Annotated in this window: 51 protein-coding genes, 1 tRNA gene and 1 riboswitch (1 of these 53 running past the window's edge); of the genes, 18 read left to right on the top strand and 34 right to left on the bottom strand. The window is 70.8% G+C overall.

Annotated elements, in window-relative coordinates:
• Window positions 1-564, bottom strand: partial view of a Sir2 family NAD-dependent protein deacetylase gene (locus BA895_RS11680; RefSeq protein ID WP_254666438.1) — the 5' portion only. Its footprint begins 441 nt before the window's first position; the window shows 564 of its 1,005 coding nt (coding positions 1-564); the start codon lies at window positions 562-564; its stop codon lies beyond the left edge, outside the window.
• A gap of 153 nt (window positions 565-717) precedes the next feature.
• Between BA895_RS11680 and BA895_RS11675 the strand changes: the two genes are divergently transcribed.
• The 7 genes from BA895_RS11675 to BA895_RS11645 all read left to right on the top strand — a co-directional run bounded on the left by BA895_RS11675 (window position 718) and on the right by BA895_RS11645 (window position 8,149).
• Window positions 718-1,716, top strand: a complete 999-nt coding sequence (locus tag BA895_RS11675; RefSeq protein ID WP_070192075.1) for a LysR family transcriptional regulator — start codon at window positions 718-720, stop codon at window positions 1,714-1,716.
• A gap of 96 nt (window positions 1,717-1,812) precedes the next feature.
• On the top strand, window positions 1,813-2,388 hold the full coding sequence (locus BA895_RS11670) for a peroxidase-related enzyme (RefSeq protein ID WP_070192074.1): 576 nt from the start codon (window positions 1,813-1,815) through the stop codon (window positions 2,386-2,388).
• Entirely contained in the window at window positions 2,388-3,908 is a 1,521-nt protein-coding gene (locus BA895_RS11665) for a gamma-glutamyltransferase (protein WP_070192073.1), read from the top strand. Before BA895_RS11670 ends, BA895_RS11665 begins: the two co-directional genes overlap by 1 nt.
• A gap of 200 nt (window positions 3,909-4,108) precedes the next feature.
• On the top strand, window positions 4,109-5,422 hold the full coding sequence (locus tag BA895_RS11660; RefSeq protein ID WP_070192072.1) for a cyclopropane-fatty-acyl-phospholipid synthase family protein: 1,314 nt from the start codon (window positions 4,109-4,111) through the stop codon (window positions 5,420-5,422).
• The gene (locus BA895_RS11655; RefSeq protein WP_083283260.1) at window positions 5,404-6,255 is read left to right on the top strand and encodes a DUF1295 domain-containing protein; all 852 of its coding nucleotides are present in this window, start codon (window positions 5,404-5,406) and stop codon (window positions 6,253-6,255) included. The genes BA895_RS11660 and BA895_RS11655 overlap by 19 nt, the downstream gene beginning before the upstream one ends.
• Window positions 6,256-6,284: 29 nt before the next feature.
• Complete coding sequence (locus tag BA895_RS11650; RefSeq protein WP_070192071.1) at window positions 6,285-6,701, top strand: cupin domain-containing protein; 417 nt, start codon at window positions 6,285-6,287, stop codon at window positions 6,699-6,701.
• Complete coding sequence (locus tag BA895_RS11645; RefSeq protein ID WP_217493885.1) at window positions 6,698-8,149, top strand: aminotransferase class I/II-fold pyridoxal phosphate-dependent enzyme; 1,452 nt, start codon at window positions 6,698-6,700, stop codon at window positions 8,147-8,149. Before BA895_RS11650 ends, BA895_RS11645 begins: the two co-directional genes overlap by 4 nt.
• Before the next feature lie 47 nt (window positions 8,150-8,196).
• Here BA895_RS11645 and BA895_RS11640 read toward each other — a convergent pair whose 3' ends face one another.
• A complete protein-coding gene (locus BA895_RS11640; RefSeq protein ID WP_070192070.1) occupies window positions 8,197-10,578 on the bottom strand; it encodes a ComEC/Rec2 family competence protein in 2,382 nt (793 codons plus the stop codon).
• Window positions 10,575-11,546 (bottom strand): helix-hairpin-helix domain-containing protein, encoded by a 972-nt coding sequence (locus BA895_RS24455; protein ID WP_083283259.1) that lies wholly within the window; start codon window positions 11,544-11,546, stop codon window positions 10,575-10,577. Before BA895_RS24455 ends, BA895_RS11640 begins: the two co-directional genes overlap by 4 nt.
• Before the next feature lie 153 nt (window positions 11,547-11,699).
• On the opposite strand from BA895_RS24455, the gene purU reads away from it, so the two are divergent.
• Window positions 11,700-12,542: a formyltetrahydrofolate deformylase gene (gene purU / locus BA895_RS11630; RefSeq protein WP_070192069.1), complete on the top strand. Its 843-nt coding sequence runs from the start codon at window positions 11,700-11,702 to the stop codon at window positions 12,540-12,542.
• A gap of 242 nt (window positions 12,543-12,784) precedes the next feature.
• Here the strand turns inward: purU and BA895_RS11625 are convergent, their stop codons facing one another.
• The 4 genes from BA895_RS11625 to BA895_RS11610 all read right to left on the bottom strand — a co-directional run bounded on the left by BA895_RS11625 (window position 12,785) and on the right by BA895_RS11610 (window position 18,215).
• The gene (locus BA895_RS11625) at window positions 12,785-13,387 is read right to left on the bottom strand and encodes a glycerol-3-phosphate acyltransferase (protein ID WP_083283258.1); all 603 of its coding nucleotides are present in this window, start codon (window positions 13,385-13,387) and stop codon (window positions 12,785-12,787) included.
• Window positions 13,384-14,262 (bottom strand): DegV family protein, encoded by an 879-nt coding sequence (locus BA895_RS11620; RefSeq protein ID WP_070192068.1) that lies wholly within the window; start codon window positions 14,260-14,262, stop codon window positions 13,384-13,386. The genes BA895_RS11625 and BA895_RS11620 overlap by 4 nt, the downstream gene beginning before the upstream one ends.
• Before the next feature lie 48 nt (window positions 14,263-14,310).
• Window positions 14,311-17,349 (bottom strand): leucine--tRNA ligase, encoded by a 3,039-nt coding sequence (locus BA895_RS11615; RefSeq protein WP_083283257.1) that lies wholly within the window; start codon window positions 17,347-17,349, stop codon window positions 14,311-14,313.
• A gap of 218 nt (window positions 17,350-17,567) precedes the next feature.
• Window positions 17,568-18,215: a lysoplasmalogenase gene (locus tag BA895_RS11610; RefSeq protein WP_070192067.1), complete on the bottom strand. Its 648-nt coding sequence runs from the start codon at window positions 18,213-18,215 to the stop codon at window positions 17,568-17,570.
• 164 nt (window positions 18,216-18,379) lie between these two features.
• On the opposite strand from BA895_RS11610, the gene BA895_RS11605 reads away from it, so the two are divergent.
• Window positions 18,380-19,066 carry a hypothetical protein gene (locus BA895_RS11605; RefSeq protein ID WP_070192066.1) on the top strand — a complete coding sequence of 229 codons (687 nt, stop codon included), beginning with the start codon at window positions 18,380-18,382 and terminating at the stop codon, window positions 19,064-19,066.
• Window positions 19,067-19,100: 34 nt separating this feature from the next.
• Here the strand turns inward: BA895_RS11605 and BA895_RS11600 are convergent, their stop codons facing one another.
• Window positions 19,101-20,399, bottom strand: coding sequence for a serine/threonine-protein kinase (locus BA895_RS11600; RefSeq protein WP_070192065.1), 1,299 nt, complete (start codon window positions 20,397-20,399; stop codon window positions 19,101-19,103).
• A 109-nt stretch (window positions 20,400-20,508) separates the two neighbouring features.
• Between BA895_RS11600 and BA895_RS11595 the strand changes: the two genes are divergently transcribed.
• The 3 genes from BA895_RS11595 (at window position 20,509) to BA895_RS11585 (ending at window position 22,488) form a co-directional block, all read left to right on the top strand.
• A complete protein-coding gene (locus tag BA895_RS11595) occupies window positions 20,509-21,048 on the top strand; it encodes an RNA polymerase sigma factor (RefSeq protein ID WP_070192064.1) in 540 nt (179 codons plus the stop codon).
• Between the two features lie 68 nt (window positions 21,049-21,116).
• Window positions 21,117-21,482, top strand: a complete 366-nt coding sequence (locus BA895_RS11590) for a thioesterase family protein (RefSeq protein WP_083283256.1) — start codon at window positions 21,117-21,119, stop codon at window positions 21,480-21,482.
• A gap of 97 nt (window positions 21,483-21,579) precedes the next feature.
• The gene (locus tag BA895_RS11585) at window positions 21,580-22,488 is read left to right on the top strand and encodes a hypothetical protein (protein ID WP_070192063.1); all 909 of its coding nucleotides are present in this window, start codon (window positions 21,580-21,582) and stop codon (window positions 22,486-22,488) included.
• Here the strand turns inward: BA895_RS11585 and BA895_RS11580 are convergent.
• Window positions 22,442-22,807, bottom strand: a complete 366-nt coding sequence (locus BA895_RS11580) for a multidrug efflux SMR transporter (protein ID WP_070192062.1) — start codon at window positions 22,805-22,807, stop codon at window positions 22,442-22,444. The genes BA895_RS11585 and BA895_RS11580 overlap by 47 nt on opposite strands.
• Complete coding sequence (locus BA895_RS11575) at window positions 22,807-23,121, bottom strand: multidrug efflux SMR transporter (RefSeq protein ID WP_070192061.1); 315 nt, start codon at window positions 23,119-23,121, stop codon at window positions 22,807-22,809. The genes BA895_RS11580 and BA895_RS11575 overlap by 1 nt, the downstream gene beginning before the upstream one ends.
• 11 nt (window positions 23,122-23,132) lie before the next feature.
• Window positions 23,133-23,203, bottom strand: a riboswitch (guanidine-III (ykkC-III) riboswitch).
• A 92-nt stretch (window positions 23,204-23,295) separates the two neighbouring features.
• Between BA895_RS11575 and BA895_RS11570 the strand changes: the two genes are divergently transcribed.
• Together BA895_RS11570 and BA895_RS11565 are read left to right on the top strand one after the other, a co-directional pair.
• Complete coding sequence (locus BA895_RS11570) at window positions 23,296-25,575, top strand: CHAT domain-containing protein (protein WP_070192060.1); 2,280 nt, start codon at window positions 23,296-23,298, stop codon at window positions 25,573-25,575.
• A 12-nt stretch (window positions 25,576-25,587) separates the two neighbouring features.
• Window positions 25,588-27,558, top strand: a complete 1,971-nt coding sequence (locus BA895_RS11565; protein WP_070192059.1) for a caspase family protein — start codon at window positions 25,588-25,590, stop codon at window positions 27,556-27,558.
• Between the two features lie 91 nt (window positions 27,559-27,649).
• Here the strand turns inward: BA895_RS11565 and BA895_RS11560 are convergent, their stop codons facing one another.
• The 7 genes from BA895_RS11560 to BA895_RS11530 all read right to left on the bottom strand — a co-directional run bounded on the left by BA895_RS11560 (window position 27,650) and on the right by BA895_RS11530 (window position 32,359).
• Window positions 27,650-29,281 carry an HNH endonuclease signature motif containing protein gene (locus tag BA895_RS11560; protein ID WP_070192058.1) on the bottom strand — a complete coding sequence of 544 codons (1,632 nt, stop codon included), beginning with the start codon at window positions 29,279-29,281 and terminating at the stop codon, window positions 27,650-27,652.
• 244 nt (window positions 29,282-29,525) lie between these two features.
• Window positions 29,526-29,598 (bottom strand) — tRNA-Ala (locus BA895_RS11555).
• A gap of 111 nt (window positions 29,599-29,709) precedes the next feature.
• Window positions 29,710-30,411, bottom strand: coding sequence for a histidine phosphatase family protein (locus BA895_RS11550; RefSeq protein ID WP_254666437.1), 702 nt, complete (start codon window positions 30,409-30,411; stop codon window positions 29,710-29,712).
• The gene (gene rsfS, locus BA895_RS11545; RefSeq protein ID WP_070192056.1) at window positions 30,408-30,860 is read right to left on the bottom strand and encodes a ribosome silencing factor; all 453 of its coding nucleotides are present in this window, start codon (window positions 30,858-30,860) and stop codon (window positions 30,408-30,410) included. Before rsfS ends, BA895_RS11550 begins: the two co-directional genes overlap by 4 nt.
• The gene (gene nadD, locus BA895_RS11540) at window positions 30,857-31,552 is read right to left on the bottom strand and encodes a nicotinate-nucleotide adenylyltransferase (protein WP_254666440.1); all 696 of its coding nucleotides are present in this window, start codon (window positions 31,550-31,552) and stop codon (window positions 30,857-30,859) included. The genes rsfS and nadD overlap by 4 nt, the downstream gene beginning before the upstream one ends.
• 17 nt (window positions 31,553-31,569) lie before the next feature.
• Complete coding sequence (locus tag BA895_RS11535) at window positions 31,570-31,800, bottom strand: hypothetical protein (RefSeq protein ID WP_070192055.1); 231 nt, start codon at window positions 31,798-31,800, stop codon at window positions 31,570-31,572.
• A 52-nt stretch (window positions 31,801-31,852) separates the two neighbouring features.
• Window positions 31,853-32,359 (bottom strand): helix-turn-helix domain-containing protein, encoded by a 507-nt coding sequence (locus BA895_RS11530; protein WP_070192054.1) that lies wholly within the window; start codon window positions 32,357-32,359, stop codon window positions 31,853-31,855.
• 106 nt (window positions 32,360-32,465) lie between these two features.
• Between BA895_RS11530 and BA895_RS11525 the strand changes: the two genes are divergently transcribed.
• Window positions 32,466-34,565: a VWA domain-containing protein gene (locus BA895_RS11525; RefSeq protein WP_175442301.1), complete on the top strand. Its 2,100-nt coding sequence runs from the start codon at window positions 32,466-32,468 to the stop codon at window positions 34,563-34,565.
• Here BA895_RS11525 and BA895_RS11520 read toward each other — a convergent pair.
• Window positions 34,547-36,127: a serine/threonine-protein kinase gene (locus BA895_RS11520; protein ID WP_083283253.1), complete on the bottom strand. Its 1,581-nt coding sequence runs from the start codon at window positions 36,125-36,127 to the stop codon at window positions 34,547-34,549. The two genes, BA895_RS11525 and BA895_RS11520, sit on opposite strands and share 19 nt — an antisense overlap.
• Entirely contained in the window at window positions 36,124-36,426 is a 303-nt protein-coding gene (locus BA895_RS11515; protein ID WP_070192051.1) for a hypothetical protein, read from the bottom strand. Before BA895_RS11515 ends, BA895_RS11520 begins: the two co-directional genes overlap by 4 nt.
• A gap of 45 nt (window positions 36,427-36,471) precedes the next feature.
• Here BA895_RS11515 and BA895_RS11510 point away from each other — a divergent pair, with 45 nt between their 5' ends.
• Window positions 36,472-37,551, top strand: a complete 1,080-nt coding sequence (locus BA895_RS11510; protein WP_083283252.1) for a glycosyltransferase family 2 protein — start codon at window positions 36,472-36,474, stop codon at window positions 37,549-37,551.
• Here BA895_RS11510 and BA895_RS11505 read toward each other — a convergent pair.
• From BA895_RS11505 to BA895_RS11440, 14 genes are all read right to left on the bottom strand, one after another.
• Window positions 37,483-38,187: a bifunctional 2-polyprenyl-6-hydroxyphenol methylase/3-demethylubiquinol 3-O-methyltransferase UbiG gene (locus BA895_RS11505; protein ID WP_070192050.1), complete on the bottom strand. Its 705-nt coding sequence runs from the start codon at window positions 38,185-38,187 to the stop codon at window positions 37,483-37,485. The genes BA895_RS11510 and BA895_RS11505 overlap by 69 nt on opposite strands.
• Window positions 38,188-38,219: 32 nt before the next feature.
• Window positions 38,220-39,503, bottom strand: a complete 1,284-nt coding sequence (locus BA895_RS11500) for a glutamate-5-semialdehyde dehydrogenase (RefSeq protein ID WP_070192049.1) — start codon at window positions 39,501-39,503, stop codon at window positions 38,220-38,222.
• Between the two features lie 59 nt (window positions 39,504-39,562).
• Window positions 39,563-40,675 carry a glutamate 5-kinase gene (gene proB, locus BA895_RS11495; protein ID WP_070192109.1) on the bottom strand — a complete coding sequence of 371 codons (1,113 nt, stop codon included), beginning with the start codon at window positions 40,673-40,675 and terminating at the stop codon, window positions 39,563-39,565.
• 146 nt (window positions 40,676-40,821) lie between these two features.
• On the bottom strand, window positions 40,822-42,444 hold the full coding sequence (locus BA895_RS11490) for a cation acetate symporter (RefSeq protein ID WP_070192108.1): 1,623 nt from the start codon (window positions 42,442-42,444) through the stop codon (window positions 40,822-40,824).
• 23 nt (window positions 42,445-42,467) lie between these two features.
• Window positions 42,468-42,797 carry a DUF485 domain-containing protein gene (locus BA895_RS11485; RefSeq protein WP_217493884.1) on the bottom strand — a complete coding sequence of 110 codons (330 nt, stop codon included), beginning with the start codon at window positions 42,795-42,797 and terminating at the stop codon, window positions 42,468-42,470.
• Between the two features lie 198 nt (window positions 42,798-42,995).
• On the bottom strand, window positions 42,996-44,564 hold the full coding sequence (locus BA895_RS11480; protein ID WP_070192048.1) for a cation acetate symporter: 1,569 nt from the start codon (window positions 44,562-44,564) through the stop codon (window positions 42,996-42,998).
• Complete coding sequence (locus BA895_RS11475; protein ID WP_070192047.1) at window positions 44,561-44,938, bottom strand: hypothetical protein; 378 nt, start codon at window positions 44,936-44,938, stop codon at window positions 44,561-44,563. Before BA895_RS11475 ends, BA895_RS11480 begins: the two co-directional genes overlap by 4 nt.
• The gene (locus BA895_RS11470; protein ID WP_083283251.1) at window positions 44,935-45,738 is read right to left on the bottom strand and encodes a LytTR family DNA-binding domain-containing protein; all 804 of its coding nucleotides are present in this window, start codon (window positions 45,736-45,738) and stop codon (window positions 44,935-44,937) included. The genes BA895_RS11475 and BA895_RS11470 overlap by 4 nt, the downstream gene beginning before the upstream one ends.
• Window positions 45,735-46,859 carry a sensor histidine kinase gene (locus BA895_RS11465; RefSeq protein WP_070192106.1) on the bottom strand — a complete coding sequence of 375 codons (1,125 nt, stop codon included), beginning with the start codon at window positions 46,857-46,859 and terminating at the stop codon, window positions 45,735-45,737. The genes BA895_RS11470 and BA895_RS11465 overlap by 4 nt, the downstream gene beginning before the upstream one ends.
• A gap of 123 nt (window positions 46,860-46,982) precedes the next feature.
• Window positions 46,983-48,533: a GTPase ObgE gene (gene obgE / locus BA895_RS11460; protein WP_070192046.1), complete on the bottom strand. Its 1,551-nt coding sequence runs from the start codon at window positions 48,531-48,533 to the stop codon at window positions 46,983-46,985.
• Between the two features lie 96 nt (window positions 48,534-48,629).
• Window positions 48,630-48,899 (bottom strand): 50S ribosomal protein L27, encoded by a 270-nt coding sequence (gene rpmA, locus BA895_RS11455; RefSeq protein WP_070192045.1) that lies wholly within the window; start codon window positions 48,897-48,899, stop codon window positions 48,630-48,632.
• 39 nt (window positions 48,900-48,938) lie between these two features.
• On the bottom strand, window positions 48,939-49,253 hold the full coding sequence (gene rplU, locus BA895_RS11450; protein ID WP_070192044.1) for a 50S ribosomal protein L21: 315 nt from the start codon (window positions 49,251-49,253) through the stop codon (window positions 48,939-48,941).
• A 176-nt stretch (window positions 49,254-49,429) separates the two neighbouring features.
• Window positions 49,430-53,191: an Rne/Rng family ribonuclease gene (locus tag BA895_RS11445; protein ID WP_083283250.1), complete on the bottom strand. Its 3,762-nt coding sequence runs from the start codon at window positions 53,189-53,191 to the stop codon at window positions 49,430-49,432.
• Window positions 53,192-53,347: 156 nt separating this feature from the next.
• Window positions 53,348-54,187, bottom strand: a complete 840-nt coding sequence (locus BA895_RS11440; RefSeq protein WP_083283249.1) for a TIGR03936 family radical SAM-associated protein — start codon at window positions 54,185-54,187, stop codon at window positions 53,348-53,350.
• 35 nt (window positions 54,188-54,222) lie between these two features.
• On the opposite strand from BA895_RS11440, the gene BA895_RS11435 reads away from it, so the two are divergent.
• On the top strand, window positions 54,223-54,831 hold the full coding sequence (locus BA895_RS11435) for a hypothetical protein (RefSeq protein ID WP_070192042.1): 609 nt from the start codon (window positions 54,223-54,225) through the stop codon (window positions 54,829-54,831).
• Here the strand turns inward: BA895_RS11435 and BA895_RS11430 are convergent.
• Entirely contained in the window at window positions 54,738-55,568 is an 831-nt protein-coding gene (locus tag BA895_RS11430) for a 1-acyl-sn-glycerol-3-phosphate acyltransferase (protein ID WP_070192041.1), read from the bottom strand. The genes BA895_RS11435 and BA895_RS11430 overlap by 94 nt on opposite strands.
• 78 nt (window positions 55,569-55,646) lie before the next feature.
• On the opposite strand from BA895_RS11430, the gene BA895_RS11425 reads away from it, so the two are divergent.
• Window positions 55,647-56,999, top strand: a complete 1,353-nt coding sequence (locus tag BA895_RS11425) for a DUF2207 domain-containing protein (protein WP_070192040.1) — start codon at window positions 55,647-55,649, stop codon at window positions 56,997-56,999.
• The last annotated feature ends 243 nt before the right edge of the window (window positions 57,000-57,242 follow it).

Below are 57,242 nucleotides of genomic sequence, written 5' to 3'. Positions count from 1 at the left end.
CCGGTCGTGCAGACCCGCTCGGGGCGTCACCTCACCGCAGGTCAGACAGACGGCGCGGTCGAGGGAGCCGTGCAGCTCGGTGACCTCGATCGCGCCGGCGGCCTGGTGCAGTCCGTCGACGTTCTGGGTGATGATCGGGCCGATGTAGCCCGCTCGCTGCAGCTCGGTGACGTGCCGGTGGCCGGCGTTGGGCGCGGCCGCGTTGAAGCGTTGCCAGCCGATGTAGCTGCGGGCCCAGTAGCGCCGTCTCGCCTCGCTGGAACCGGCGAACTCCCCGAAGGTCATCGGCTCGACCCGGCGCAGCCCGTCGGGACCGCGATAGTCGGGGATGCCGGACTCCGTGGAGAGCCCGGCGCCGCTCAGCACCACAACACCGCCACCACCGACCAGCTCCACCAGGACATCGAGGGTGCCGAGGTCACTGACCTCGAGCGGGAGGGGCCGCGAGGTGGACAGCCGAGTCGCCCTGCCACTCGGCCGGTCAGTCTGCGCTGCCGAGCTCACCGGCTGCACCGAGTTCATCGAGTTCACCGCGGGCGTCGAGGGGACAGAGGCCTGGTGCATCCTCTCAGCGTACGTCGACCGCGTCCGGCCGGCCCGTCTCCGAACGGGGAGCGAACCACGCCCGACGGTCGAGGCCGCAGCAAGCGCCGGGCGATGGTCATCGAACGGTCGAGCAAAGTCGTGGGACCCATAATATCTGGTTATGATGATGGCATGATCGATGCTGCGGGCCTGCGAGTCATGAAGGCCATTGCCGATGAGGGCAGCTTCACCAGCGCCGCCAACGCCCTCGGCTTCACCCAGCCCGCGATCTCCCAGATGGTCCGGCGCCTCGAGCAGCGCACCGGCACCGTGCTGGTCGAGCGCTACGGGCGGCAGGTGCGTCTCACCGAGGCCGGCAACGTGCTCGCCCGGCACGCCGTCGGGGTGCTTGCGGCCCTCGACGCCGCCGAGGAGGAGATCACCGCGATTGCCGGGCTACGGGCCGGACGAGTACGGCTGATGGCCTTTCCCAGCTCGTCGGCGACGCTCGTTCCTCAGGCCCTGGCCATCGTCAAACGCAACCATCCCGACCTCACGGTCACCTTCACCGAGGGCGAGCCGCCGCAGTCTCTCGCCGCCCTTCGAGCCGGCGACTGCGACATCGCCATCGTCTTCGTCTACGGCAATGACCCAACCGACCCAGCCGACCCGACCGACCCGGCTGCCGCCGGCAGCATCGGCCACCCGGGCGAGCTCGACGAGGACCTCTCCATGCTCGTCACCCGCCGACTGCTCGTTGACGAGGTGCGTCTCGTGGTGCCACGCAGCCACCCGCTGGCCGACGAGGCAGCCGCCACGATGGCCGACTTCAGCTCTGACGAGTGGATCGCTGGGTGCGCGCGCTGTCGAGGCCACCTGCTGATCCTCGCGGCACGGGAGGGTTTCACCCCGAACGTCGCCTTCGAGACCGAGGACTACGTCGCCCAGCTCGGTCTGGTGGGCGCCGGCCTCGGCGTCGCCCTCGTGCCCGACATCATCCTGGGAGCCGCCAAGCATGACGACGTGGTGGCGCTGCCGCTCTCACCACCGTCACGACGTCAGATCCTGGCCGTCACCACCCCCGACCTTCAGCGGGTGCCCGCTGTCGGCGCGGCGCTCGAGGCACTCTGCGAGGCAGCCCGGGCCGTCCCCACCGTCGTGACCGCCGCGACCGACGTGGCCACCAGCTGAGCCATCGACTGCGCACCGGCTGAGCCACCGACTCGGTTCAAAGACTGGGCGGCCGGCCGGGCTGCCGACGAGGGCTGTGCGGCATACGGTTGGCCCATGGGTGACCCGACGCGCATCTCCTACCTCTCCGTGCCTGACCGCGACGACGTGCCCGAGGGCGTGAGCCGGCTCTGGGACAAGTCGCAGGAGGCCTTCGGCTTCGTGCCCAACGTCTTTCGCGGCCAGGCCGTCAACGGCGAGCAGTTCCTCGCCTGGTGGCGCTACTTCAACCTGCTCGTCAACAAGGAGGGGCACCTCAGCAACGCCGACCGCGAGCTGCTCGCGGTCGTCGTGAGCAGCGTGAACCGTTGCGACTACTGCGCCGTCAGCCACGGCGCAGCCTTGCGCACGTTCACCGGGGATGCCGTCACCGCCGACCTCGTCGGGGTGAACTGGCGCCAGGCCGGGCTGGGCGAACGCGAGAAGGCGATGGCCGCCTACGCCGAGCGGCTCACGCTGCACCCGGCCGATGTGGTCGAGGACGACCTCCAACCGCTGCGTGACGTCGGCCTCGGCGACCACGAGATCGTCGAGCTGGTGCAGATCGTGGGGATGTTCAACATGACCAACCGCGTCAGCACCGCCCTCGGCCTCGTGCCCAACCCGGAGTACCACTCGATCGGTCGGCCCTGATGAGGGTGGCGGTCGCCGCCACCGGGTCGGCGGCGCTGGAGGCCGGGCTGCTGGCGGGCGAGGAAGGGGGCAACGCCGTCGACGCCGCGATCGCCGCGGCCATCACGGCGATGAGCACCGAACCGGGCGTCGTGAGCATCATGGGCGGCGCCTTCGTCAACATCTGGCCGGCCGGACACGACCCGGTCGTCATCGACGGCAACGTCGAGATGCCTGGCCGCGGCCTGCCCGACGAGGCCTTCGGGCGTGGCGTGCGCCAGGTCAGCACCGACTACGGCGGCGGCGTCACGATGGGCGCCGGCCACGGCTCGGTCGCCAACTCGGGGGCGGTGCAGGCGCTGGCGCTGGCGCGCGAGCGGTACGCCGTGCTGCCCTGGCGTCGCTTGGTCGAGCCTGCCGCCCAAGCCTGCCGAGAGGGCTACCGGGTCGGGGCAGCGGCGGCCCTCTACCTCGGTGTCGTACGTGACCCCCTGTTCGGCCCCGACGACGAGGCCTACGCCCTGGTCACCGGCGCCGACGGTGGCCCACTGCGCCCCGGCGAGCTCTCTACGAACACGGATCTGGCCGGCATCCTCGAGCTGCTCGGCGCGCACGGCCCAGCACTGTTCACCACTGGCGCGGTGGGGCGGGCGCTGGTCGACGACATGGCCGCGAACGACGGGCTCGTCACCGCGGCAGACCTCGCGGCCTACTCCCCGATCGTGCAACACCCCACCATGCGGCCCCTCGGCGACTGGACGGTCGCCCTCAACCCGCCACCGTCGGTCGGCGGGCCGATGCTGGCTGCGATGGTCGGTGAGCTCGCCGACCGCCATGAGTTCTCCTTGACCGACGTGATCAACATCCAGCGGCGGGTGCTCGGCTACCGCCTGTCGGTGCACGACCGGTCACGCGACCTGCACGCCGACGGTCACGCCTTGCTGCTGGCCGTCGAGCGCTATGGGCTCGCGGGTCTGCCCACCTCGGCCTCCACTGCCCACGTGTCCGCCGTCGACGACCAGGGCACGGCCTGTGCGATCACGATGAGCTCGGGCTACGGCGCCGGAATGGTCGTGCCGGGAACCGGCATCCTGCTCAACAACGCCCTCGGTGAACCCGAGCTGAATCGCCTGGGGCTGCATGCGGTGCCGCCCGGCACGCGGCTGGCCTCGAACATGGCCCCGACCACGGCTCGCAGTGCGACGGGCGGGGCCCTGGCCGTCGGCTCGCCGGGAGCCGACCGCATCACCACCGCACTGATGCAGGTGCTCGGGCGTTCGCTGCTTCACGGCGAAGAGCTCCAGGCCGCCATCGACGCACCCCGGCTGCACGTACGCACGCTCGACGACGGGTCCGTGCGCGTCGACCACGAGCCCGGAGCCGACATGGAGCTCGCCGTGGCGCAGAGCGGTCTGCCGGCGCACGCCTACCCCGGCCTGCACATGTTCTTCGGCGGGGTGGGAGCGGCGCAGCTGGCCGACCACGGGTTGTTGGCGGCTGGTGACAGCCGCCGTGAGGCAGCCGTCGGCGTGAGCCCGTGAACGGCCAGAGCAGCCGTACCCGAGCAGGGGGTCCATGCCTTCCGGCCGCACCACCTGCGCGACGCGCGGCGCGACGCGCAGAAGGTGCGGGTGGGCGGGGGCGAGCGGTTCCGGCCTGCTCGGCGGCTCGGGCGCAGGGCTCCCATCCGTTGGGCCCGGTCACAGCGAACTGGAGGCATGACCGATCGAGAGGCACTGGCATGACCATGACCGAGAAGCGGGAGACGGCCACCACCCTGGCACCGGGCGGCATCGCCGCTCGCCTCGCCGGGCTCATCGCGCCGCTGTTCGGCGGGGGGCTGCCTGTGCGGCTGCGGGCCTGGGACGGCAGCACGGCCGGACCGGCCGACGCCCCCACCGTGGTGCTGCGCGACAACGACGCGCTGCGTCGGCTGCTGCGCCACCCGGGCGAGCTCGGACTCGCTCAGGCCTATGTCACCGGTGAGCTCGACGTCGAGGGTGACCTGCGTGATGGTTTCCGCCGGGTGTGGAGCAACGCCCGGGAGTCGGCCATCACGGGCCGACCCGCCCTGACGACGCTCGTGCCCGCTCTCGCGAACGGGCTGCGCACGGCCTTCGGGCTCGGAGCGGTCGGGCTGCCGCCGGCCCCTCCCGCCTCCCAGGCCCGGCTGCGCGGTCGCCTGCACTCCCCCACCCGCGACCGCGACGCCATCTCGCACCACTACGACCTGTCGAACGACTTCTACTCGCTCATCCTCGACCCCCACATGGCCTACTCCTGTGGTTACTGGACGAGCGAGGCGCCCGGCTACACCGTCGAGCACGCCCAGCGCGACAAGCTCGACCTCGTCTGCCGCAAGCTCGGCATCGAACCGGGCGGGCGCCATCTCGACATCGGCTGCGGATGGGGCTCGCTCTCCCTCTACGCCGCTGAGCACTTCGGCGCCCAGGTGGTCGGAGTGACGATCGCCAAGGAGCAGAAGGCCTTCATCGACCAGCGGATCCGTGAGCGTGGGCTCGAGGACCGGGTCGAGATCCGCCTGCAGGACTACCGCGACGTGCCGGACGGCCCCTTCGACACGATCAGCTCGATCGAGATGGGCGAGCATGTCGGGCAGGGCAACTACCCCACGTACACCCGCAAGATCCACGACCTGCTGCGCCCGGGCGGCCGTGCCCTGATCCAGCAGATGTCTCGCACGAGTCGCCCGGGCGGTGGGCCGTTCATCGAGGCGTTCATCGCCCCCGACATGCACATGCGACCGGTCGGCGAGACCGTCGCCCTGATCGAGCACGCGGGCCTCGAGGTGCGCGACGTGCACGGCCTGCGCGAGCACTACGTGCGAACCATCGACGCCTGGTACGACACCTTCGAGGCCAACTGGTCGCAGGTCGTGGCGATGGTCGGCGAAGAGGTCGCCCGGGTCTGGCGGCTCTACCTCGTCGGCGGCGCCCTCACCTTCGAGGAGGGGCGAATGGGCGTCGACCAGATCCTGATGGTGCGCCCCACCGACCGGGGTGGCAGCGGGATGCCGTGGGTTCGCTCGTGGTGAACGCGCTCGCTGCCGTGTCTCCCGCCGCCCCGGGGTTCGACGGAGGAGCCTTCGCGCGCACCCTCCCGCTCACCGCCCTCGCCGTCGTCGTGGTGCTCGGAGTCGCGTTCGCCACCGCCGTGCGGATGGGCAAGCACTCCGTCGTCGACGTGGCCTGGGGCCTGGGGTTCGTCGCGATCGCACTCACTGCGTTCGCGGCATCCGCAGGCTCGGGTGATCCCCTGCGCCGTTGGCTGGCGGTGGTGCTGACCGCGATCTGGGGCTTGCGCCTGGCGCTGCACATCTTGGGCCGTTCTCGCGGCCAGGGTGAGGACCCGCGCTACGCGGCCATGCTGAAGAAGGCCGGCGGCAGCGAGTCTGCCTATGCGCTGTTGCACATCTACCTGCCGCAGGGTCTGATCATGTGGTTCGTCTCGCTGCCGGTGCAGATCGCGATGTTCGTCACCGGTGGTGTGGGTATCGTGCTCTGGCTCGGCGTCATCGTGTGGCTTGTCGGTTTCGTCTTCGAGGCGGTGGGCGACCTGCAGCTGAGCCGGTTCCGTGAGGGCTCGAGCAACCGGGGCAAGGTGCTCGACACCGGGCTCTGGCGCTACACCCGCCACCCCAACTACTTCGGCGACGCCAGTGTGTGGACGGGGCTGTTCCTCGTCGCGGCCAGCGCCTGGCCCGGGGTGCTCACGGTGCTCTCGCCTGTGGCGATGGTCGCCAACCTCTACGCCGGCACCGGGAAGAAGCTGCTGGAGAAGGACATCGGCGACCGCCGACCCGACTACGCCGACTACGTGCGGCGCACCAGTGGCTTCTTTCCGTGGCCTCCCAAGGCCAAGAGCTGATCGACCCGCCGGCACGGCAGGATGGGCTCATGCGTCCTGCCCTGGCTGACCTGCTCGACCTGGCGCCCCACCCCGAGGGAGGCTGGTTCCGCCAGACCTGGGCCTCGAGCGAGCCGATCACCTTGGCTGACGGGCGGGTTCGGCCTGCCGCAACCCTGATCCACTTTCTGCTGCCTGCCGGCGAGAGCTCGGCCTGGCATCGGGTGGCCTCCGACGAGCTGTGGCTCGCGCACTCCGGACTCGTCACCCTCGAGCTCGGCGGCGTCGACGCGACGCCCGTCGCCGACGAAGCCCTGTCGGTCGGAACCGACGTTGCCGAAGGTCAGCTCGCACAGGCTCTCGTGCCCGCTGGGGTGTGGCAACGCACGCTGCCCGGAGACAGCGACGCCCTCGTCAGCTGCCTCGTCTCCCCCGGCTTCGACTTCGCCGACTTCGAGCTCGCGTGAGCCTGCCTCGGGAACCGCGCCTAACCTTCGACCCCCGCGACCCTCGCGGTCTGAGGGGCACCGCGCCCCTGCTCGACGCCTGGCTCTCGTTCGGGGAGCGTACGCCGTTGCCGTTCACCATCCCGGGGCACAAACAACGCACCGACCTCGTGGGTGAGGTCGTGCGCGACGACGTGCCGCTCTACGGCGGCCTCGACACGGTCAAGCTCGGTGCCGGGTTGCTCGCGCAGGCCGAGGCCCGCGCCGCCCGGCTCTGGGGCGCCGACCACTGCCGCTTCTCCGTCGGCGGTTCGACCCACGGCAACCAGGCTCTTGCCCTGGCGGTCGGTGCACCGGGTGACCGCGTCATCGTGCAACGCACCCTGCACCGCTCGACGCTGCTCGGGCTCGTGCTGGCCGGCCTGGTTCCGGTCTGGGTGGCGCCCGAGCTCGACGAACGCACGGGGATGCCGCTCGGCGTGCGGCCATCCGACGTGGCTCACACGCTCGAGGAGTTTCCCGACTGCAAGGCCGTGTTCGTCACCGAACCGTCGTACGTCGGTACGGTCGGCGACGTGCGCGCGGTGGCCGAGGTGGCGCACGCCCACGGGGTGCCGCTCATTGTCGATGCGGCCTGGGCCGCCCACTTCGGCTTCCACCCCGACCTGCCCCAGCATGCGATCGCCCTCGGCGCCGACGCTCTCGTGACCAGCGCCCACAAGACGCTGCCCGCCTGGTCACAGGCGGCACTGGTGCTCTGGCGCGACGGCCGGCTAGACGCGGCCCGGGTCGACGCCGCCTTCGAGGCCACCCACACGACAAGCCCTGCTGGCGCCATTCTCGCGAGCACCGATGCCGCCGTCGCGTTGCTCGAGCGTGAGGGCGAGGTCATGCTGGCCGGGCTCATCGACGCGGTGGCGCGGGCACGATTGCGCCTGAGGCTGATCGAAGGGCTCGAGGTGTTGCACGGTCCGGCTGTCGACCCGGTCAAGCTCGTGCTGCTGCTCGCCGGTACAGGAGCCGACGGCAACCTCGTCGAGGCCGGCCTCATCGAGCGTGGGATGCCGGTCGAGATGGCAGATCGCGACACCATCGTGGCGATGGCCACTCTCGCCGACGACGACGCCGCTCTCATCGCCTTCACCGACGCCGTCAGCGACCTGGTCGAGGCCGGCCGGGGAGCACCCCGACAAGGGGTGCCGACAGCGGCCTGGGCGGTGCAGCCCGAGATGGCCTGCCCGCCGCGCGACGCGTTCTTCGCCGCCCGAGAGGTCGTGCCCCTGGCCGACGCTCTCGGCCGGGTGAGCGCCGAGCTGATCGCCCCGTACCCGCCTGGCGTGCCCGTGATCGCGCCGGGTGAAATCGTCACCGAAAGCGTTCTCACCGCGATCACCACGGCCCGCACGTTCGGCGTACGCATCGCCTATGCCGCAGACCCGACGGGCCTGACCATCCAGGTGCTCGCCTGACCGGCTCCTCCACACCGTGCTGCGGCCATCGTGATAGGTCAGCACCGTCATCGGGAAACGACCCGGGGTGGGCGACCGTCGGCGCCGCCGACCACGGCGAGGTCGCCTTCGAGGTCGGTGCGGTGAATCTCGAACCCCCTGTCGAGCAACGCGTTCAGGGCCGCTGGTGAGGGGTGGCCGTAGTCGTTGTCAGCGCCGACGCTGATCAGGGCGAGCCGCCCGCGGACTCCGTCGAGCGTGCGATCGTCACGGTTGCTCGAACCGTGGTGGGCCACCTTGACCACGTCGATTCCCTCCCACTGTGCTGGGTCGCGGGCGGCGGCCCGCACCACCTCTCCGGCCGCTTCGCGCTCCATGTCGCCAGCGAACAGGATGCCGACCCCGGCCACGTGCAGGCTCATCACCACGGACCCGTTGTTGGGCACGGAGCCGGCCTCGATCTCGCGGGCCGGCCACCACACGTGGGCCGAGACCCCCGCCACCCGAAGGTCGTCGCCGGCCCTCAGCTCGTGCACCGGTACCCCAGCCGCACCGGCCAGTCGTGCCACCCGGTCGGCCTCGGGGCTGGGCTCACGAACCGGTGAGACGCGAATCTGCGCAACCGCACGGCTCTGCAGCACCCCTTCGAGGCCGCGGACGTGGTCGGCGTGGAAGTGGGTGAGCACCACGAGGTCGACCGCGCTCACGCCGAGGCGGTCGAGGCAGCCGTTCATCGCCTTCGCGTCGGGCCCTGCGTCGACCACGACCGCGTGGCCGCGGCCGGTGTTCACGACCAGACCATCGCCCTGACCCACGTCGCAGGCGACCATGACCCAGGCCGGCGGTGGCCACGACAACGGCGCGGTGGGAACGGTGAAGGCGGTGGCGCCGAGGGCGAGCGCCACCACTATCAGCGGTTGCAACCGGGTGTGCCACCAGAGCCAGGGGGCGGCCAGCACCACGAGCACGGTCACGACCGCGAGCGCCACGGCGGCAGTGGCGGAGTCTCCCCAGGCGATGCTGCCCAGAGGAACGTCGGCGCAGGCTCGGGCCACCCAGGCGATGCCGAGAGCCGGCAGCGCCCCCAACCAGGCGAACAACGACGCGGCCCCGAGCCACACGACCGATAGCAGCGCCACCGCGATGCCCACGATCGTCGTGGGCGCGACCAACGGCGCGGCGAGCAGGTTCGCGACGACGGCGATCAGTGACACGGTCCCCTGCAGCGGCACGACGATCGGCGCACACACCACCTGGGCAGCCACCGGTACGGCGAGGACGGGGCCCAGACGCTGCCAGCGGCGGGGCAGTACCCGCCCCAGCGCCCGGCCCCACGGCTGGGCGAAGAGCAGCAGCCCCAGGGTTGCCACCCCCGAGAGCGCGAACCCGTAAGACCGCGCGAGCCACGGGTCAAAGCACAGCAGCCCGATGACGGCCCCCGACAGCGCGGGCACACCGACCTGACGACGGGAGGCCGACACGGCGAGCAACCCGATGGCACCCATCACGGCAGCCCGGATGACGCTCGGCTCGGGCCGGGCCAGCACGACGAAGCCCAGCAGGGCCGCGCCCGCCACCCACGGTCGCCAGCGGCGGTGCACGCCCAGCAGGCCGGCCACCCCGACCGCCGCGAGCAGCACCAGGGTCACGTTGCTGCCCGACACCGCGCTCAGGTGGCTCATGCCGGTGGCGAGCATCGCCGCCGTGAGGTCGTCAGGCGTGCGGGTCGTGTCGCCCACGACGAGCGCGGGCACCAGGCCCCGGGCGTCGGCGGGGAGCCCGTCGGTCGCGGCCCGGAAGCGGGCCCGCACGAAGTCGGCGGCCGCGAACACCCCTCCGGGTGCGCCGAGCCGCTGCGGTCGTCCCTTGGGGGTGGCCACGGCGGCCACCCGGTCGCCCGGGTCGGCCGGCGCGAGGCGCAGCACCGCCTCGACCTCGTCTCGCCACTTGAGGTCGGCCCAGTCGGGGCCGCCGATCACGAGCAGCGAGGTTGCGACCTCCGTGCGGTTCCCTCGGGCGAGCACCTGGTGCACCGTAGTCTCGACCACGACGAGCCGCCGAGCCCCCCGCCGGTCGATCGACCCTCCTCCGATCTCCCGGGGCTCGGTGGCCAGGGTGGCGTGCACCCGCACCACCGCTCGCTGCTGCGCCAGCTGCTCGAGCGGCCCGACGGCTCGCAGGGCAAGATGTGCGGCCGCCGCCACGAGCAGCAGGGCGAGGCAGGCCAGGATGAGGGCCCCGAGTCGCTGCCGACGCCCGTCGGCGCGGCGTCGCGCAAGACTGAGCAGGCCCACGCTGGCCGACAGCGCGAGCACCGCTGCGATACCGACGGCGGCGGGCTTGCTCAGCAGCGCCCAGAAGGCGATGACAGGCCACGCCACCACGACCGGCACGAGCAGCCGGAGGTCGAGACGACGGGGCTCGGCACCGAGGCGGCCGCCCCTGCTCACACGCGCACCCGGGGGCGCAGCTGCGACATCAGCTTGTCGCCGATGCCGCTCACCTCCCCGAGCTCGTCGACCGAGCTGAAGCGACGGTGCTCGGTGCGCCAGTCGATGATGCGCTGCGCCAGTACCGGGCCGACGCCGGGAAGCGTGTCGAGGGCAGCGGCATCCGCCGTGTTGAGGTCGACGGCCGCGGGGGCGCCCGAGCCCACGCCGACTCCCCCGGCCGGGTTCGACGGCTCGATGGGCGGCGCACTCGGCACCTCTCCGGGCCTGGGCACGTGCACCTGTTCGCCGTCGACAACCGGGCGCGCCAGGTTGACGGCGGTCAGGTCGGCGCCAGCGCGCGCACCACCGGCGGCGGCGATCGCATCTGCCACCCGGGCCCCCGGTCGAAGCCGCACCAGACCCGGGCGCAGCACCTGCCCGGCCACGTGCACGACCAGCTCAGTGACGACCGCGACCGGCGCGTCGGCCGACGCGACCCTGCTCGCCGTCACCTCCCTCGGGAGGTTCGTCGACGGCGACGTGCCCGACACCACCACTCCCACCGGCATGGAGACGGCGCCCGGAGCAGCAGCCGGTTCGCTCGCCCGCTCGGCCCACAGCACGCGCAGCGCGAAGACACAGCCGAGAGCCACCACGAGGGCGAGCAGCCCGACGACGGCCGCGCTCGACACCGACAGCCGCCCTCGGCGCAACGGCTCAGGGACCGTGAGCAGTCGCGGACGACGAGCCCGGCGCAGAGCGAGGTCGAGACGACCGACCTCATCGGCGAGTGAGACACGGGAGTCGTCGGTGGCGGTCGAGCCCGGCCGCGGACTCTCCCTCTTCGGCGCGACCGCTGGGCCCGAGCCGCCGGATGGAGCGGCTGGCACCCAGCGATCGGGGCTCTCGCGCCCAGACCCCGAGAGCCCGAGCACCTGCCGGACCCGATCGAGGTCAGGAGCACGCGAAGCTCGACGGAACGGCATGGCGCCACGCTAGGAAGACCCGCCCCTGAGCACGACCGGCCCCACGCCGCCTGTGGACGGGCGTCTCACCGGGGGTGGGGTGTGGACGGTCATGACCCGAGACACGCCGAAGCGGATTCGGCGCGGCCGCACCCGCTGCACCACACTGCTGCCATGGCTCGGCACATCATGACGCTCACCTGCGACGACCGACCCGGCATCGTGGCCACCGTGTCGACGGCCCTGGTGCAGGTGTCGGCCAACATCGTCGAGAACCAGCAGTACTCCGACGCGAGCACCGACCTGTTCTTCATGCGCACCGTCTTCGACGCCGACGAAGCCGGCGTGGCAGCGGTCGTGGCCGCCATCGACGCCAGCCCGGCGATCGCCCACGAACACCTCAGCGTGCGCCCCGAGACGCAGCACTGCCGAACCCTCATCCTCGTGAGCAAGTTCGACCACTGCCTGCTCGACCTGCTCTACCGGTGGAAGAGCGGCGACCTGCCGATCGACATCGCCGGGGTCGTGAGCAACCACGACGACTGCCGCGAGCTGGTGGCCTACTTCGGGCTGCCCTTCACCGTCATTCCGGTCACGCCTGACACCAAGGCAGAGGCGGAGGCAGACCTGCTGCGGCTCGTGGCCGCCGAGCACGCCGACCTGGTCGTGCTGGCCCGCTACATGCAGATCCTCAGTGACGACCTCTGCCGCCGCCTGGAGGGCCGGGCCATCAACATCCACCACTCGTTCCTGCCCGGGTTCAAGGGGGCACGGCCCTACCACCAGGCGCACGACCGGGGCGTCAAGCTGATCGGCGCCTCGGCCCACTACGTCACCGCCGACCTCGACGAGGGCCCGATCATCGAACAGGACGTGGTGCGCGTCACCCACGCCGAGACACCCGAGCGACTCGTCGCCCTCGGTCGCGACGTCGAGCGCCGCGTGCTCTCCCGGGCCGTGCGCGACCACGCCGAGAACCGCGTGTTCCTCTCAGGACGGCGCACCATCGTCTTCTGACCGTTCCACAGCACCTGCACAGGGAGCTCATCCCCCTGGCGGGTGGCGCTCCCAGGTTCACTTCGACAGTGACGAACCAGGCCCTGGGACGGTGCGCAGGTGAGATCTCAGAAGTTGTGCTGGCCTCGACGAAGGCTGGTCGTGGTGAGCGCCGTAGCGGTGCTCGTGCTCGTGGTCGGAGCTGGCGGCGGGGGCTTGCGACGCAGCGGCGCGGGCGTACCCGGCCCCTGACCTCTCGAGTCTCAGGACATTCGTTGCTGCCGCCACCAGGCCCGGATGTTGTTCTGGTGTCGCCAGATGACGACGCCGGCGAGCACGAGCAGCCACAGGCCGGTCCAGAGGTCGCCCGCCACTAGGCCGAGCAAGACCAGCGCGGCCAGCACGATCATGGCGAACGCGCCACAGACGGAACCGATCGACACCCGTCGCGCGACGACGACGCTGACGGCGAAGACGACCACGACGACGAGCGCGAACCACGGGTGAACTCCTAGGACCGCCCCCAGCGTGGTGGCCACTCCCTTGCCGCCGCGCCCGCCAAGGTAGGGCGACCAGATGTGACCGGCCACGGCGGCGATCCCGACCGCGTAGGCCACGTGGGCGCCGAGCCAGTGGTCGGCTCCGAGCGTGGGCAACAGACCTTTCAGCACGTCGAGCAGGCCGACCAGCACCCCCCAGCGCGGCCCGAGCACCCGCCCGGCGTTGGTGGCTCCGGGGTTTCCCGATCCGGTTGCCGAGAGGTCGTGTCCCAACACCCGGGCGATGAGCGTGGCTGGGTTGACGGCTCCGACCAGGAAGGCCACGACGACCGCACCGGCGACCTGGAGGGCTTCGGGCGTGCTCACGAAACAGTGGCCTCGGGCAGCGGCTCGTCGGGGCGAGGTGAGAGGGCGATGGCGAGCGTGCCGGGGCCGACGTGCGCCCCGACCACGGCTCCGAGCTCGACGACCATGACTTTCGGAGCCCCGGGCAGCTTCGTTCTCAGCTCGCCGGCGAGGGCTTCGGCCCGGTCGGCCGCGTCGAGGTGGTGCACGGCGATGTCGACGACGTGACCACCTGCGTTGACGTGGCCGAGCACCATCGACTGGATACGGGCGATGGCCCGCGACGAGGTGCGCACCTTCTCGACCGGCACGATACGGCCGCCGCGCACGGCCAGGATCGGCTTGATGGCGAGCGCCGACCCGAGCATCGCCGAGGCCGCCCCGATGCGTCCACCCCGCCTCAGGTGCTCGAGGGTGTCGACGTAGAAGAGCACCGTGGACCCCTCGAGACGCGCGGTGACCGCGGAGACGACGGCGCTCAGGTCACCCCCGGAACCGGCGACCTCGGCAGCGGCGACCACCGCGAAGCCCATCGCCATCCCGAGGGTCTCGCTGTCGATGACGTGCACCGGCACCGGCGACTCGCGTGCGGCCAGCCGGGCGGACTCGACGGTGCCCGACATCTGGCTCGAGAGGTGGATCGACACGACCTGGTCAGCGCCTTCGTGCGCCAGCCGACGGTAGGTCTCGAGGAACACCTGAGGTGTGGGCCTCGATGTCGTGACGACGGTGTAGTCGCGCAGTGCCGACGCCACCTGCGCCGGAGTGATGTCGGAACCCTCGCTGTGCTCGGACCCACCGACGACGACGTGCAGCGGCACGACCGCGATGTCATGGCTGGCCGCCACGTCCGCGGGAAGGTAGGCGGTCGAGTCGGTGACGATGCGCACACTCACCCGAAGCTCCCTCCGTCGTTGGGCTCGGCTGGACTCAACCTAGCGCGATCAGAGCGGCACGACGTTGACCAGCTTCGGTGCCCGCACGATCACAGTGCGGATGCCGTTCACCGTGACCGCCTGAATCTTCTCGCGGGCGAGAGCGAGGGCGCGCAGGTCGTCCTCGCTGATGTCGGGGGCCACCTCGATGCGGTCGCGCACCTTGCCCTTGACCTGGATGACGCAGGTGACGCTCTCCTGCACGATCTTCGCCGGGTCACTCACCGGGAAGGCGGCGAACGTCAGCCCACCGTCATGACCGAGCCGGCGCCACATCTCCTCGGCGATGTGCGGCGCCACCGGCGCCACCATCAGCACGAGCGCCTCGACCACCTCGCGTGGCGGCGCTGCGAGCTTGGTGACGGCGTTGTTCAGCTCGATGAGCTTGGCGATGGCGGTGTTGAAGCGCAACGCCTCGAAGTCGGCACGCACTCCGGCGATGGTCTGGTGCAGCGCGGTCGTCAACGACTGCTCGGGGGCGTCATCGACAACACGCACCTCCCCTGTCACCTCGTCGACCACGTTGCGCCACAACCGCTGCAGGAAGCGCTGCGAGCCCACGACCGCCCGGATCTCCCACGGCTTGCTCAGCTCGAGGGGCCCCATCGACATCTCGTAGACCCGGAAGGTGTCGGCACCGAACGAGTCGTACATCTCGTCGGGGCTCACCGAGTTCTTCAGCGACTTGCCGATCTTGCCGTACTCCCGGTTGACGGGCCGGCCCTGCCAGGTGAACGTCGGCTCGGCGCCCTGGCTCTCGGCGTGCTGCTCGACCTCGGCGGCCGGAACGTACTGCCCCCGCGAGTCGGTGAAGGCGGCCGCCTGGATGTAGCCCTGCGAGAAGTACTTCCGGAACGGCTCCTCGCTCGAGACGTGGCCCAGGTCGAAGAGCACCTTGTGCCAGAACCGGGCGTAGAGCAGGTGCAGCACGGCGTGCTCGACCCCGCCGACGTAGAGGTCGACGCCGCCCGGATCAACTGCAGTGGGGTCGACTGCGTCAGAGCGGAACCCGGCCACCGTGTCGTCGTGGCGGGCCATCCAGTAGGCCTCGTTCTCGGGGTCGACGAAGCTCTCGTGGTTGGCCGGGTCGAGATAGCGCAGGTAGTACCAGCACGACCCCGCCCAGTTGGGCATGGTGTTCGTCTCGCGGCGGAAGTGCCGCATTCCGCGCCCGTCGCCGAGGTCGGCCTTGACGTTGACCCACTCCGGCACCCGCGACAAGGGCGCCTCCGGCGAGCTCTGCGCGTCGTCGGGCTCGTAGGTCTTGGGTGAGTAGTCGGGCACGTCGGGCAGGGTCAGCGGCAGCTGGTCGTCGGGCACCGCGTGGGCCACACCCTCGTCGTCGTACATGATGGGGAACGGCTCACCCCAGTAGCGCTGACGGCTGAAGAGCCAGTCGCGGAGACGGTAGTTCACGGTGGCGTGACCGACAGAACCGTCACCATCCTCGACGAAGGCGATGATCCGCTGCTTCGCCTCGTCGACCGAGAGTCCGTCGAGCGAGACGAGGTCGTTGGCGGAGTTCACCGCGACGCCGTCGCCGACGTAGGCCTCGTCGAGCGGCAGATCGGCATCGTCGCTGGTGGCCGCGACGACCCGCACGATGGGCAGCTCGAACTTGGTGGCGTACTCGAAGTCGCGCACGTCATGCCCGGGCACCGCCATGATCGCCCCCGTGCCGTAGCCCATCAGCACGTAGTCGGCGATGAAGACGGGCACCGCTCCCCCGGTCAGCGGGTTGGTCGCGAACGCCCCGGTGAACACCCCCGTCTTGTCCTTGCCCTCGGTCTGGCGCTCGACGTCGCTCTTGCGCGAGGCGGCCAGCCGGTAGGCGGCCACGGCCTCTCGTGGCGTCGCGTAGGTGGCAGCGGAGTCGCCGGCGCCCTTCCACGCCTCGTGCGTGCCCGCCGGCCAGTCGCCGGCCGGAACCAGCGCGTCGACCAGAGGGTGCTCGGGCGCGATGACCATGAAAGTGGCCCCGAAGACGGTATCGGGCCGGGTCGTGAAGACCTCGATGCCGTCGTCGTCGCCGGATGCCGTCGTCACCGGGAAGGTGAGCCGTGCCCCGTTCGAGCGGCCGATCCAGTTGCGCTGGATCAGCTTGACGTTCTCGGGCCAGTCGACGCGGTCGAGGTCGTCGGCCAGGCGGTCGGCGTAGGCGGTGATACGCATCATCCACTGGCTCAGGCTGCGCTTGAACACGGGAAAGTTGCCGCGCTCGGAACGCCCGTCGTTGGTGACCTCCTCGTTCGAGAGCACCGTTCCCAGGCCGGGGCACCAGTTGACCGGGGCCTCGGAGTTGTAGACCAGGCGGAAGCCCTCGAGCACACCCGCTCGATCGGCGTCAGACAGCTCGCTCCACCCACGCCCGTCGTCGGTCGGCACGGCCCGCGAACCCGACTCGAACTGCTCGACCAGCTCACCGATCGGGCGAGCCCGGCCGCGGCCGCCGTCGGCGCGCACGGCATCCTCGTCGTACCACGCGTTCCAGATCTGCAGGAAGATCCACTGGGTCCAGCGGTAGTAGTCGTCGTCGATCGTGGCGAACGTGCGTCGGTTGTCGAAGCCGAGCCCCAGCCGGCGCAGCTGCCGGCGCATGTTCGTCATGTTCTCCTCGGTGGTCTTCCGAGGGTGCTGGCCGGTCTGCACGGCGTACTGCTCCGCGGGCAGGCCGAACGCGTCATAGCCGAGCGCATGCAGCACGTTGCGCCCCAGCATCCGGTGGAAGCGGCTGTAGACGTCGGTCGCGATGTAACCCAGCGGGTGACCGACGTGCAGGCCGACGCCCGAGGGGTAGGGAAACATGTCGAGCACGACGAGCTTGCGGCCCAGCGCCGCGACCTTCTCCGGTTCGGCCCACGGCCCGGCCGGGTTGGGCGCGTTGAAGGTGCCCTCCTGCTCCCACCGGTCCTGCCAGTCGACCTCGATGTCTCGGGCGAGGGCGGGGGTGTACCGGAACGGGGTCTCGAGGCCGACCTTCGGAGCCGCCTGTGACCCGGGGCTCGGTTCGCGCTCGGTGTTCAGGCTGGAGCTGGGGGTGCTGGTCATGTCCACTCTCTCGTGACGTAGCGATGGCGCGGTCCCTGCTGCCGGGAAGCTCGGGCGGCAGACAAAAACCCCTCGCACAGGGAGGGGCCGCCGCGTTGATGCTCAGAGATCGTGGGACCTCCGGCTTTGGTCAACGCGGCTGACGAAGAAGCAGCCGACCAGCCATGTGCCTAGGTTAGCGCAGCCGATGGCGCGGTCTGCAGCCGTTTGCCTGCGCCTCAGCGCAACAGCCCGACAACAAGCAACACCTGTGCGAGGTGGTAGGTGACGATGGTCTGGATCGGTGCGAACCGTCGTTCCCGCACGAACCGGTCGTGTCCGAGGATCGTGTCGGACCCGACGAACAGCGCCGCCCCCGCGATGACCAGCCAGTCGCCCTTCCACCCCGCCACGAGCACGAGCGCAAAGAGCGAGAGCTGGTAGAGCAGCACCGGGAGCCGCTGGCGACCGGCCCCCACCACGATGTCTCGACCGAACCGGGCGTGCAGGATGAGCAGCGCGGGCGCGAGCGGAACCACCCACCAAGGAAACCCACCACGGCCCGGGGTCTCGATGATGGCCCAGACGTACGCCACGTGAGTGGCCAGGAAGGCCGCCAGCCCGGCGAGGAAGCGCCCCCGGGTCGCGTTGAGCAGCAGCACGTCACCGACCAGGCTGAGCCCCAAGGCGACGAACACCACCCGCAGCGGCGGCGCGCCGTCGACCCGGCCCTCACCGTCGAGCGACCAGGCGAGCCCGATCATCAGCAGCATGAACGTGGGCTTGGTGATGCGTTCGACGACGACGTCGGACCGCAGCACCGAGCTCCAGTTGAGCAGCGCCGTCACCCCGAGCGCCACCGACAGGACCCAGAGGTGCGTGCTCACCGGTTCAGGGTGTCAGGCGAGACGCGCGCCCGGGGCACGGACACGCGGGTCCCGGTTGGCTGCCACGATGAGTGCAGGAAAAAGTCATCGCGAACTTCTGGGGCCGATCGGCACTCACACCAGATGAACGACCCCTTTCGGGGCCGCCCAGCCAGGAGACCCACATGCCCAGCACCCGCCAGACCGTCTCGACCCTCGCCACCGGCTGCGTCACGCTCGCCGCATCCCTCGCGCTCGGGGCCTGCGGGGCCAGCACCCCCGCAACCGTGACCCCGGCCGGGGCCGCGGTCACCGCGAGCCCCGCCTCGGGTGCGCCCACCGCTCTGCCCACGAGCGTCGCCCCCGAAGCAGATAGCACGAGCCTGTCGGTGCCCGGTGGCGGCGTCGGCATCGACGCGAACGGCAACACCACCGCCTCGATCCCCGGCGGCGGCATCGCCGTCGATGCCGACGGCAACCCGACCGTGGCCCTGCCCGGCTTGGGGGGTAAACGCATCGGTGACTTCGGCTCGACCGGCACCGTCACGCTGAAGGGCTCCCTCAACGGCACCCCCACGGTGACCACCGCCCGGTGCAACGCCGCCGGCGGCCCCCGTGACCTCACCGCTACGCTCGAGGGCGGGATCGAGCTGCGAGTGACCATCGTCTCCGCCGAGATCGCCGACATCACCATCACCAAGGGCAAGGCGGAGTGGCGCGGCAGCTGGGTGACGAACTTCGCCGATGTCGCCACGGTCGACGACGCCTCGTTCACCGTCAAGGGCGCCCAGCTGAGCCCCGACTCGGACATCGACACCGGCGTCGCGGTGGCCACGGGTGTGGTCACGGTCGACGCCGTCTTCGACTGCTGAGCTCGACTGCTGAGCTCGACTGCTGAGCTCGGCCTCAGCCGGGCGCCAGCTCGAGGCCGGAGAGCACCGAGGCCAGGTCGGGCTCTCCGGTCGGCGCGGTCACCTGCAGGTACACGACCGTGTCGCCGACCGTGAGGGCCACCTCGTCGACGCGTCCGGAGGTGGCGCCGCAGCGTGACCAGCTGACCAGTCGGCCCCGCCAGCCGCCCACATCGACGGTCGACGGCTGGTGCACGAGGCACTCGTCGTGGGTGGTCTGCTCGGCGACGTCTCTGGCCTCCGGCCCGTCAGGGCCCGGAGCGGCCGGGGCCCGGGCCAGCAGCACCCTCGCGGCGTCCTTCGCCAGGGTGAAGCCCGAGGCTCCGCCGACGCCAGGAATGCTCGCGCTCTCGATCTGAGACCAGCCCCCATCGAGCCGCACCGACAGACCCCCGGCCGTACTTGCGTAGGTGCGGGGCCACAGGCTGCTTGTTGCCGTCGCTCCTGCGATCAGCGTCACCGCCAGCACCAACGCCAGCACCAACCGTCGACGCCGGATGCCGCTCAGCCAGGTCAGCGGCGCCACCTGCGAAGCCGGTTGTGCCACTGACAGTTCGGTGCGCAGCCGGGTGAGCAGCTCGGGTGCAGAGGGCCGTTCGTCAGGGCGTTCGCTCAGGCCGGCAGCCAACGACCCGAATCTGCGACCGGGAGACACCCCGGCCCGGGTCAACAGCTCGCGGGCGAGCACGCTGACGGCATAGGTGTCGGTAGCCGGCGACACCTCGAGCGAGAGCTCACGCTGCTCGGGCGCCCGATAGTCGCCGGTGCCGGCCGGCTGGGTCAGGCCCGAGCCGAGACCGAGGTCCTTGGCCAGCCCCAGGTCGGCGAGCACGGCGCGTGGACTCGACCCCGCAACCCACGGCTCGAGCAGCAGCACGTTGTGCGGGTTGACGTCACGGTGCACGATCCCCTTCGAGTGCAGCACGCTGAGACCCTCGACGACCTGGTCGAGCACCGCGAGCGCGGAGCCGACCTCGATCGAGCCACACTTCTCGAGATGGCTCGCGAGCGACCCTCCGGCGGCGTGGGTCATCACGAGGTAGGGCCGGCCGTCAGCCAGCTCACCCACGTCGTAGACGCGCACGACCCTGTCGTTCTCCACCCGACGCAGCAGCCGCGCCTCCTCGACGAACCGGGCGTGCACCTCGGGGCGCCGCGACCAGTTGTCAGCGAGCACCTTGACCGCGACGTCGGCATCGAGGGCAGGGTCGTGAGCCAGCCAGACGGTGGCGAAGGCCCCCGACCCCAGTGGGCCAACGACGTGCAGCCGGCCGGGTAGCTCAGGCGCCGTCATGGGCCCAATCCTGCCGCACCGCGCGACAACCTGGCCCAGACCGACGCGGACGGCCCCCCGTAGGCTGGCCCGAGTGCGCCCAGAAGTGAGCCCTGAAGTGAGCCCGGAGATGAGCAGTGACGAGCATCGCGACGAGCTGGCCCGAAGGGCCGCCGCGGGTGATGAGGTCGCTCTCGAAGAGCTGCTGCGGCTGATCCACGCCGCGGTGGCGCGGCGTTGCGCCCGGGTGCTGCCCCACCCGCAGGATGCCGAGGACGCCACCCAGGAGGCGCTGCTCGCCGTAGCCCGCGGCATCCGCACCTTCGAAGGGCGGTCCCGCTTCACGACCTGGCTGTGGTCGGTCGTGTCGAACAGCGCGTTCGCGACGTACCGCCGGATGCGTCAGCACGCCGACCACACCAGCCATGAGATGCCCGAGGTGGTCGACGCCCAGCACGTCAGCGTGCTCGCCGGCGCAAGGGTCGACCTCGTCGAGGCCATCGAGACGCTGCGCCGCGACCGGCCCGAGATCGCCGAAGCCGTGGTGTTGCGCGACGTCGGGGGGCTCGACTACGCCGAGATCGCCGCCACTCTCGGGGTGCCGCTCGGAACGGTCAAGTCGCGCATCGCCGGCGGCCGGTCCGCCCTCAAGGCGATGCTCACCCGGTAACAGCCGCTGAAGGGGCCGGGCGCTGGGACCGAATCGGTGGTTCGGGCAATCTCTGTCAGACTCCAGCAATGCCGATGCGCCAGTTCCAGCACACCGTGACCGCCGACGTCACCGCAGCCGCCGTCGGCAGCGGAGATCTCGATGTGCTCGCCACTCCCACCCTCGTGCTGTGGTGCGAGGTCGCCGCCTTCCAGGTGTGCGCCCAGAGCATCGACCCTGACCACACCACGGTCGGCACCACGATCACGATCGACCACGTCAAGGGCAGCCCCGTCGGGGCCGAGATCACGGTGCACTGCGCCGAACCGATCAACGACGGACGCCGACTCGTGTGTCACGTCATCGTCAAGGACGCAGACGGTGACCAGATCGCGAAGGGTGAGGTGCACCGCGCCGTCGTCGACCCCGACCGCTTCATGAGCAAGTGCCACTAGCCGACCTGCACCACCCGGCGCCGGTGGCCCCACCCGAGCGCATGTTTCGAGCCGACCCTCCCGGCCGGCTCCCAGAGTCGGCTGACACGCTTCCCAGGTGACCCTCGGACTGGTCGGCGCCTTGGTCGCGGCCGTCGCCTATGGCGCGGGCACCGTGCTTCAGGCGATCGGTGCCCGTCGCCTGACCGCCCTTCCTTCGGGGGCCGGGGGCCGGGCCCGGGTCGGGGCCGCCCTGCCGTATGCCGCCGGGTTGGGCCTCGACGGCCTCGGGTTCGCCGCCTCGGTGCTGGCCCTGCGCACCCTGCCCCTCTTCCTCGTCGAGTCAGCCGTGGCATCGTCGGTCGCCGTCACCGCCGTGCTCTCGGTGGTGGTGCTGCACCTGCATCTGCGGCGGGCCGAGATCGGCGCGCTCGGAGCCGTCGCGGTCGGTCTGGTGTGCCTGGCTGCCGTGGCCGAACCGGGTCCGGCGGTGCAGCCGGGGAACGGCTTCGCCATCGCCACGTTGGTTGCTGCAGCGGCTGTGGCGGCGCTCCTGGCGACCGGGGCCCTTGACCACGACCGGCAGCGCGGCGCCATCGTGCTGAGTGTGGCGGCCGGGCTCGGCTTCGGTGGGGTCGGGGTCAGTGCCCGACTCATCGAGGTGCCGGACCCGTGGTGGCACCTCGGCGTCGACGCGCTGGCCTGGGCGCTCGTGGCCCACGCCGCGCTGGCCACCGTCGCGTACGGCCTGGCCCTGGCCCGGGCCCGCGTCACCACGGTGGCCGCCATCACCTTCGTCACCGAGACGGTGGTTCCCGCCACGATCGGTCTGGCCCTGCTCGGCGATCGCGTGCTGCCCGGCCGGTGGCCGCTCGCCGGGCTGGCCTTCGCGCTGACGCTCGTCGGCTGCATCGTGCTCGCGGGCCGCAGCGAGTCGTCGCCGTCCAGAGATCTGGAGCACGACCGCGACGACGCTCACCTCACCCCCGGCGCTCTCGACGTGCCGGTGACGAACCCACGACCTTGAGCCCCATGACGGCCGCGACGATGAGGGCGATGAGGGCGACCTTGACCACCGTGGCCGACTCAGCACCGAACGTCATGGCGTAGCCCACGGTGAGGGCGGCTCCGAGGCCCGTCCAGACCGCGTAGGCGGTGCTGATCGGGATGGCTCGCGCCGCCTGACCGAGCCCGATCATCGAGAGAACAGCCGCAACCACGAAGACGACCGAGGGCAGCAGTTCGGTGAAGCCCTTCGATGCCGCCAGAGCCGACGCCCAGACCGCCTCGAGCACCGCACTGACCACGAGCAGCAGCCACGCTCGCGAGCCTGCCGGCGTCGTCATCAGGCCACCACCTTCAGGCCGATGACGCACGACACCAGCAGCAACAGGAGCACCCCGCGGGCCAGCCCCAGCGCCTCCTGCCCCCGGGCCACTGCGAGCAGCACCGTTCCCACGGCGCCGATGCCGACCCACACGGCGTACGAGGTGCCGGCGGGCAGGCCGCTCATGGCGTAGGCCAGGCCCGCCGTTGAGGCGATGACGGTGACGACGAAGAGCACCGCAGGGCCGCGGCGGCGGAACCCGTCAGAGTCGGCCAAGGCGGTCGCCCATACGGCTTCCAGAGCTCCGGAGAGGATGAGAACGAGCCAGTACACGAGGACCCACTTCTGGCCGTCTTGTCACTGGGCGGGTACGGCTCCCTCGTCCGCGAACCCCGGCACGGCGTTCCGGGCAAGCCTACCAAGAACGACCTCACGTATTTCGCGTGCTATTGCGCGCTCTGATCCCTAGTCTCGGGTGCAGTGCGATGCCCGAAAGGGGGCTTTGCCATGGGTCGTGAATATCTCGACTTCGACGTCGCCATCGTGCCCGGCGCCCACGGGTACACCGCGCAGGTGCTGTGTGCCCCGGCCGATCTGGCGTCGGCGCCGTTCACCCTGCCGTTCGCGGCGGCCGACCTGGCCCAGTTCATGATCGCCGTCGGACCACCCCGGGTCACCTCACGTCGCCTCGTTCCCGCCGTGGCCCGCGTCGCCGACGTCAAGGAGTATGGCCGACGCCTCGGGGACGCCTTGTTCTCCGGGTCGGTCGGCGCGAGCCTGCGCAGCAGCCTCGCGGCCGCCAACGCCCAGGGCAACGCCCTACGAGTGCGACTACGACTCGATGCCGTGCCCGAGCTCGACTCGGTGCCGTGGGAGTACCTGTACGACACGCAGCTCGACCGCTTTCTCACCCTGTCGCGAGAAACCCCCGTCGTGCGCGTGCTGGACTCCGTCGAACCGCTGTCGGAACTGGCGGTGCAGCTGCCGCTCAAGGTGCTCGTGATGATCTCGAGCCCCAGTGACCTACCGGCGCTCGCCGTCGAACGGGAGCGCCAGCTGCTCGTCGCCACGACCGGAGACCTCGCCAAGGCCGGGCTGCTCGATCTCGTCGTGATGGAGGGACCGGCGACGCTCGGCGCGTTGCAGAAGGCGCTCATCGACGAGTACAACGTCTTCCACTTCATCGGTCACGGCGGGTTCGACGACAAGGCCCAAGAGGGCGTGCTCGCCCTCGAGACCACGCAAGGCACCGTCGACCGCGTCAGTGGGGACAGGCTGGGCACCCTGTTGCACGACGCCCAGGGGATGCAGCTCGCCGTGCTCAACGCGTGTGAAGGCGCCCGCACCTCGAGCAACAACGCCTTCTCGGGTGTCGGGCAGAGCCTGGTGCGCCAGGGCCTGCCCGCTGTTGTCGCCATGCAGACGGAGATCTCCGACCGGGCCGCGCTCGTCTTCAGCCACGAGTTCTACTGGTACCTCACGCGTGGTCTCGGCATCGACGCCGCGATCTGCGAGGTGCGAAAGGCGATGGCCCTCTCCGACGGCGCCTCCGAATGGGGCACTGCGGTGCTGCTGCGCTCGGGCTCCGACCAGCCGTTCACCTTCCCGACCGTCTCCGATATCGCCGAGCCGGGCCGAGAGACCCGCTGGGAGTCTCTCTACGACGCCGCGCAGGGAGCCCTGAGCGCTCATGCCCCCGAGACAGCGCTGCCGATGCTCGAGCAGCTTGCCGCCGAGAAGCCCGACTACCAGGACGTCACCGCGTTGATCGAGCGGGTCCGTCCCGACGCCCTGGGTGAGCACTCCACGCCGGCGCCGACACCCGCAGCCGGCCGCGCGCCCACACCCACACCCACACCCACACCGGATGCTGCCCCCGTGCCGGATGCTGCCCCCGTGCCGGATGCTGCCCCCGGGCCCGCCGGCGAAAGCCTGCCGAGGCCACTCGCGGCAGCACGTGCCCCCGGTCGCTCGACCCGCCGCCGACGCTCCTGGGCTCGCCCGCTCGCAGGGTTGCTCGTGCTCGCTCTGCTGTGGGGCGGCGGCTCCTGGTGGTGGGGCAACGGGCTGGGCGTCATGGTGCGCTGTGGACTCGCAGAGAAGCCGCCGAGCGCCACGCAGGCGTCGTTCACCTTCGGTTGCGCCACGAGCGAGCCGACCATCGACGGCGACTTCGCCGACTGGAGCGGCGTCGGTGCCAGCATCTCCAGCGCGAAGCCGGTGGCCGGACCGGCTCCGACCAGGCCCTTCCACGGCACCTGGCAGGGCCAGTGGAACTCTGATGCGCTCTTCGTGCACGTCCGTGTCACCGACGCGAGCCTTCGCGCCGTTGACGCAGCCCGCCCCGACCAGTGGTGGCGCGGCGACGGGGTGTCGTTCGAGTTCGGCCCTGACAACCGTGGGCTCTCGTCGGCGGCACGGCCTCGCACGGGCCAGGACGTGCACCTGATGATCGGTCTCACCTCCTCCGGTGCGGAGGCTTCGGCCAACCCCGCCGCGAAAGGCACTTTCCCGGTCGGCGGCCGCCGCACCGACGTCACCGTGGTCAGGGCCATCACCGCCACAGGGTATGAGCTGGAGGCGAGGATTCCATGGAGCGCGCTCGGCCTCACCGAGGCGCCGCAGCGGGGCACGGTGGTGGCGACCAACCTCAACGTGAGCGACGCAAGCCCCACCGGTGCCTGGCGACTGCGCACGATGGTCAGCAGCAACCCCGGGCGCACCGGAGTGAACCAGGGCTTCCCGGCCACCTGGCAGCGTCTCGTGCTCGGTGACTCGGCGAGCTGAACGGCATCCGCGATGGGCAGCCCTCACCTCTACGCACTGCTCGTCGGCATCGACGCCTACCCGGCCCCCGTGCCCACCCTGCGGGGCTGCGTGGGCGACGTCACCGCGATGGAGACGATGCTGCGGGCGCGGGTGGGTGAGCCGGTGGTCTCCGCCGTGGTGCTGACCGACGCTCAGGCGACCCGTGCTGCGGTCACCGACGGCTTCCGCACCCACCTGGGCCAGGCCACCGCCGATGACGTCGCCGTCTTCTACTACAGCGGTCACGGTTCGCAACAGGCGTGCCCACCCGAGCTCTGGGGTGGTGAACCCGACCACCTCAACGAGACGATCGTCTGCGTCGACAGCCGGCTACCGGGCAGCTGGGACCTCGCCGACAAAGAGCTCGCGTCGCTCGTGGCGGGGGTGGCGGCATCCGGCTGCCACCTGCTCGTGGTGCTCGACTGCTGTCACTCCGGAACCGGCACGCGTGACCTCGACGAGACGTCACGGGTGGCGCCCGAAGACGAACGACCGCGCCCCGTGAGCACCTTTCTCGAGGGCAGCACCGTCGGCACGTTCGGCGCCACGCGATCGCTCTCGGCCGACAGCGATGCAGCCGCCGGCCGGCACGTGCTGCTCGCCGCCTGCCGAGCCGACGAGCTGGCCAAGGAGATCACGGTTCTCGGGGTGCACCGCGGAGCCCTCTCGGCCGCCCTCGAGGCGACCCTGCGTGACGGTGAGGGCTCGATCACCTACCGCGAGATGCTGCGCGCGGTCACGGCCGGTGTGCTGCGCCGAGCCGGGCAGCAGCACCCTCAGCTCGAGTCGGCGGATGCCACCGAGCTCGACCGACCCTTTCTCGGGGGTGCGATCCCGGCCACTCCCCGTCAGCTCACGCTGAGCCGCCTGCCCGACGGCTGGAGCATCGACTACGGCGCGGTCCACGGGGTGCCCGAGCCGATCGGTGACGACTCCACCGAGCTGGCCGTCTACCCGCTCACCGCGAAGACGTCAGGCGCGCCGCTCGCGACCGCGACCGTGACCTCCGTGCTGCCCGACCGGTCGCTCGTCACCCTCTCCGCACCGCTTGACGAGGGGTCGATCTATCGGGCCGTCGTGACCGGAATTCCCTTGAAGCCGTTACAGGTTGCGGTACGCGGCGTTGACGCCGACACGGCCCTGCTCCGTGAGGCAGCGCGGGCCGTCGACTCCACCCTGCTCACGTTGGTGGCCGATGCGCCGGATGCCGATCTGACGGTGGAGGCCATCGAGGAGGGGTTCGTCATCACCCGGCCCGGGGTCACTCGGCCACTGGTGCCTGTGGTCGCTGGTGACGGGCGCGCCGAACGCACGGTGGCCGCTCTTGAGCACGTCGCGCGCTGGCTGCGCCTCGCGGCCGTGCGCAACCCGGTCACGCACCTGACCACCGGTGCCGTCGCGTTGAGCCTGACGAGCCCGTCAGGTCACCTCGCCGACGACGGCACGCTCTCGATCTCCTACGCCGACGGGGTGGCGCCACCGTTCAACGTGACGTTGCAGAACACGACCGAGACACCTCTTTGGGCGGCTCTCATCGACCTGACCGAGACCTACGGCATCTTCACGGATGCCGTGCCGTCCGGGTCGGTCGCTCTCGAGGCGGGCCAGTCGATGACGATCGCGCTGACCGGTCAGGTCTCCGACGCCCTCTGGAACGCGGGCACCGTCACCCTCACCGACCAGCTCAAGCTCGTCACCAGCACGATCGAGTTCGACCCACGATCGCTCGAACAGGACGAGCTCGAGCTCACCCTGACGCCTGCGGCGGAATGCCCGGTGACCACCCGGTCGATGGGCCAGCCGGCGACCGGCGGCTGGAGTCTGCCGTGGGCAGCAGGCGCCGAGATCGTAGGCCGCGTCGAGCCGGTCACCCGTCGGCTCGGCCCGCAGGTCTCGCCGACGACCGGCGCCGACTGGCGCACCGACGATGCCTTCGTGCACACCACCCGGCCCCGGGCCTGAGATCGTGCACACGCGACGGCCTCAGTCACCCACTGAGCGGACGGGGACGGTCGAGCAAAGCCGGTGATGGGCCGGCTGGGCGACCGATCGGTCACGGGCCAGGGTCGGGGGGCCCGGTGGCGAAGGTGGTGCGCCAGTGTTGCCAGGTGTGCCACGTGACGCCGGTGGTGGTGATGGTCGCGGTGAGATGCTTCTCGTGGACGTACCCGTGGTGTCGCCGGCACAACAGGGCGAGGTTGTCCAGGCAGGTGGTTCCGCCGTCGATCCAGTGTTTGACGTGGTGCGCGTCGGTCCACTGCGCGGGGGTGGAGCACCCCGGGAACGAGCAGCCGCCGTCGCGGAGCCAGAGCGCGGTGCGCAGGGCGCGGGTGACGAGCCGCTCTTCCCGACCGACGTCGAGGGGTTGGGAGTCGGAGCCGAGCACGACGGGGATGATCGTCGCGTCGCACGCCAGCCGGCGCACGATGGCCGCGCTGAGCACGTCACCACTCAGACACGACCCGCCCCCACGCCCAGGGTTCGGCTTGCTGGTGGCCCAGTCGGGTGGGCAGCCGGAGGCTACGTATTCGCGTAGGGCCTCGAAGTTGATGGTGACCACGATCTTGGCCTTGTCCGTGCTCGGTGCCTCACCGGGCGCCGTGACACCGCGGGCGACGAGGTCGAGCAGGGCGTCCATCCGGCGCTGGTGCGCCGGTCGGGGGTCGTCCTCGATCCGCACCCCGTCACTGTCGGTCAGGGGGCGCGGCGCGGACAGGGGGTCAATCGCGGCTTTGAGGGTCGCGGCGCCTTCGGGGTCGAGGGTGCCGGACAGTCCGACCATCCCGGCCGCGTTCGGGCCGGTGAACCACAACCCGCGGCCGTCGCGACGTTTCTGGTCGTGCTCCTCAGCATCCTTCGGGGGGCGGACCTGGTCAGACAGCTCCCGGGCGAGCCTGGCGAGCTGTTCCCACCGCAACCCGGGTGCCTGCTCGGTCAGGTGGGTGACGGCCTGCTCGAGGTCGTACGGGTCAGCCACGGGCTTGAGGCGGGTGTGGAAGTCGATGACCTGCGCGGCCTTACCCACCGTGACCCGCCCGGACTGAGTCTGCTGTCCCGCGGCGGCGGTGTCGCCGGCGGTTCCACCGGTCACGGCCTCGCGTAGCTGGGCCCAGCGAGGCTCGTTGAACGCGGCCCCACACGTCACGACCGCTTTAGCTGCGCTGGCGGTCAGGGTGGGGTCGACCGTGCGCAGCCAGTCGACCCGGGACAGGCCACCCGGGGAGGCGCCGCCGCGGGCTTCGAGCTGAGTCACCAAACGTACAAGGTTCACCTCGCGGTGGTGTTGCACGGCGCCGAGCTGGGTCACCGACTCGAGCAGGTCGGTCTCGGTCATCCGGGTCGGTTCCATCTGGGGACGGTCCAGGCTCGCGGCCGCGAACGCGAACCCCGACGCGTACGCGCCGGACACGTTTGACCAGTTCGCCCAATGGACCGTCAACGGCGCCGGGAACTCCCGTACCGGCACATCCTCACCGGCCGAACCCGACGAGGCAGCACCCGGCGAGGTCGCGTCGGCGGAACCAGGTGCGGGCTCAGCGGCATCCGATGCAGCCGCCTCTGCGGCATCCGGGATGGGGGTCGACCAGAACCCGGCTGTCGCGGTTCCTCCGTTTCGGCGCTGGGTCGACTCGAGGTCGGCCAGCTGCTGCCGGAGCCTCTCGAGAAGCGAACCATTCGTGTTCATGACTCAAACCCTAGAGGCCACCACCGACACTCCCCCGCGCGCGGAATCGGCTTGTCCACAACCGAACTGGCCACTCGACTGTACGAAAGTGGCCACTCGACTGTACGAAAGTGGCCACTCGACTGAGGGTGGGCGCTCGAGGGCACAGCGGGCAACTCACGAACACCCGAGGTAGAGACTGCCGGGCCCTCATCGGGCCTGAACCGGCGTCGTCACACGCAAGGCTCGGTGAAATCCTGTTGGGTGGAGCTGAGGGGACTCGAACCCCTGACCCCCTGCATGCCATGCAGGTGCGCTACCAGCTGCGCCACAGCCCCGTACGGGTGCCACCTCGACATGATGCTCGCTGAGGCGACTGCGTCACTGTAGCCAATGACCGGGTCCGGGCCCAAATCGGATCCGGATGCCGTCGGTACGAGCCGGTGGTGTCAGGCCCTCCAGGGCCCGAGGTTCCAGCCGGCGATGCGCCAGCGCGATGCTTCCGAGTAGCTCTTGCCCGTCTCGACGAGGTCGATCCAGTGGCAGTTGTCGACGCCGCGCAACACGGCATCGGCCACATCACGGTCGAGGCCCACCAGCTCGGTCGCGGCCAGGCTGCCCGATACCCCGTGCGCGACGATGACGGCCGTCTCGCCGGGGAGAAGCTCTCGCTCGACCTCTCGGATCGCGGCGCCCGCCCGTGCGGCCACCTGAGCCCGGGTCTCGCCCGTGACGCCCCTGGGCACGTCGTCACCCCGCTCGAGCGCCGCGATGTCGTCGGGGAAGCGTTCGCGCACCTCCTCGACCCGCAGGCCCTGCCACTGACCGACGTGCACCTCCCGGAGCCGCGCGTCGAGGCGCAGCTCGAGACCGGTGAGGCCGGCGATGGCGTCGGCGGTGGCCGCCGCCCGCTGGAGGTCGCTCGAGACGAGCAGCACGGGGCGGTAGGCCGCCAGGTGCGGTGCGGCCGCAGCAACCTGTTCACGACCCACATCGGAGAGCTCGGAGTCCTTGTGGCCCTGCCAGACCCTGGCTGCGTTGTCGACCGTCTCGGCGTGCCGCATCACCACGATGCGTCGCGGGGATGCCGCCGCGCCTGGCGCCGCGCCTGGCGCAGGGCCTACCGCTGCGCGTGCCGCCGGGGGGCTCACGCCTGGCTGACCTCGGAGTCCTCAGCACCCTCGGCGTCGTCAGCGTCCTCTGCGTCAGGTCGGCCTTCTGCCACCGGCCGAGGCAGCAGGTCGACCGCGTCGAGGTCGACCTCCGGGCAGTCCTTCCAGAGCCGCTCGAGCGCATAGTACTCGCGCTCCTCCTCGTGCTGGACGTGCACGATGATGTCGCCGAAGTCGATCAGCACCCAGCGACCCTCACGCTGGCCCTCACGACGGATCGGTTTGCACCCCAGCTCACGCAGGCGGTCCTCGACCTCGTCGACGATGGAACCGACCTGGCGCTCGGATGCCGCCGAGGCGAGCACGAACACGTCGGTGAGCGGCATCTGGTCGCTGACGTCGATGGCCATGACCTTCGAGGCGATCTTCTCCTCGGCGGCCACGGCCGCCACCTTGGCGAGCTGAAGCGAACGTTCTGTTGCGGTCACGAATCTCCTTGCGGCAAGAGTGCCTTGGTGTGTTCTGTCAGCTCGGTAGCCGGATGTTCGGCCGGCGATCCCGCCACCTGGTTGAGGGGTGGGGTCAACGACCGGGCCCCGGCGACCGGCAGGGTCTGGTGGCTCGTGTAGAGCCCGTACTTGTTGATGTACTGCACGACGCCGTCGGGCACGAGATACCAGACGGGCTCGCCGTCAGCCACGCGCTCACGGCATCCGGTCGAGCTGATTGCCATGGCCGGCACCTCTTGCAGTGTCACGCGGTGCTCGGGCAGCCCCTTGTCAGACAGCACGTGCCCGGGTCGGGTCACCCCCACGAAGTGGGCGAGGTCCCAGATGTGGTCGGCGTCCTTCCACGACAGGATCTCGGCCAGAGCGTCGGCGCCCGTGATGAAGAACAGCTCGTCGCCGGGACGCTCGGCCGAGATGTCGCGCAGGGTGTCGATCGTGTAGGTCGGCCCGGGCCGGTCGATGTCGACCCGGCTCACCGTGAACCGTGGGTTGCTGGCCGTGGCGATCACCGTCATCAGGTAGCGGTGCTCGGCCGGCGATACACGTTCGTCGGCCTTCTGCCAGGGCTCCCCGGTCGGAACAAAGACGACCTCGTCGAGGTCGAAGAGCGCCTGAACCTCACTGGCGGCCACGAGGTGCCCGTGGTGGATCGGGTCGAACGTGCCACCCATGACGCCGAGGCGCATGCTCAGTGCTGCGACCCGTCAGACGAGACGGCGCTGCCCGGGGCGCCCTGCTGCTCGGGCGCGGGCCGGGGCGACTGCACCTTGTAGGCGGTGTTGCGGAAGCTCCAGGTGACGCCGAGCAGCAGCAGGAAGAGTGCGAAGGTGATCAGGAAATAGGCGATCACCGGCATCGGCAGCTCTCTGGCCGCCTCCTCGGAGACGAGGCTCAGGACGCTCTGCACTCGGTCTGACATGCGCTCAGCCTAGCGCCCACTCGTGAGAACAGCACACCAAGGTCGACGGATGTCAGCCGGCCGCCCTGCGCAGTACGTCGGCCAGGGCGCTGGCACCGGCAGCCTCGGCGGCCGCAGCCGCAGCCGCGAGCTGGGCGGGCTCGGCGAGGGTGGCCAGGTGACGGCTGAGATCGCCCTCGAGGTGCTGGGGAGCTGCCGGCTGCTGGTGGGCGCCGGTGACCCTGGCCGTCATCGTCGTCAGCACCGGGCTCGAGGTCGCCACCTCATCGAGCACCGCTGCGATGGATGCCGGGTCTGCGCCTGACACGCGGGGATCGGTCGTCAGCTCCTCGAGGCGCACGATGCGCCCGAAGACGGCCGGGTTGGTGATCTTGACCCGGTGGCCGGTGATCAGCTGACTCAGCATCGGTGCACTCAACCCGATCACGCCGGCCAGGCGGGCCTGCGACAGGCGGTAGGCCGCCATCAAGCGGCCCAACCGATCGGCCCAGCTCTCGCCGTAGAGCGCCCGCTGCTGCTCGTTGCCAGGTCCGGGATTCGCCGGAACATCCGCACTCACCTGTGATCTCCTGTCTCCAGCGCACCGGCGGACGCTTGCGCTTTTCGATTGCATATGCAAATGTTTGCCTCGTCCATTGCACATGCAAACTATCAGGGGGTTCCCCGTGGCACCACACCTCGCCACCTCGCGGTCGACGTCTCGAGGTCGATCGAGCCGGTTGCAGCACGCCGCCGGGCTGGTCGCGCTGGCCCTCGCCGGTATCGCAACGGCCTCGCCGGCCTCCGCAGCACCCATCCTCTCGCCGGTGGCCTCGACTGCAGCATCACCTGTTCTCTCGCCCGTCGTCTCACCGACCACAGCGAGCGTGCCGGTCATGGTCGTGCTCGATGCGTCCGGCTCGATGAACGAGACCGACGCGCCCGGCCCGCGCATCGACGCCGCCAAGAAGGCCGTCACATCGCTCGTCACCTCGCTGCCCGCGGGCACCAGTGTCGGGCTCAGCGTCTACGGCGCCACCACCGGCTCCGGCGCCTCCGACAAGGCCAAGGGCTGCCAGGACATCCGCACCCTGGTACCGGTCGCCCCGCTCGACCGGGCCGCTATCACCTCCGCCGTCGCCGGCGTCAAGGCCTCCGGCTACACCCCCATCGGCAACGCCCTCCGCGCCGCCGCGCAGGCCCTGCCGAAGGAAGGCCCCCGCTCGATCGTGCTCGTCTCCGACGGCGAGGACACCTGCGCTCCCCCAGCCCCCTGCGATGTCGCCAAGGACCTGAAGAAACAAGGCGTCGACCTCACCGTGCACACCGTAGGGTTCAAGGTCGACGCCGCAGCCCGCGCCCAGCTCTCCTGCGTCGCCACCTCGACCGGCGGCACCTACAGCGACGCCGCCGACGCGACCGCCCTCACCAAGACCCTCGAGACCAAGGTTGACCAGGCCATCACCGGCTACAGCGTCAGGGGCACCAAGATCACCGGCGCCGACCAGCTCTCCGAACAAGCCCCCCTGCTGGCCCCGGGCCAGTACCTCGACACCTACGCCAAGGGAGGGGCCAGCGACAACACCACCGGCACCACGAAGTACTACACGGTCCCCCTGCAGAAGAGCTCCACGCTCTACGTCTCGGCCACTCTCGTCGGCCCGCCGAAGACCGCGGCCACGGGAGTGTCGTTCTCCGGGGTCAAGATCACCCTGCGCGCTCGCGACAACTACGACTGCAACAACACCTCTGCGAACACACCGCTCACGAGCGAGCGACACTCACCGACGACCGCGGTGCTGACCGTCGACCTGGGCCGGCGCGGGCTCTCAGACCGGTGCCCGAGCGATGGGCTGGGCATTATCGAGATCGAGCGTCGCGGCACGGCCTGGCAGCAGCAGGCCCTCCCGATGGAGATCGTGGTGCGCATCGAACCGCCGGCCGACACCTCGGGCATCGCGCCCGCTTTCACCAAGCCTGAGCCGGGCCTGCCGCAACCCAACTTCGGGCCGGAGACCGCTATCACGGCGGGGTCGAGCTTCAACGACGCGGCGGCGCTGAAGAGCGGCCTGACCTACACCGGCACGATCAAGAGCGGCGAAGACCAGTTCTTCCGAATCCCCCTCCAGTGGGGCCAGCGCTTCAGCTACACGGTCGACGAGGTCGACACGGCCACGGCGTCGAGCTCCTCGCCGGTGTACGTGCGGACGAACTTCTACAACCCGATGCGGCAGGAGGCCGACACGACGGGCAGTTCGAGCAGTCAGCCCTGGTTCGCGGCTCGCGACACGGAACCGTTCACTGGTTCGAGCAACGTCCCGGTGCGCTACACCAACCGCACGCGGCCCGGCACCTCTTCTGGCAACTACCAGCTCGACGGCGGCTACTACCTGCGCCTCAGCGCCGACTTCGCCCCGAAGCAGGCCTCGACGCGCTACCGCATCACGGCCGTCGTGAGCGGCACTCCGGAGGCCGGACCTCGCTATGGGGCAGCGGATGCCGCCGACCTCACGTCGACGCCGTCGGCCTCCGCCACCCCCACGAACACGCCGGCCACCTCGGGGCCGACGTCGTCCACCTCGACCGACGACACCGAGACCGTCGCCACCTCACAGACCACCGGCGAAGGGGGTGGGCCCAGCGTGCTCACCATCGTGCTCCTGCTCGTCGCCGGGCTCGGCGGCGCCGGGCTGGCCGTGGTCGTCATGCAGGCCAGGTCGCGCCGCTCGTCATCCGACTCAGCCCAAGACCAGTCACCTCAGTCACCTCAGGGACCCCAGACGTAGGCGCCGTCGACGACGCGGCACGTCAGCCGGCCGTCGGCGGTGTCGAGTACGTCACCCTGCTGCTGCCACCCGCACGCGTCGCCCTGGGCGCTGGGCTGCACCACTGGGCCGGTGGGGCTCGTCGAGCCGTTCGCGTCGTCGAACGGGCCCCACCCGCTCGCGGCGGCAACGGCCGTGCCGGCCCCCACGACCGAGACGGCCGCCACCAGAGCGACCAGGCTCCGCCGGGGGCGCTGCCGACCCGAGGGTCGCGGCGCCGCCTGCGGAGCCGTTGTGTCATCGAGGTCCAGCGGCGCCTCCGACGACACCGCGGCTGTCGTCGGAGGGACGCTCGTTTCGGGGCGCTCAGGACCGTACCCCGGCTGGACCGCTGTCGGCCGCACACGCATCACGGTGGTCTCGCCATCAGTCTCGCCGTCGGTCTCGCCATCGGTCTCGCCGACGGTCTCCTCGGCGTCAGGCACCGCCTGCCGCCCGGCATCCTTCCCGGGGTCAGGCGCAACGGGCCCGACTCCCGGTTGCTCGTCGTCTGACCTCGCCGACCTGCTCACCGGAGCCGCCGGCTCGCTGGGCGCCCGCGCCGAGGTCGCCGAGGTCGCCGAGACGGCACCGTCGACGCGGAGCGAGTCGATCGGCGCACGGGGCAGCTGGTCGAACACGGTCACCGGGTCGCCGTCGACCGTTCGCGGCGACGAGGAACGTGGGATGCCGGCCAGCAGTCGCATCGCGGCCCGTGCGTCGACAGGTCGCCGCGCCGGCTCGGCCTCGGTCATGAGCCGTACAGCGGCCTGCAGCTGGGGGTCGACGAGCCGTTCGAGCCGTTCCTCGTCGACGTGGCCGTTCGGGCCGAGGGGCTCCTGGCCGGGCGCCGGCCAGCTCGTGGTGCGCGGCTCGAGGCCGAGGGCCATAGTCAGGGCCAGCCGACCGACGGCGTAGACGTCGTGGCTGGGATGCGGTCTGGCGGTACCGAGCATCACCTCGGGCGGGAGATAGCCCGGGGTGCCGATGACCATGCCGGTCTGGGTGAGGCGCGGTTCGTCAGCGCCGATCGTCAGCCCGAAGTCGGTGAGCATGCAGTGCACCGGGCCCTCCCCCGTGGCGCGGAGCAGGATGTTGCCCGGCTTGACGTCACGATGCACCAGCCCCGCCTCATGCATCGCGGCGAGCGCCGAGAGCACCTGTTCGAGCAACACCACCACCGTCGGTTCGTCGAGCGGACCGTAGTCACCGATGAGCGTGTGCAGCGAGCCGCCGTCGACGAGCTCGCTCGCGATGAGCACGGTGCCGTCGTCGGCCGCCCACGCGTAAGGGCTCGCGATGTGCGGGTGTTGCAGGCGCACCGACTGTTCGCGAGCGAACCGGAGCAGCTCACCGGCGTGCCGTTGCCGCATCACCTTCGCCGCGCACCACTGACCGCGCTCGTGGTCGTAGGCGCGCCATACCGTGCCGGTGCCCCCCGAGGCGATCGGGTCGACGAGGGCGTACCGACCGGCAACGATGTCGCTGCCGCCGCCGGCCCCACCCACGAACCCGCTCATCCCGACCCTCCCCACGCCGCTCATGGCTCGGAGGCTACCTGCCGCAGCCTCGCGAAACCGACCGTTGCGAAGGGCTGCTCCCCTGCTCCGACGGCGTCGAGCACCTCCCGCGCCGTCCGCTCGGCGAGCGAGCCGACCTCGGGCGGGTAGCCGAGCAGGGCCCGGTGCGCCTCGAACTCGTCCTCGTCGTCGACGAAGGCGGGGCATGGTCGACGGGGCGGGACACCCTTGCACGCTCCCGAGCCCGGCCGCATCCGGCCCGGCGCCCCGAGACCCGGCTCGAGAACCGGCTCGAGGCCCACCACGAGCCACAGCACAGACACAGCCGCACGACAGTGCCTCGACGTCGGCGGCCGTACGCTGGGGGCATGGTTCTCGAGCTGTCGGTCGTGATACCGATGTACAACGAGCAGGAGGTGCTCCCACTGCTCGTCGAACGGCTGCGGCCGCTGCTCGACGGGCTCGGGGTCACCTACGAGGTCGTCGCCGTCGACGACGGCAGCACCGACCTCACGCCGGCGCTGCTGCAGCGCCACCACCGAGACTGGCCCGCTCTGCGGGTGCTCCGACTGCGGGCCAACGCCGGGCATCAGGCCGCCATGTCGGCGGGCCTCGTCGCCGCACGTGGCGCCTACGTCGTCACGCTCGACGCCGACCTGCAGGACCCGCCCGAGGTGATTCCGCAGATGCTCACCGCCGCTCGCGACCACGGGGTCGACGTCGTCTACGGCGTGCGGGCCGACCGGTCGAGCGACACCGTGTTCAAACGCACTTCCGCCCGGGCCTTCTACCGGGTGATCGGTGCGATCTCCGCGACCTCGGCCCATGCGGATGCCGGTGACTTCCGGCTGATGTCGCGCGCCACCGTCGACGCGGTCAACTCACTGCCCGACCACAATCGCGTGCTGCGTTTCATCGTTCCCGCTCTGGGCTTCCCCTCCGAGGCGGTCGAGTACCGTCGCGACGAACGCGCGGCCGGCTCTTCGAAGTACCCGCTGCTGAAGATGATCACGCTCTCGATCGACGCGCTGACCGGTTTCTCGACGGCGCCGCTGCGGGTCGCTACCTTCGCCGGCTTCGGTGGCGCCGTCATCGCGGTGCTGCTCGTCGCCTACACCCTGATCGCGCAGGTCAGCGGCCACACGGTGGCCGGCTGGACCTCCACCGTGGCCATCGTGTCGGGTTTCGGGGCGATCCAGCTGCTGTGCGTGGGCATCCTCGGTGAGTACATCGGGCGGATGTACACGCACCTGCAGGGTCGGCCGGCCTACTTCATCGCCTACGACTCCCTGCCCGACGAGTACCTGCCCGACGAGTACCTGCCCGACGAGCCTCCCGACCGGCAGCGGGCCGACCGTCAGCGGGCCGACGCCGAGCAGTCAGCCGCGACGCGCGGTGGGCTTGGCCCGAACGAGCAGGCTGACGCCCGGCAGGTTCTGCACGGGTAGGTAGCGTTCGGCGGTGATGATGGTGCGCAGCCCGAGGTTCACGACGGGATGCACCTTGTCGAGGTCTGATCCCGAGCTGGACTTACGGCGCAGAGCCACCACCGGGCGCAGCAGCACGTTCCACGACTTCACCTCGACCACGTCGAAGCCGCCGCTCTCGAGCAGGCCCACCAGCTCGGGTCGGGTGTAGCGACGCACGTGGTCGACGGCCTCGTCGTGGTCTGACCACAACCTGGGGTCGGCCGGCACAGCGATCAGGTAGTGGCCGCTCGGCTTGAGCACCCGCAGCACCTCGCTGACGGCCACGTCGTCGTCATGGAGGTGCTCCAGCAGGTCGAAGGCCACCACAAGGTCGAGGCTGTGGTCGCCGAAGGGCAGCCGGGTCGCGTCGGCGCGAACCGTCGCCAGCCCCCGTTCATGGGCCACCTCGGCGCCCGGGGCTCCGTACTCCAGGGCCACGGCGCTCCATCCGTGGTCACGCAGCACGCGCGTGTTGCCGCCGCCGGCCGCCCCGATGTCGAGAGCCGTTCCCGGCGACAGTCCCTCGATCTGCTTCGCGAGCAGATGCCGGCGCTCCCGGTACCACCAGTGCTGGTCCTCGAGCTGGGCCAGCTTGCGTACCTCAGTGCCTTCCATGATCGGCAATCATGCCATCCGGCCGAGGCCGGTCAGCGCACGTGGCCGTCGCCCTCCACGATCCACTTGGTAGTGGTCAGCTCGGGCAGGGCCATCGGCCCGCGGGCGTGCAGCTTCTGGGTGGAGATGCCGATCTCGGCTCCGAAGCCGAACTCCCCGCCATCGGTGAAGCGGGTGCTGGCGTTGACCATCACGACAGCGGCGTCGACCTCGGCCGCGAACCGGCGAGCGGCGGAACGGTCGTCGGTGACGATGGCCTCGGTGTGTCCGGTGCCGAACCGTCGGATGCGGGCCATAGCCTCGTCGATGTCGTCGACCACGGCGACACTCATCTCGAGACCGTGCCACTCCGTCGCGAAGTCGGCCTCGTTCGCGAGGTCGTAGGCGGCTCCCGCCGCTTCGGCGTAGCTGCGCACCTCCGCCCCGACGTGCAGCCGCACCCCGGAGCCCGCGAGGTCGGCGATGACCTTGGGCAGAAAGTCGGCTGCCACGTCGCGATGCACGAGCAGGGACTCGGCCGCGTTGCAGACGCTGGGGCGGTGCGTCTTGGCGTTCAGCGTGATCGCCTGCGCCATCTGCAGGTCGGCCGCCCGGTCGACGTACACGTGGCAGACCCCGATGCCGGTCTCGATGACGGGCACCGTCGACTCACGAACGACGGTCGAGATGAGGTCGGCCCCGCCGCGTGGGATGACGAGGTCGACGTAGCCGCGCGCCGTCATCAGGGCCCGCGCTGCGTCGCGTCCGCCCTCCTCGAGCAGCACCACGGCATCGGGCGGAAGACCCTGTGCCGTCAGCGAGTCGCGCAGCGCCACGACGAGGGCGTGGTTGGTCGCGCCGGCCGCCGAGCCACCACGCAGGATGACAGCATTGCCCGACTTGAGGCAGAGGCCGGCGGCGTCGACCGTCACGTTGGGACGCGCCTCGTAGATCATCCCGATGACCCCCATCGGCACCCGCACCTGGCGGATCTGCAGGCCGTTGGCCAGCGTCGACCCACGCACCACCTCACCCACCGGGTCAGGCAGGGCGGCCACGTCGCGCAGGGCCTGGGCGACGGCTGCCACCCGGTCGGTGTCAAGGCGCAGCCGGTCCTGGAGGCTCTCAGTCATCCCGGTCGACCGGCCGCGCTCGAGGTCGACGGCGTTGGCGTCGAGCACCTGTGGCGTCGCAGCCTCCACGGCGTCGGCGAGCACGAGCAGAGCGGCATCCTTCTCGGAGCGCGACATCAGCGCGAGCCGACGAGACGCCGCCCGAGCCTTCTCGGCGAGGGCGGTCACGTGCGCAGCGACGGCAGGATCCACGGCATCCGACATGCCTCTAGGTTAGGCCGTCGCGCTGCTGGCACCGAACGCGTGCGTCGAGGTCGACAGCGTCAGAGGATGACGAGGTGGTCGCGGTGGATGACCTCGCGTTCGTACTCGGGCCCGAGCGCGGCGGCCAGCTCCCTGGTCGAGCGACCCAGCAGCGGAGGCAGCTCGGCGGAGCTGTAGTTGACCAGCCCCCGGGCGATGGTCGTGCCGTCGGGGCCGCAGACGTCGACCGGGTCACCGCTGAGGAAGCTGCCCTCGACGCCGATGACCCCGGCCGGCAGCAGCGACTTCTGCCGCTGCACAAGGGCGGCCACCGCTCCGTCGTCGACCACGAGGCGGCCACGCGCGGTCGTGGCGTGCCGCAGCCACAGGCGCCTCGACCGCCCGCGAACGCCGATGGGCAGGAACAGGGTTCCGACGTCGCCACCGGTCAGCACCTCGGTGAGCCGGTCGGCGGCCGTGACGACCGTGACCACCCCGGCGGCCGTGGCGATGCGGGCGGCCTCGATCTTGGTCGCCATGCCGCCGGTGCCGACCTTGGAGCTGCTGCCCCCGATCTCGACGTGGGCGATGTCGTCAGGTCCCGCGACCACCGGGATGCGCTGCGAACCGGGCCGGCTCGGCGGCCCGTCGTAGAGGGCGTCGACGTCGGAGAGCAGCACGAGCGCGTCGGCGTCGATCAGATGGGCGACCAGCGCCGCCAGCCGGTCGTTGTCACCGAACCGGATCTCGCTCGTGGCCACGGTGTCGTTCTCGTTGACGATGGGCAGCACCCGCAGGTCGAGCAGCCGCTCGAGCGTGCGGCGGGCGTTCGCGTAGTGCGAGCGCCTCGTCACGTCGTCGGCCGTGAGCAGCACCTGCCCCACCGTGACCTCGTGCGCCACGAACGCCTGGGTGTAGGCCGCGAGCAGCGCCCCCTGGCCGACGGATGCCGCGGCCTGCTGGGTTGCGAGGTCGCGCGGCCGGGCGGTCAGCGAGAGCGGGTGGAGGCCGGCGGCGATGGCGCCCGAGCTGACGAGCACGAGCTGGGAGCCTTGCGCGTGACGGTGGGCCAAAGCGTTGGCGAGCGCCACGAGCCGGCCGTGGTCGATGCCGCCGTCAACTCCGGTCAGCGAGCTCGACCCCACCTTGACGACGATGCGCCTCGCACTGCTGATGACCGCTCGAGCTGACACCCGGTGCACTCTACGCAGTCGTGGGTCGCCCACCGGCGGGACGACCGGCTGGCAGACACGGGACAGCACACGGCATCCAGGGCGTGACGCCGTGGATGCCGTGTGCGGCCGGTCGGTCGTTCCCGACGGGCGTCTTGCTACTCAGGTCAGTGCTGCGAGGCTCCCTCGGCTCCGTAGCCGGTGAGCGAACGCACCTCCATCTCGGCGTACTTCGCGGCGTTGTACTCCCGACTCGTCAGCGTGCCGATGTAGCCGAGGACGAAGCCGAGGGGAATCGAGATGATGCCCGGGTTGTCGAGCGGGAACCAGTGGAAGTCGACGCCCTGGAGCATCGACGGGCTCTTGCCCGTCACCGCGTCGATGGGCTTGCCCGACACGACCGGCGAGAACACGATGAGGGTGATCGCGCTGATAAGACCGCCGTAGATGCTCCACAGTGCGCCCCTGGTGTTGAACCGCTTCCAGAAGAGCGAGTAGAGGATCGTCGGCAGGTTGGCGCTCGCCGCGACGGCGAACGCGAGGGCCACGAGGAAGGCGATGTTCTGCCCCAGCGCGAAGATGCCACCGACGATGGCGACGGCTCCCAGCACGAGCGCCGAGATGCGCGCGACCTTGACCTCCTCCTCCGGAGTCGCGTTGCCCTTCTTGACGAGCGTGTTGTAGACGTCGTGCGAGAGGGACGCGCTGGCGGTGATGGTGAGCCCGGCGACGACCGCGAGGATCGTCGCGAACGCCACGGCCGAGATGACGCCGAGGAGAATCTCCCCGCCGAGCTCGAAGGCGAGCAGCGGTGCGGCGGAGTTGGCCCCGCCGGGTGCGGCCTTGATGGCCTTGGCGCCCACGAGCTCTGCGGCACCGAAGCCGAGCACGAGGGTGAGCAGGTAGAACGCGCCGATGAGCCAGATGGCCCACTCCACCGACCGGCGTGCCTCGCGGGAGGTCGGCACCGTGTAGAACCGCATCAGCACGTGCGGCAGCCCGGCGGTGCCGAGCACCAGGGCCAGAGCGAGCGAGATGAAGTCGACCGGGTTCTTGTACTGCAGCCCCGGCGCGAGCAGGTCGCGCGCCGTTCCGTCGGCAGCAGCCGGGGCGGCAGCCGCCGCGTCGCCGAGCAGGGTGGAGATGTTGAAGCCGAACTTGGCCAGCACCCAGACCGTCATGACGACGGCCCCGATGATGAGCAGCACCGCCTTGATGATCTGCACCCACGTCGTGCCCTTCATGCCGCCGAAGATGACGTAGAAGAGCATGATGATGCCGACGACGACGATGACCAGCCGCTGCCCGAGGTCGCCCTCGATGCCCAGCAGAAGAGCCACGAGCCCACCGGCCCCGGCCATCTGGGCGAGCAGGTAGAAGAACGAGACGGCGAGGGTGGAGATGGCCGCCGCGATGCGCACGGGGCGCTGGCGAAGCCGGAAGCTCAGCACGTCGGCCATCGTGTACTTACCGACGTTGCGCAGCAGCTCGGCCACGAGCAGCAGGGCCACGAGCCACGCGACGAGGAAGCCGATGGAGTAGAGGAACCCGTCGTAGCCGTTGACGGCGATAGCGCCTGCGATACCGAGGAACGAGGCGGCCGAGAGGTAGTCACCGGCGATCGCGATGCCGTTCTGCCGGCCGGTGAAGGCCCGCCCGCCGGCGTAGTACTCCGCGGCGGTGTTGTTGTTGCGTGAGACGCGGATGACGATGGCCAGGGTGACCACGACGAAGAGGGCGAAGATGCCGATGTTGATCGCCGGGTTGCCGACGGTCGTCGCGGTCGGCATGAGCGTGGGAGCGAGTGCGGTGTTCACTTGAGCGCCCCCATCTTCTGGGCCAACGCCTCGGCCCGCGGGTCGAACTCACGGCCCGCCCAGCGCACGTAGACGATGGTGATGGTGAAGGTGGTCACGAACTGCAGCAGGCCCAGGATGAGGCCCCAGGTGATGTTGCCGATCACCCTGGTGCCCATGAAGTCGTGCGCCAGCACGGCCAGCAGCACGTAGAGGAAGTACCAGGCCAGGAAGGCCCCGGTCATCGGGAAGACGAACTTGCGGAACTTCCTGCGCAGCTCGATGAAGTCGTCGGAGTTCTGCAGGGCGATGTTCGGATCTTCGGTTTCGAGAGCTTCTTTGCTCACTGAGGCCACCTCCGGGGGCGCTGGGTTGGGTCGCGACGTCGATGCGGCAGACTGCGCCGCCGGGGACCTTACGGCCGTGGACCTTCCGGGCACCAGTGCTCGCCCGGCGGTGCCACCGTAGGAGCCGCGACGCGAGCCGGTACAGGGGGCACGGGGGTGTCGTCGCCAAGCGGCGGCGACGAGTCGCCGGATGCAGTTCTAGCGGCGCCGAGCGGTCGGTTCGACGCGATGAACGGTCGCCCGTTCGGGGTGGAACGGGCCGCGGTTGAGCTCCAGGTGCTCGGGCGCGTGCAGGCGAACCATGGTCTGGGCCACGTGTTCGGGGCGCCGTGCGCGGGTCAGCAACGAGCCGAGCACCATCGTGGCGAAGGCGGTCGGCACGGTCACGGCGGCCGGCTGGGAGATGATCACGCCCAGCCAGTCACCGCGGTCGACCCCGAACGTGGTGGCGACCACGGCTGACCCCGACAGCCCGCCTCCGACGACGAGGCCGGCCACCGCCCCGATGGCGGTGAGCCCCCGCCACCAGATGCCGAGCACGAGCAGAGGGCAGAAGGTCGACGCCGCCACCGCGAACGCCAGCTCGACGGCGTGCGCGACGGGCACGTTGACCGACAAGAAGGTGAGGGCCACCCCCACGGCGACCGCGATGACGGTGGCGATCCGGAAGGTGCGGATGCCGTGTCGGTGTCCGGGCCCCGACCGCAGCAGGTCCTGGCTCAGCACTCCCGCCACCGACACCACGAGCCCGGTGGAGGTCGACAGGAACGCGGCGAACGCGCCGGCCCCCACCAGGGCGGTCAAGCCCTGGCCGAGCACCCCGTCGAACACCCGGCTCGGCAGCTCGAGCACCACCGAGTCGGTGCGCCCGGCGGCCACGAGGTCGAAGGCCAGCAGTCGCCCCAGCACGCCGTAGAGGATCGGCAGCAGGTAGAACCCGGAGAGCAGCGCGAGCACGACCAGGGTGGTGCGTCGGGCGGCCCGCCCGTCGGGGTTGGTGTAGAAACGCACGACCACGTGCGGGAGACCCATCGCGCCGAAGAAGGTGGCGAGCACGAGCGAGTACGTCAGGTAGAGCGCGTGGTCGCCGGCCAGCGGCTCGACCCAGTCTGTGACGTCGACGGTGCCGAGCGTGCCGACCGCGTCGGCACCACCCCGGGCGGCGAGGGCGACCAGCAGGAAGAAGACGGGCGTCAACAGGGCCAGCAGCTTGAGCCAGTAGTGGAAGGCCTGCACGAGGGTGACGCTGCGCATGCCGCCGGGCAGCACGGCCAGGCACACGACGACGGCGACGGCGACCTGGCCGACCCACGACGGGGCACCGGTCAGTGTGCGCAGGGTCAGCCCGGCCCCCTGGAACTGCGGGATCAGGTAGAGCAGGCCGATCGCGACCACGAGGGCGCTCGAGACGCGCCTCGCCGTCTGCGACTCGGTGCGCAGCTGGGCGAAGTCGGGCAGGGTGTAGGCGCCGGAGCGGCGCAACGGCGCCGCGACGAACACGAGCAGCAGCAGGTAGCCCGCCGTCCAGCCCACGGGTAGCCAGAGCATGTCGACCCCGCGGGCGAGGATCAGCCCCGCGACGCCGAGGAACGATGCGGCAGAGAGATACTCACCGCTGATGGCCGACGCGTTGAGCAACGGGCCGACCCCACGTGAGGCGACGTAGAAGTCGCTGACGGTGCGCGAGAACCGCAGCCCGAACGCGCCGACGGCGAGCGACGCGATCGACACCACGATGATGGCCCCGATCGTGGCGGCGGGGTTCATCGGCCCTCCAGCAGGTCGCTGAAGTCGTCTTCGTTCTTCTCGGCCTGGCGCACGTACAGCCAGCCGAGCCCGATGATCTCGGTGAACGCGAACACCGACAGCAGCAGCCAGGGCAGCGGCACACCGAACAGCTCGACGCGCCCGATCTGCGGCACGAGGTGAAAGAGCAGCGGCAGCCCGCCGAGCGTCACCGCCAGCACGGCGAGCACCCCGATCGCGAGGCGCAGCTGGCTGCGCATCAACGAGACGATGTACACCTCACCGAGCCGGGTCTGCTCGTCGATCTCCGAGGCGATCGACATGGTCCGGGTGCGGGCTGCCGAGGTGCGGGGGCTCACCACCCGCACCCGGGCCCGCACCTCGTCAGAGCTCATCCGCCACCTCGCGCACGGGGCTGGGCGCGACGCACGAGCAGGTCACGCAGGGCGCGGGTGTGCCGCCGGCTGACCATGAGCTCGTGACCGCCGACGACCACCGTCGTGCGCCCGGCCTCGGTGCGCCATTCGGCGATGTGCCCGAGCGAGACGAGAAAGCTGCGGTGGATGCGCACGAAGCCCGATTCGTGCCACTCGTCGGCGAGGGTCGACAGCGGCATCCGCACGAGGTGGCTCTCGGATGCCGTGTGCAGCCTCGCGTAGTCGCCGTGGGCCTCGACCCACATCACGTCGCTCCGCGGCAGGAGGCGGCTCACGCCGCCGAGCTCGACGACGATCGACTCGTCGTCGCTCGTGGCCCCCGCCCCGCCCTGCTCTTTGCCCTCGACGGCCTGCGCGACCCGGCGGACCGCCTCGGCGAGCCGCTCGTCGCGCACCGGTTTCAGCACGTAGTCGACGACGTTGAGCTCGAAGGCGTCGACCGCGTGCTGCTCGTGGGCGGTGACGAACACCACGGGCGGCGCGGCCGCGAACCGCGCGAGCACCCGGGCGAGGTCGAGACCGCTCAGGCCGGGCATCTGCACGTCGAGGAAGATCGCGTCGACCTGCTGCTCGTGCAGCACCCGCAGCGCCGCCTCGCCGGAGCCCGCCGAGAGCACCCGGCCCACCTGGGGGTGACGTCCCAGCATCCACACCAGCTCGTCGAGGGCCGGCGCCTCGTCGTCGACCGCGAGCACGCGCAGCGTGGTCGGGGCCGGAGGGGCTCCCCCGTCAGTCCCGGCTGCCGGCGGCAGGCTCATACGTAGACTCCCGGCCGGAACTTGGGCAGCCGCACGACGACGCGGGTGCCGGCCCCTTGGGCGGTCTCGACGACGAGGCCGTAGTCGTCGCCGAAGGTGGCCCGCAGCCGTTCGTCGACGTTGGCCAGGCCCACCGAGTCACCTGAGTCGTCACCGGCCAGCACCCGGCGCACCCGCTCGGGGTCCTCGCCGACGCCGTTGTCCTCGATGATGACGACACAGTCGCGGTCGACGTCGTGGGCCAGGATGCTGATCTCGCCCGGCCCGGCCTTGCCCTCCAGCCCGTGCCGCACCGCGTTCTCGACGATCGGCTGGAGGCAGAGGAAGGGCACCACGACGGGGAGCACCTCCGGCGCCACGCGCAGGGTCACGGTCAGCCGGTCTCCGAAGCGGGCCTTCTCGATCACCAGGTAGGCCTCGATCGAGCGCAGCTCCTCAGCGAGGGTCGTGAACTCACCGTGGCGCCGGAAGGAGTAGCGGGTGAACTCGGCCAGATCGAGCAGCAGCTCGCGGGCCCGCTCGGGGTCGGTGCGGGTGAAGGAGGCGATCGCCGTCAGTGAGTTGTAGATGAAGTGCGGGCTGATCTGGGCCCGCAGGGCCCGCACCTCGGCCTCCATCAGCCGGGTGCGCGAGGCGTCGAGCTCAGCGAGCTCGAGCTGCCCCGAGACCCAGCGGGCCACCTCGTTGGTGGCTCGCACGAGCCCGGCCGAGGCATGGTCGGTGAACACCTGCAGGGTACCGACCACCAGCCCGTCGACATCGAGGGGCGCGACCACGGCCTGACGCACGGTGCACGACGCCTCGGGGCAGGCGATGTCGGCGCCGTCGAGCACCGTGGTGCGTCCGTGCTCGAGCGTCGGAGCGGCGATGACCGTCGTCTGGGGTGAGTGGTGGGCGCGTCCGCCCTCCCAGGCGAGCAGGGAGCTCGTGTCGGTCATGGCCAGGGCCGGCGCGCCGAGCAGGGTGCGCAGGTGCTTCAGGGCGCGCTCGGCCGAGGCGGCATGCAGCCCGGTGCGCAGCGGCGGCGAGGCGAGCAGGGCCGTGTGGAGGGTGCGATAGGTCGCTCGGTCGGCCTCGGTGCCGAGGTGTCCCCGGCGCAGCAGTGCGCCCCACGAGCTCATGACGGTCACCCTAGAACACACTGACCCCGTGGCCATTCGACCAGTCATCATGGATGCCGGTCGGGGAGCACCCGGCCGAGGTCGAGCAGGCAACCCGTTCTGGCGGCCGCCGGCGGTGACTCGTCAGGAGGTCGGCTCGTCCTCGTCGACCTCGTGCCGGCGCAGCTGCCACAGGCCCGAGCGACGTTCGGCCTCGAGCTCCTCCTGGGTGGCGGCACGGGCGGCGTAGCGGTTGGCCTGGGCTTCTCGCTTCTCGTCGCGGGTCGGCCGCGACGGCTCCTCGAGGCGCAGGTCGGTGCCGCGGCTGCCGAGCAGCTCGGCCCCGGCCTGGAGCGTCGGTTCCCAGTCGAAGATGACGCCGTCGTCGCCGGCGCCGATGACGACCGTGTCTCCGGCCACGGCGCCGACCTTGTAGAGCGCCTCCTCGACCCCGAGGCGGGCCAGCCGGTCAGCGAGGTAGCCGACAGCCTCGTCGTTGGAGAAGTCGGTCTGGCGCACCCAGCGCACGGGTCGCACCCCGGTGATCCGGTAGAAGTCGCCCTCGACCTCTCCTCCGGTGCCGCTCTCGCGCTTGACCTCGAAGCCGTGGTCGTCGACCGATCGTGGTCGCAGCACGACGCGCGGGGGCACGACCTGCTCGAGCTGGGCCCGGGCCGCGTCGACGTGCCGCGCCATGGCGAAGGTCAGCTCACGCAGGCCTTGGTGCGCGACGGCCGAGATGATGTACACCTCGATGCCACGGGCCTCCAGGTCGGGTTTGACCATCTCGGCGAGCTCACGCGCCTCCGGCACGTCAGCCTTGTTCAGCACGACGATGCGGGTGCGTTCAGCCAGCGGGCGGCCACCGAGATCGGCGTCGGGAACGTAGAGCGAGAGCTCCTTCTCGATGACGTCGAGGTCGGTCATCGGGTCGCGGCCCGGCTCGAGGGTCGCGCAGTCGATGACGTGCACCAGCACCGAGCAGCGCTCGACGTGGCGCAGGAACTCCAGACCCAGCCCCTTGCCCTCGTGGGCGCCCGGGATCAGGCCCGGCACGTCGGCGATGGTGAACCGGCTCGATCCGGCCGTCACGACACCGAGGTTGGGCACGAGAGTCGTGAAGGGGTAGTCGGCGATCTTCGGCTTGGCCGCCGAGACCACCGAGACGAGCGAGCTCTTGCCGGCGCTCGGGAAGCCGATCAGGGCCACGTCGGCGAGCGACTTGAGCTCGAGCACGACGTCGATGTCCTCACCCGGCTCACCGAGCAGGGCAAAGCCGGGGGCCCGCCGACGGGCCGAGCTGAGGGCCCGGTTGCCCAGCCCCCCGCGGCCGCCGGCTGCGATGACGTGCTCGGTGCCGATCCCGACCAGGTCGATGATCAGCGCCCCGGAACCGTCCTTGACGACGGTACCCTCCGGCACGGGAAGCACCAGGTCACCGCCGTCGGCGCCGTTGCGCTCGTCGCCCGCTCCGGGTTTGCCGTTGGGGGCGCCGCGGTGCGGGTGACGGTGGTAGTCGAGCAGGGTCGTGGCCTGGGGGTCGACCCGCAGGATCACCGAGCCGCCCCGCCCGCCGTTGCCACCGTCGGGGCCGCCGAGCGGCTTGAACTTCTCGCGCTTGACCGACGCCACACCGTGCCCGCCCGAACCGGCGCTGAGATGCAGCACCACGCGGTCGACGAAGGTCACTGCCATGAGGGTCACTCTTTCCAGATGAGGGAGATGCGAAAGGGCGGGCCCCGCGGGCCCGCCCTTCCGGAGAATCAGTGGTGATCGGATCGATCGACCGGGTCACTCGGCGGCGACAGGCTCCGGCTGCTCGATGTTGACCGTCTTGCGCCCGCGCTTGGTGCCGAACTTGACCGCGCCGGCGACCAGGGCGAACAGGGTGTCGTCCTTGCCGCGGCCGACGCCGTCACCGGGGTGGAAGTGCGTGCCGCGCTGACGGACGATGATCTCGCCCGCGTTGACCTTCTGGCCACCGAAACGCTTGACGCCGAGGAACTGTGCGTTCGAGTCCCGACCGTTGCGGGTCGAGGACGCACCCTTCTTGTGTGCCATGTCAGTCCTTCTCTCGTGAGTCTCTGGGTTCCGGGCTGATCAGGCGTCGATGGACGTGATCTTGACCTGGGTCAGCGGCTGACGGTGGCCCTGACGCTTGCGGTAGCCGGTCTTGTTCTTGAACTTCATGATGACGATCTTGGGGCCCTTGGCCGCCTTGACGACCTCGGCCTTGACCGACACCTTGGCCAGCTTGTCGGCGTCGGAGGTCACCGTGGTGCCGTCGACGAGCAACAGCGGCGTGAGCTCGACGGCGTCGCCGGCCTGCCCCGACCCCTTGATCTTGTCGATGAGGAGGACATCGCCCACGGAAACCTTCTCCTGGCGACCACCTGCGCGAACAATCGCGTACACGTCGAACTCACTTTCTCGTAAACGGGTTGGAACGCCGCTTTCGGTACCGGCCCGTCAACACGGGCCCGGTGGGCGCACCGAGGAGCAAGATTACCGGCAGGGAGGCTCCCGCACCAAACCGAGGGAGCCGGCTGCCACCAGACCCGTGGTGACAGCACTCGCTGGGGTGGTTGGGCTCACTGTGGGGCGACCCCCTCGTGGTCTGCCTCGGACCCGGCCGGGCGAGGCGGCCCGGCCGGAGCCATCACCCGTCCGCGACGGCGACGGGGCCGAGCAACCGGTGCGTCGCTCTCGCTGCCTTCGGCGACGGGCCCGGACGACTGCGTGGCGGTCTCCTGGTCGTCGGGCCGCACGGTTGCGTCCTCGGAGTCGTCTGCACCGTCGACGGCGGGGATGCCGACCGCTTCGGTGACGTCGGGTGTGCTCGAGATCTCTGCCTCGATGGCCCGGTCGATCCCGGTGGGGATCGACTCCGAGGCCAACTCGGCCGCGAGGTCGTCGGCGATGCTGACGGCCGCCTCAGCCACCTCAGCGACGGGGTGGGCGGCGGTCGTCTTGAGGGCCGCTGCATGGGCTGCAGCGGCGATCTGGGCCGCCGTCGGCCCGTTGTGCTTCGGCGGCTCGGGCGCGACGCCGGCCGTGGGCACCGTCGCCCCGTTCGACGCGTTGCCGCCCGTCGACGAGCCGCCCCTGGAGTCGTCGGAACCGCGGGTGCCCCGCCGACCCCGGCCGCCGTTCCCCGAGCCGCTCGTGCTGCTCGAGCTCGCCGAGCTGCCCGAACTGCCCGAACTGGAGCGACCCGGACCGGCTGAGTCGTGGGAGTCCGTCGAGCCGGCGCCGCGGTCGACCGGTGCGCTGTGGATGATGAAGCCGCGACCGTTGCAGTGGGAGCAGGTCTCGCCGAAAACCTCGATCAGGCCGGAACCGACGCGCTTGCGCGTCATCTGCACGAGCCCGAGCGAGGTGACCTCCGCGACCTGGTGCTTGGTGCGGTCGCGCCCCAGGCATTCGAGCAGGCGTCGGACGACGAGGTCGCGGTTGCTCTCGAGCACCATGTCGATGAAGTCGACGACGATGATGCCGCCGATGTCGCGCAGCCGCAGCTGACGCACGATCTCCTCGGCCGCCTCGATGTTGTTCTTGGTGACCGTCTCCTCGAGGTTGCCACCCGAGCCGACGAACTTGCCGGTGTTGACATCGACGACGGTCATGGCCTCGGTACGGTCGATCACGAGGGAACCGCCACTGGGCAGCCACACCTTGCGGTCCATCGCCTTGGCGAGCTGTTCGTCGACCCGGTGGTGTGTGAACAGGTCACCTTCACCGGTCCACTGCGTGACCCGTTCGGCCAGGTCGGGGGCCACGGAGGTGATGTAGGGGTGGATCTCCTCCCAGGCCTGCTCACCGGCGACGACCAGCTTGCTGAAGTCCTCGTTGAACACGTCGCGGATGACGCGCACCGTCAGGTCGGGCTCGCCGTGCAGCAGCACCGGGGCCGTGGCGACGGGGCTCGACCCGGTACCGCCGTTCTTCTTGCGGCCCTTGCTCTTGCCGGCCTTGCCGTTCGTGGCCGCGTCGGCCTGGCTGGAGATCGCCTCCCAGGTCGCGGTCAGCCGCTCGACGTCGGCGCGCAGCTCCGCCTCGCTCGCTCCCTCGGCGGCCGTGCGCACGATGACGCCGGCCGACTCGGGCACGACATCGCGCAGGATCTTCTTGAGCCGGGCACGCTCGGTGTCGGGCAGCTTACGGCTGATGCCGGTCATCGAGCTGTTGGGAACGTAGACGAGGTAGCGGCCGGGCAGCGAGATCTGCGAGGTGAGGCGGGCCCCCTTGTGACCGATGGGGTCCTTCGTCACCTGCACGAGCACGGCCTGGCCGGAGCCGAGGGCGTTCTCGATGCGCTTGGGCTGGTTGCCCTCGAGCCCCGCGGCATCCCAGTTGACCTCGCCGGCGTACAGCACGGCGTTGCGACCCTTGCCGATGTCGACGAACGCCGCCTCCATCGAGGGCAGCACGTTCTGCACGCGGCCGAGGTAGATGTTGCCGGCCATCGAGACGTTCGTGGCCTGGTCGATGTAGTGCTCGACCAGCACACCGTCCTCGAGCACGCCCATCTGGGTGCGGCCGTCCTTGTTGCGCACGACCATGACCCGGTCGACCGCCTCGCGGCGGGCCAGGAACTCTGCCTCGGTGATGATGGTGCGTCGACGCCCGGCCTCGCGGCCCTCTCGGCGACGCTGCTTCTTCGCTTCGAGTCGGGTCGAGCCGCGCACGGCCACCGGCTCGTCGCTCTGGGCCCGTGGCTGACGCACTCGGGTCGAGACGTTCGGCGACTCGTCAGACCCGTCGGTCGAGCCCCCCGAACGGCGCCGGCGCCGCCGGCGACGGCTCGACGCACTCTCCTCGTCGCCCTGGTCGTCGTCGGAGCTGCTCGACGCCGCAGCAGCGGCAGCACCGTCATCACCGGCTCCACTGGTGTCGCCGGGGCTCTCGGCGTCGTCGGAGTCAGCACCCGCCGGGGAACCGCTGGTGGATGCCGCTGCCGACTCGGTGTCGGGCTCGTCGCTTCCGCCCCGGCCACGGCGGCCCTTGCCGCCGCGACGGCGCCGCGAACGGCGAGGTGTGTTGTCATCGTCAGACGGTCCGTCTTCGGCCTCGTCCGACGAACTGGAGCCACCCGAGTCTGACGACTCTGAGCTGCCACTCGGTTCGTGACGACCGCCACGACCGCCACGACCGCCGTCGGTCGCGCTCTCGCCGTCTCCGGCGTCGACGCCCTCCTCGGCAGCAGTGCCGACGCTTCCGGCGTCGCTCGCATCACGACCGCGCCGAGACCGGCCACCCCGGCTGGATCGGTTCCGACGGCTCGGGCGCTCGGTGTTCTCGCTGGTCTCGGTGTTCTCGCTGGTCTCAGCGCCCGCACGGAGCTCGCCGCCGTCGGCCTTCTCGACCGTGTCGTCACGGACGTCATCGCCATTGGCGACGGTGACGGTGACAGAGCTGACAGAGGTGGTTAAGGCGTCCTGCTCCAGAGGCTGCTCGGGAGTGAGCACCACCGCAGTCTCGTGGGTGCCCGGAGCACCGGCCGGAGCGGCCGCTCGGCGCCGTCGCCCCGCCGGTGCCTTGGCGGCCGGGCTGCCCGTGTCGGGGGCCTGGAACAGCACACTCAGGGCGGGCGGACCCGCAGTCTGGGCCTCGGTCGACTCGTCGGCCTCAGCGGCTTCATCGGCCTCAGCGGCTTCATCGGCCCCGGTGCTCAGCGAAGCCGTTGCCGGAACCGAGCCCAGGGGTTCGGCGGCGTCGGCTGCGGCGGCAGCCGACCGGGTCACGAGCTCGCGCACGGCCTCGCTCGCGTCGGAGCTGACGACGGGGGCAGCCTGCTTGCGGGTCGCGCGCTTGCGCACCGCCTTCTTCACCGGAGCCACCTCGGCCATTGTCTTGCCGGTCGCAGTGGTCTCGCCGTTCGCAGCGCTCGCGCTGACCGCAGTGGTCTCTGCGGTCGCAGTGGTCTCGGTGGCCGCGGTGGCCGCGGTGTCCTCGGTGGTGCCGCTCGGGAGCACGTCCTGGATGATGCTCGCAGCGGCCTTCTTCGCCACGCTTCGACTAGCGCGCGGGGCCCGGCTAGTGGGGGCCTTCGCGCTGGTGGCCTTCTTGGCGGTCTTCGCAGCCGGTGCGTCAGCGGCGTCAGAAGCGTCAGCCTTGGGGGCGGCCGCCTTCTTCGTCGCGCTCTTGGTGGCGCTCTTGGTGGCGCGCGGTGCCCGCTTGCGAGGCGGCGCTGCCGCGGCGACCGGCTCATCCGCCCCATCGTGGGTGTCAGGGCCTTGCACGGCTTCCGTGACCTCGGGCGGCCGGCTCGCGTTCTCGCTGGGCCCGGCTGTGGTGTCGCTGTCGATGTCGTTGGCGTTGCTGTCGCTGTGGTTGGTGTCTTCGGGTGCCATCTGGGCGCCTCTCGTCCGGTGCGGTGTGAACCACACGCGGCCGAGGCCCTCAACACCGCGCCAGCACGGTTGTCAGTCGGCCCGCCGCCGTTCGCGGCGGGTCGGAAGTCGTATCACTACAACTGAGAACGGTTCGCGCTGGGCGCGGCCCCATAGTCAGGTGCCGGCGGCACTCTTGTCGGCAGCCAGTGGATCAGCCACCGCCGCGGTTGCGATGTCGAGCGGCCCTTGCGCCAGCCGCGTCACCAGAGGTGGGCGCGGTAGCTGCAAGTCGGCGATCTCACGCAGCGCGGTCAGAATGTCGTCGGGGCGAACGGCAGGTGTGGTGTGCCGAACGACCATTCGCAGTATCGCACAGTCGGGCCCCGACGGCGCGTCAGGCTCCGCCACCGAACTGACCACCGGACTGACAACCGGGCTGACAACCGGGCTGACCACTGAGCTGACCATCGGGCTGACCACCGCGCTGACCACGGCCTGGCGCACGTCGAAGGTGCGCGGGCCCGTCTTGGTCATCCGGGTCACCTCGGCGTGCTCGCGGGCCAGCAACAGCTCGACGGCATCCGCCAGCACGCTTGAGGCCAGGCCGCCGAACTGCAGCACCCACTCGCTCGCCTCCAGCCGGTCGGCGAGGGCGCCGGGCTGGGCCTGCACCACCTCGAGAATGTCGAGGCCGTCAGGCAGGGCCTCATCGAGAGCGAGCCGCACCGACTCAGGGTCGACCCGCTCGGTCACCGAGATCTCGAAGTACTCGGCCTCGCTGGCCGTGCCTGTCGAGGCCGCGTTGGCATAGCTGATCTTGGGGTGGGGGTGGAACCCGGCCGAGAAGGCCATCGGCACGTCGGCGCGGCGCAGGGCCCTCTCGAGCGCCCGCTGGAAGTCGCGGCTCGAGCTGAACCGCAGCCGACCGCGCTTGGTGTAGCGCACCCGCAGCTTCTGCACCGCAGGATCGGGGGTGGGCCCCTCGGGAACGCGATGACGGGCGGGCGGTGCCATGTCGGCAGGCTACCGGTCCTTTGTAGGGTCATCGCGTGGACGAGCTGATGCCCTGGGCTGCTTTCGCCGGTGCCTGGCTGTTGTTCGCCGGTCCGATCTACCAGGCGTCGATCGAGCTGGGCGAGGAACAGATCGAGCGCGAGGCGATCGAGGCGACCGCCCGAGGGGTGGCGCAGCCGCGGCGCAGCTCGCCGTGGTGGTGGCTCGTGCCGCCGATCGGCTACCTGCTCGACCGACGGCATTCGACGCGTTACCGCAAGCTCGTCTTCGATGCCCTGGGCACCGAGCACCGACGCCAGCTCGTGCACTACACCGAGAAGGCGAGCGGCTGGGCCTACGTCGCCGGAGGGGCCCTGCTGCTCGCGGCGGCCGAGACCTGGAACCTCTGTGTGGAGCACGACTGGCCGACCTGGCTGTTCTGGGTGCTTGCCTCGGGAATGGCGGGGCTGTGCGGCCTGCTCACGGCGCTGCGCTCGCGGCGGGCGCGGGCCCTGCTCGGGAACGACCCGCATCGCCGGGGCGAGCGAGGTCGGCCGGGCGGCCAGGGGCATCATTCCTCCGGGACCTCCGACGCCTCCGACGCCTCCGACGCCTCCGACGCCTCCGAGGCTGCTGACGACCCTGACGACCCTGACGACCGCTGAGCGCGGCGTTGCTCCGCCTCGGCCGCGTCGAGGCGCGTCGCCTCGTCCAGGGTGGGGGCGGTGCCCCCCAGGCTGGCGGGCAGGTACCGCAGGTCCGAACCGGTCATCGGCTCGTAGGCCGCTCGAGCCACGTCGAGCAGGCCGGCCATGACCTGCTTGTACTCAGCGGTGACCTGCTCCGGGTCGGCATCGGCTGCCACCGGGACCGGTTCCCCGATGGTCATGATGATCGGCACCTTCGTACGCCCGAGCCGGCGAGGTAGCCCCTTGCTCCACACCCGCTGCGAGCCCCAGATCACGAGAGGCACAATCGGCACCCCGGCCTCGGCCGCGAGCCGCGCCGCGCCGGTCTTGAACTCCTTGAGCTCGAAGCTGCGCGAGATGGTCGCCTCCGGAAAGATGCCCACGACCTCGCCGGCCCGCAGCGCTTCGAGGGCGGCGCAGTAGGAGTCGGCCCCGGCCGCGCGGTCGACCGGGATGTGCTTCATACCGCGCATGAGTGGCCCGCCCACCGGGTGCGCGAAGACGCCGTCCTTGGCCATGAAGCGCACCAGACGACCCGACGGCTGAGCCGCCAGGCCCGCGTAGGCGAAGTCGAAGTAGCCGGTGTGGTTGACCACGAGCACCGCACCCCCGGTGGTCGGCACGTTCTCGGCGCCGAGGATGGTGAACCGCAGGCCCTGCGCGGCGAAGAGTCCCTTGGCGAAGCCGATGACTGAGGCGTAGACGGGTTCCATGGGGCCAGCCTGCCGTGAAGCAGTAGGGTTCGGCACTCCGACGCAGGAGCCAAGTCTGAGCAACCTCGGGGGAACCACGTGACACCTGCCACCTTCGGTGCGCCCACCTTTCCGGATGCCACTCACCCGGCCTTGGTCGACCGCACCGAGCTCGCGGGCAGCGTGGTGCTCGGCCTCGTGCCGCTTCTGCTGGCGGCCGTCGTGGTCGCGGTGGCCTGGTGGCGCTCCCGTGACGAGATGTTCGTCGACGTCACCCCTGGGCTCGTCCCGTCTCAGCCGGGTTCGGCGAGGCGGCGGCGCCTGAGATCGGGCGAGTGGAACGGCACCGTGGCCGTGGCCTTCACTCCCCCGCGCGGCGTCACGCCCGGGGTGGCCGGCACGGTGGTCGACGGAGTCGCCGACCCGCACGACGTGAGCGCCACCATCGTCGACCTCGCCGTTCGTGGCTGGTTCACCATCGCCGAGGTGCCTGCCGAGGCCGGCCTCGAACCCGCCGCACCCGGCCCCGCCGAGCCGGTGGGCCGACGCCAACCACGGCAGGGTCGGTCTGACCGCGACTGGATGCTGCGTCGGGCCCAGATCGATCCCGAGGAGGTGCTCACCGGGTTCGAGCGCACCCTGGTCACCGACCTGTTCGCGAGCGGGGCCGCGGTGCGCCTGTCCGACCTGCGGGGCACGTTCGGGATGACGATGCGCGAAGCCCAGATCGGGCTCTACCGCGAGGTCGTCGACCGCGGCTGGTACCGCCGCCATCCGCGCGCCAAGAACGCCCGCACCCGGCTCTGGGGTCTTATCGTGATGGTTCCTCTGGCCGTGGTGGCCGCCGCCGTCGTGCTCCGCGCCGGCCTCGTCGAGCAGGACTGGTCGTTCGTGCCCCTCCTGGTGGGAACGACGCTCACCGTGCTCGTGCTGGCGCGGTGGGGCCGCTCGCGCACGCCCCGCACCGCCGAGGGCACGGCTGTGCGCATCGAGACCCTGGGCTTTCGCCACTACCTCGAGACGGCCGAAGCCGACCAGATCCGGTTCGAGGAGGCGGGGGCCGTCTTCAGCCGCTACCTGCCCTACGCCATGGCCTTCGGGATCGCCGAGGCCTGGGCGAGGCTGTTCGGCGAGGTCGCAGCCCGGGCCCAGCTGGCGGGCTGGACCGAACCCTTCTGGGACCTCGGCTGGTTCGATGCCATCGACCTCGCCGGACACTCCCTCGACCTTGTCGGCAACGTGGCCTCGGTGGTCGATGTGACGAGCCTCGGCGACCTGGCCGGCGGCCTGGGCGATTTCGCGTCTGGTCTGGGTGACAGCCTGGGCGACGCTGTCGAAGCGGTGGCCGGAACGGTCGGCGGGCTCGGCGACTTCACCGACGCGGCATCCGGACTGTTGGATCTCGGCGGGCTGCTCGACGGCTGCGACGGGTGTGACGGCTGCGACTTCTGACTCCGCCGCGGTCCGATCCCCGCGGCCAGACGCCGCCCCCACCCTCAGCAACCCCGCCGCGGCCAGATCCCCGCGGCCAGATCCCGCCCGCACCACCAGCAACCCCGCCACGGTCCGATCCCCGCGGCCAGATCCCGCCCGCACCCTCAGCACCCCCGCCACGGTCCGATCCCCGCGGCCAGACGCCACCCCCACCCCCAGCAACCCCGCCCCGGTCCGATCCCCGCGGCCAGATCCCGCCCG

The organism is Humibacillus sp. DSM 29435, assembly GCF_001758225.1.
Classification (GTDB): domain Bacteria; phylum Actinomycetota; class Actinomycetes; order Actinomycetales; family Dermatophilaceae; genus DSM-29435.
This window is presented reverse-complemented; position numbering and strand designations above follow the sequence as displayed.

Bases quoted from the DNA above. Each gene is read 5' to 3' on its own strand.
- BA895_RS11675 (WP_070192075.1), top strand. From the start codon at position 718: ATGATCGATGCTGCGGGCCTGCGAGTCATGAAGGCCATTGCCGATGAG.
- BA895_RS11670 (WP_070192074.1), top strand. From the start codon at position 1,813: ATGGGTGACCCGACGCGCATCTCCTACCTCTCCGTGCCTGACCGCGAC.
- BA895_RS11665 (WP_070192073.1), top strand. From the start codon at position 2,388: ATGAGGGTGGCGGTCGCCGCCACCGGGTCGGCGGCGCTGGAGGCCGGG.
- BA895_RS11660 (WP_070192072.1), top strand. From the start codon at position 4,109: ATGACCATGACCGAGAAGCGGGAGACGGCCACCACCCTGGCACCGGGC.
- BA895_RS11650 (WP_070192071.1), top strand. From the start codon at position 6,285: ATGCGTCCTGCCCTGGCTGACCTGCTCGACCTGGCGCCCCACCCCGAG.
- BA895_RS24455 (WP_083283259.1), bottom strand. From the start codon at position 11,546: ATGCCGTTCCGTCGAGCTTCGCGTGCTCCTGACCTCGATCGGGTCCGG.
- purU (WP_070192069.1), top strand. From the start codon at position 11,700: ATGGCTCGGCACATCATGACGCTCACCTGCGACGACCGACCCGGCATC.
- BA895_RS11615 (WP_083283257.1), bottom strand. From the start codon at position 17,349: ATGACCAGCACCCCCAGCTCCAGCCTGAACACCGAGCGCGAACCGAGC.
- BA895_RS11605 (WP_070192066.1), top strand. From the start codon at position 18,380: ATGCCCAGCACCCGCCAGACCGTCTCGACCCTCGCCACCGGCTGCGTC.
- BA895_RS11600 (WP_070192065.1), bottom strand. From the start codon at position 20,399: ATGACGGCGCCTGAGCTACCCGGCCGGCTGCACGTCGTTGGCCCACTG.
- BA895_RS11595 (WP_070192064.1), top strand. From the start codon at position 20,509: ATGAGCAGTGACGAGCATCGCGACGAGCTGGCCCGAAGGGCCGCCGCG.
- BA895_RS11590 (WP_083283256.1), top strand. From the start codon at position 21,117: ATGCCGATGCGCCAGTTCCAGCACACCGTGACCGCCGACGTCACCGCA.
- BA895_RS11580 (WP_070192062.1), bottom strand. From the start codon at position 22,807: ATGACGACGCCGGCAGGCTCGCGAGCGTGGCTGCTGCTCGTGGTCAGT.
- BA895_RS11570 (WP_070192060.1), top strand. From the start codon at position 23,296: ATGGGTCGTGAATATCTCGACTTCGACGTCGCCATCGTGCCCGGCGCC.
- BA895_RS11565 (WP_070192059.1), top strand. From the start codon at position 25,588: ATGGGCAGCCCTCACCTCTACGCACTGCTCGTCGGCATCGACGCCTAC.
- BA895_RS11560 (WP_070192058.1), bottom strand. From the start codon at position 29,281: ATGAACACGAATGGTTCGCTTCTCGAGAGGCTCCGGCAGCAGCTGGCC.
- nadD (WP_254666440.1), bottom strand. From the start codon at position 31,552: ATGGGTGGCACGTTCGACCCGATCCACCACGGGCACCTCGTGGCCGCC.
- BA895_RS11535 (WP_070192055.1), bottom strand. From the start codon at position 31,800: ATGTCAGACCGAGTGCAGAGCGTCCTGAGCCTCGTCTCCGAGGAGGCG.
- BA895_RS11520 (WP_083283253.1), bottom strand. From the start codon at position 36,127: ATGAGCGGCGTGGGGAGGGTCGGGATGAGCGGGTTCGTGGGTGGGGCC.
- BA895_RS11510 (WP_083283252.1), top strand. From the start codon at position 36,472: ATGGTTCTCGAGCTGTCGGTCGTGATACCGATGTACAACGAGCAGGAG.
- BA895_RS11505 (WP_070192050.1), bottom strand. From the start codon at position 38,187: ATGGAAGGCACTGAGGTACGCAAGCTGGCCCAGCTCGAGGACCAGCAC.
- BA895_RS11500 (WP_070192049.1), bottom strand. From the start codon at position 39,503: ATGTCGGATGCCGTGGATCCTGCCGTCGCTGCGCACGTGACCGCCCTC.
- BA895_RS11490 (WP_070192108.1), bottom strand. From the start codon at position 42,444: ATGCCGACCGCGACGACCGTCGGCAACCCGGCGATCAACATCGGCATC.
- BA895_RS11480 (WP_070192048.1), bottom strand. From the start codon at position 44,564: ATGAACCCCGCCGCCACGATCGGGGCCATCATCGTGGTGTCGATCGCG.
- BA895_RS11475 (WP_070192047.1), bottom strand. From the start codon at position 44,938: ATGAGCTCTGACGAGGTGCGGGCCCGGGTGCGGGTGGTGAGCCCCCGC.
- BA895_RS11470 (WP_083283251.1), bottom strand. From the start codon at position 45,738: ATGAGCCTGCCGCCGGCAGCCGGGACTGACGGGGGAGCCCCTCCGGCC.
- BA895_RS11465 (WP_070192106.1), bottom strand. From the start codon at position 46,859: ATGAGCTCGTGGGGCGCACTGCTGCGCCGGGGACACCTCGGCACCGAG.
- obgE (WP_070192046.1), bottom strand. From the start codon at position 48,533: ATGGCAGTGACCTTCGTCGACCGCGTGGTGCTGCATCTCAGCGCCGGT.
- rpmA (WP_070192045.1), bottom strand. From the start codon at position 48,899: ATGGCACACAAGAAGGGTGCGTCCTCGACCCGCAACGGTCGGGACTCG.
- BA895_RS11445 (WP_083283250.1), bottom strand. From the start codon at position 53,191: ATGGCACCCGAAGACACCAACCACAGCGACAGCAACGCCAACGACATC.
- BA895_RS11440 (WP_083283249.1), bottom strand. From the start codon at position 54,187: ATGGCACCGCCCGCCCGTCATCGCGTTCCCGAGGGGCCCACCCCCGAT.
- BA895_RS11430 (WP_070192041.1), bottom strand. From the start codon at position 55,568: ATGGAACCCGTCTACGCCTCAGTCATCGGCTTCGCCAAGGGACTCTTC.